This window comes from Pseudomonas sp. LPH60, from assembly GCF_030718165.1.
Classification (GTDB): domain Bacteria; phylum Pseudomonadota; class Gammaproteobacteria; order Pseudomonadales; family Pseudomonadaceae; genus Aquipseudomonas; species Aquipseudomonas danubii.
Genome location: NZ_JAVAJH010000002.1, coordinates 614,316 through 669,764 on the forward strand (window position 1 = coordinate 614,316; position 55,449 = coordinate 669,764).

General features: G+C 59.5%; 53 protein-coding genes, 4 tRNA genes, 1 pseudogene and 1 riboswitch (2 of these 59 running past the window's edge). Of the genes and pseudogenes, 37 read left to right on the forward strand and 21 right to left on the reverse strand.

What is annotated here, in order from left to right; genetic code table 11:
- Positions 1-185, forward strand: partial view of a LysR family transcriptional regulator gene (locus Q8O96_RS08425; RefSeq protein WP_258008898.1) — the end only. The gene continues 709 nt to the left of window position 1, outside the view; the window shows 185 of its 894 coding nt (coding positions 710-894); its start codon lies off the left edge, out of view; it ends in the stop codon at positions 183-185.
- Between the two features lie 7 nt (positions 186-192).
- Here the strand turns inward: Q8O96_RS08425 and Q8O96_RS08430 are convergent, their stop codons facing one another.
- The 5 genes and pseudogenes from Q8O96_RS08430 to Q8O96_RS08445 all read right to left on the reverse strand — a co-directional run bounded on the left by Q8O96_RS08430 (position 193) and on the right by Q8O96_RS08445 (position 4,349).
- Positions 193-732 carry a DUF1003 domain-containing protein gene (locus Q8O96_RS08430; RefSeq protein WP_102860668.1) on the reverse strand — a complete coding sequence of 180 codons (540 nt, stop codon included), beginning with the start codon at positions 730-732 and terminating at the stop codon, positions 193-195.
- A gap of 88 nt (positions 733-820) precedes the next feature.
- Entirely contained in the window at positions 821-1,381 is a 561-nt protein-coding gene (locus Q8O96_RS31240) for a methyl-accepting chemotaxis protein (protein ID WP_371826172.1), read from the reverse strand.
- A pseudogene (locus Q8O96_RS31245) lies at positions 1,367-2,140 on the reverse strand (PAS domain-containing protein); the annotation flags it as partial. The pseudogene Q8O96_RS31245 and the gene Q8O96_RS31240, both read right to left, overlap by 15 nt.
- Before the next feature lie 357 nt (positions 2,141-2,497).
- The gene (locus Q8O96_RS08440; RefSeq protein WP_102860670.1) at positions 2,498-3,568 is read right to left on the reverse strand and encodes a diguanylate cyclase; all 1,071 of its coding nucleotides are present in this window, start codon (positions 3,566-3,568) and stop codon (positions 2,498-2,500) included.
- Between the two features lie 172 nt (positions 3,569-3,740).
- Entirely contained in the window at positions 3,741-4,349 is a 609-nt protein-coding gene (locus Q8O96_RS08445) for a TetR/AcrR family transcriptional regulator (RefSeq protein WP_102860671.1), read from the reverse strand.
- 203 nt (positions 4,350-4,552) lie between these two features.
- Here Q8O96_RS08445 and Q8O96_RS08450 point away from each other — a divergent pair, with 203 nt between their 5' ends.
- Positions 4,553-5,611, forward strand: a complete 1,059-nt coding sequence (locus Q8O96_RS08450) for an MBL fold metallo-hydrolase (protein ID WP_207166402.1) — start codon at positions 4,553-4,555, stop codon at positions 5,609-5,611.
- Between the two features lie 87 nt (positions 5,612-5,698).
- Complete coding sequence (locus Q8O96_RS08455; RefSeq protein WP_305948667.1) at positions 5,699-6,256, forward strand: AAA family ATPase; 558 nt, start codon at positions 5,699-5,701, stop codon at positions 6,254-6,256.
- On the opposite strand, the gene Q8O96_RS08460 is transcribed toward Q8O96_RS08455, so the two are convergent.
- Both Q8O96_RS08460 and Q8O96_RS08465 read right to left on the reverse strand, forming a co-directional pair.
- Positions 6,238-6,555, reverse strand: a complete 318-nt coding sequence (locus Q8O96_RS08460) for a transcriptional regulator (RefSeq protein WP_102860674.1) — start codon at positions 6,553-6,555, stop codon at positions 6,238-6,240. The genes Q8O96_RS08455 and Q8O96_RS08460 overlap by 19 nt on opposite strands.
- Before the next feature lie 106 nt (positions 6,556-6,661).
- On the reverse strand, positions 6,662-7,453 hold the full coding sequence (locus Q8O96_RS08465) for a helix-turn-helix transcriptional regulator (protein WP_305948668.1): 792 nt from the start codon (positions 7,451-7,453) through the stop codon (positions 6,662-6,664).
- A 113-nt stretch (positions 7,454-7,566) separates the two neighbouring features.
- Here Q8O96_RS08465 and Q8O96_RS08470 point away from each other — a divergent pair, with 113 nt between their 5' ends.
- Positions 7,567-8,385, forward strand: a complete 819-nt coding sequence (locus tag Q8O96_RS08470) for a sulfite exporter TauE/SafE family protein (RefSeq protein WP_102860676.1) — start codon at positions 7,567-7,569, stop codon at positions 8,383-8,385.
- 228 nt (positions 8,386-8,613) lie between these two features.
- On the opposite strand, the gene Q8O96_RS08475 is transcribed toward Q8O96_RS08470, so the two are convergent.
- The 3 genes from Q8O96_RS08475 to Q8O96_RS08485 all read right to left on the reverse strand — a co-directional run bounded on the left by Q8O96_RS08475 (position 8,614) and on the right by Q8O96_RS08485 (position 12,024).
- Positions 8,614-9,594 (reverse strand): hypothetical protein, encoded by a 981-nt coding sequence (locus Q8O96_RS08475; RefSeq protein WP_102860677.1) that lies wholly within the window; start codon positions 9,592-9,594, stop codon positions 8,614-8,616.
- Between the two features lie 169 nt (positions 9,595-9,763).
- On the reverse strand, positions 9,764-11,011 hold the full coding sequence (locus Q8O96_RS08480; protein ID WP_011062780.1) for a ribonucleotide-diphosphate reductase subunit beta: 1,248 nt from the start codon (positions 11,009-11,011) through the stop codon (positions 9,764-9,766).
- A gap of 749 nt (positions 11,012-11,760) precedes the next feature.
- Positions 11,761-12,024, reverse strand: a complete 264-nt coding sequence (locus tag Q8O96_RS08485) for a DUF2790 domain-containing protein (RefSeq protein ID WP_016968107.1) — start codon at positions 12,022-12,024, stop codon at positions 11,761-11,763.
- A 411-nt stretch (positions 12,025-12,435) separates the two neighbouring features.
- On the opposite strand from Q8O96_RS08485, the gene acs reads away from it, so the two are divergent.
- The 14 genes from acs to astE all read left to right on the forward strand — a co-directional run bounded on the left by acs (position 12,436) and on the right by astE (position 28,459).
- Positions 12,436-14,391 (forward strand): acetate--CoA ligase, encoded by a 1,956-nt coding sequence (gene acs, locus Q8O96_RS08490; protein ID WP_016968106.1) that lies wholly within the window; start codon positions 12,436-12,438, stop codon positions 14,389-14,391.
- A 613-nt stretch (positions 14,392-15,004) separates the two neighbouring features.
- On the forward strand, positions 15,005-15,781 hold the full coding sequence (locus Q8O96_RS08495) for an ABC transporter substrate-binding protein (protein WP_102860678.1): 777 nt from the start codon (positions 15,005-15,007) through the stop codon (positions 15,779-15,781).
- Positions 15,782-15,873: 92 nt separating this feature from the next.
- Positions 15,874-16,563 carry an ABC transporter permease gene (locus Q8O96_RS08500; RefSeq protein ID WP_016968104.1) on the forward strand — a complete coding sequence of 230 codons (690 nt, stop codon included), beginning with the start codon at positions 15,874-15,876 and terminating at the stop codon, positions 16,561-16,563.
- Positions 16,560-17,258, forward strand: a complete 699-nt coding sequence (locus Q8O96_RS08505) for an ABC transporter permease (RefSeq protein WP_102860679.1) — start codon at positions 16,560-16,562, stop codon at positions 17,256-17,258. The genes Q8O96_RS08500 and Q8O96_RS08505 overlap by 4 nt, the downstream gene beginning before the upstream one ends.
- Position 17,259: 1 nt before the next feature.
- Complete coding sequence (locus Q8O96_RS08510) at positions 17,260-18,372, forward strand: succinylglutamate desuccinylase/aspartoacylase family protein (protein WP_102860680.1); 1,113 nt, start codon at positions 17,260-17,262, stop codon at positions 18,370-18,372.
- A gap of 23 nt (positions 18,373-18,395) precedes the next feature.
- A complete protein-coding gene (locus Q8O96_RS08515) occupies positions 18,396-19,160 on the forward strand; it encodes an ABC transporter ATP-binding protein (RefSeq protein WP_305948669.1) in 765 nt (254 codons plus the stop codon).
- A gap of 112 nt (positions 19,161-19,272) precedes the next feature.
- On the forward strand, positions 19,273-20,253 hold the full coding sequence (gene argR, locus Q8O96_RS08520; RefSeq protein WP_102860681.1) for a transcriptional regulator ArgR: 981 nt from the start codon (positions 19,273-19,275) through the stop codon (positions 20,251-20,253).
- Between the two features lie 399 nt (positions 20,254-20,652).
- Positions 20,653-21,873: an aspartate aminotransferase family protein gene (locus Q8O96_RS08525; RefSeq protein ID WP_305948670.1), complete on the forward strand. Its 1,221-nt coding sequence runs from the start codon at positions 20,653-20,655 to the stop codon at positions 21,871-21,873.
- A gap of 132 nt (positions 21,874-22,005) precedes the next feature.
- Complete coding sequence (gene aruF / locus Q8O96_RS08530; RefSeq protein WP_102860683.1) at positions 22,006-23,025, forward strand: arginine/ornithine succinyltransferase subunit alpha; 1,020 nt, start codon at positions 22,006-22,008, stop codon at positions 23,023-23,025.
- 85 nt (positions 23,026-23,110) lie between these two features.
- Entirely contained in the window at positions 23,111-24,136 is a 1,026-nt protein-coding gene (gene astA / locus Q8O96_RS08535; protein ID WP_016968175.1) for an arginine N-succinyltransferase, read from the forward strand.
- A complete protein-coding gene (astD, locus tag Q8O96_RS08540) occupies positions 24,133-25,602 on the forward strand; it encodes a succinylglutamate-semialdehyde dehydrogenase (RefSeq protein WP_305948749.1) in 1,470 nt (489 codons plus the stop codon). The genes astA and astD overlap by 4 nt, the downstream gene beginning before the upstream one ends.
- Before the next feature lie 142 nt (positions 25,603-25,744).
- Positions 25,745-27,091, forward strand: coding sequence for an N-succinylarginine dihydrolase (astB, locus tag Q8O96_RS08545; RefSeq protein ID WP_102860685.1), 1,347 nt, complete (start codon positions 25,745-25,747; stop codon positions 27,089-27,091).
- Positions 27,092-27,148: 57 nt separating this feature from the next.
- A complete protein-coding gene (locus tag Q8O96_RS08550; RefSeq protein WP_102860686.1) occupies positions 27,149-27,436 on the forward strand; it encodes a topoisomerase II in 288 nt (95 codons plus the stop codon).
- Positions 27,437-27,448: 12 nt separating this feature from the next.
- Entirely contained in the window at positions 27,449-28,459 is a 1,011-nt protein-coding gene (astE, locus tag Q8O96_RS08555; protein ID WP_305948671.1) for a succinylglutamate desuccinylase, read from the forward strand.
- Between the two features lie 63 nt (positions 28,460-28,522).
- Here the strand turns inward: astE and Q8O96_RS08560 are convergent, their stop codons facing one another.
- Positions 28,523-29,032, reverse strand: a complete 510-nt coding sequence (locus Q8O96_RS08560; RefSeq protein WP_102860688.1) for a 6,7-dimethyl-8-ribityllumazine synthase — start codon at positions 29,030-29,032, stop codon at positions 28,523-28,525.
- Between the two features lie 121 nt (positions 29,033-29,153).
- Positions 29,154-29,324: riboswitch (FMN riboswitch) on the reverse strand.
- Between the two features lie 221 nt (positions 29,325-29,545).
- Here Q8O96_RS08560 and ltaE point away from each other — a divergent pair.
- The 8 genes from ltaE (at position 29,546) to mgtE (ending at position 37,372) form a co-directional block, all read left to right on the forward strand.
- The gene (gene ltaE / locus Q8O96_RS08565) at positions 29,546-30,550 is read left to right on the forward strand and encodes a low-specificity L-threonine aldolase (protein WP_305948672.1); all 1,005 of its coding nucleotides are present in this window, start codon (positions 29,546-29,548) and stop codon (positions 30,548-30,550) included.
- Between the two features lie 146 nt (positions 30,551-30,696).
- Positions 30,697-33,321, forward strand: coding sequence for an alanine--tRNA ligase (gene alaS / locus Q8O96_RS08570; protein ID WP_102860690.1), 2,625 nt, complete (start codon positions 30,697-30,699; stop codon positions 33,319-33,321).
- Between the two features lie 97 nt (positions 33,322-33,418).
- The gene (locus Q8O96_RS08575) at positions 33,419-34,660 is read left to right on the forward strand and encodes an aspartate kinase (protein ID WP_102860691.1); all 1,242 of its coding nucleotides are present in this window, start codon (positions 33,419-33,421) and stop codon (positions 34,658-34,660) included.
- Positions 34,661-34,848: 188 nt separating this feature from the next.
- Entirely contained in the window at positions 34,849-35,037 is a 189-nt protein-coding gene (gene csrA, locus Q8O96_RS08580) for a carbon storage regulator CsrA (protein WP_002554426.1), read from the forward strand.
- Positions 35,038-35,099: 62 nt separating this feature from the next.
- Positions 35,100-35,190, forward strand: a tRNA-Ser gene (locus tag Q8O96_RS08585).
- A gap of 107 nt (positions 35,191-35,297) precedes the next feature.
- Positions 35,298-35,374 (forward strand) — tRNA-Arg (locus tag Q8O96_RS08590).
- 72 nt (positions 35,375-35,446) lie between these two features.
- Positions 35,447-35,523: transfer RNA gene (locus tag Q8O96_RS08595), tRNA-Arg, on the forward strand.
- 406 nt (positions 35,524-35,929) lie between these two features.
- Positions 35,930-37,372: a magnesium transporter gene (gene mgtE, locus Q8O96_RS08600; RefSeq protein ID WP_102860692.1), complete on the forward strand. Its 1,443-nt coding sequence runs from the start codon at positions 35,930-35,932 to the stop codon at positions 37,370-37,372.
- Between the two features lie 111 nt (positions 37,373-37,483).
- Here the strand turns inward: mgtE and Q8O96_RS08605 are convergent, their stop codons facing one another.
- Positions 37,484-37,810 carry an Arc family DNA-binding protein gene (locus Q8O96_RS08605; RefSeq protein ID WP_016968184.1) on the reverse strand — a complete coding sequence of 109 codons (327 nt, stop codon included), beginning with the start codon at positions 37,808-37,810 and terminating at the stop codon, positions 37,484-37,486.
- Between the two features lie 378 nt (positions 37,811-38,188).
- Between Q8O96_RS08605 and phnN the strand changes: the two genes are divergently transcribed.
- Positions 38,189-38,770 (forward strand): phosphonate metabolism protein/1,5-bisphosphokinase (PRPP-forming) PhnN, encoded by a 582-nt coding sequence (gene phnN / locus Q8O96_RS08610; protein WP_305948673.1) that lies wholly within the window; start codon positions 38,189-38,191, stop codon positions 38,768-38,770.
- Here the strand turns inward: phnN and Q8O96_RS08615 are convergent.
- Both Q8O96_RS08615 and Q8O96_RS08620 read right to left on the reverse strand, forming a co-directional pair.
- On the reverse strand, positions 38,745-38,924 hold the full coding sequence (locus Q8O96_RS08615) for a PA3371 family protein (RefSeq protein ID WP_102860694.1): 180 nt from the start codon (positions 38,922-38,924) through the stop codon (positions 38,745-38,747). The two genes, phnN and Q8O96_RS08615, sit on opposite strands and share 26 nt — an antisense overlap.
- 23 nt (positions 38,925-38,947) lie before the next feature.
- A complete protein-coding gene (locus tag Q8O96_RS08620; protein WP_305948674.1) occupies positions 38,948-39,187 on the reverse strand; it encodes a hypothetical protein in 240 nt (79 codons plus the stop codon).
- A gap of 295 nt (positions 39,188-39,482) precedes the next feature.
- Between Q8O96_RS08620 and Q8O96_RS08625 the strand changes: the two genes are divergently transcribed.
- Positions 39,483-39,559: transfer RNA gene (locus tag Q8O96_RS08625), tRNA-Arg, on the forward strand.
- A gap of 15 nt (positions 39,560-39,574) precedes the next feature.
- Here Q8O96_RS08625 and Q8O96_RS08630 read toward each other — a convergent pair.
- The 3 genes from Q8O96_RS08630 to Q8O96_RS08640 are packed head-to-tail and all read right to left on the reverse strand — an operon-like array spanning position 39,575 to position 43,801.
- Complete coding sequence (locus Q8O96_RS08630) at positions 39,575-40,234, reverse strand: DUF1266 domain-containing protein (protein WP_115580703.1); 660 nt, start codon at positions 40,232-40,234, stop codon at positions 39,575-39,577.
- Positions 40,235-40,241: 7 nt separating this feature from the next.
- Positions 40,242-41,483 carry a hypothetical protein gene (locus Q8O96_RS08635; protein WP_305948675.1) on the reverse strand — a complete coding sequence of 414 codons (1,242 nt, stop codon included), beginning with the start codon at positions 41,481-41,483 and terminating at the stop codon, positions 40,242-40,244.
- A complete protein-coding gene (locus Q8O96_RS08640) occupies positions 41,474-43,801 on the reverse strand; it encodes a hypothetical protein (protein ID WP_305948676.1) in 2,328 nt (775 codons plus the stop codon). The genes Q8O96_RS08635 and Q8O96_RS08640 overlap by 10 nt, the downstream gene beginning before the upstream one ends.
- Positions 43,802-44,328: 527 nt before the next feature.
- Here Q8O96_RS08640 and Q8O96_RS08645 point away from each other — a divergent pair.
- From Q8O96_RS08645 to Q8O96_RS08660, 4 genes are all read left to right on the forward strand, one after another.
- Positions 44,329-45,933, forward strand: coding sequence for a tetratricopeptide repeat-containing response regulator (locus Q8O96_RS08645; RefSeq protein ID WP_102860699.1), 1,605 nt, complete (start codon positions 44,329-44,331; stop codon positions 45,931-45,933).
- Positions 45,930-46,619, forward strand: coding sequence for a sensor histidine kinase KdpD (locus Q8O96_RS08650; protein ID WP_305948677.1), 690 nt, complete (start codon positions 45,930-45,932; stop codon positions 46,617-46,619). The genes Q8O96_RS08645 and Q8O96_RS08650 overlap by 4 nt, the downstream gene beginning before the upstream one ends.
- A 335-nt stretch (positions 46,620-46,954) precedes the next feature.
- Positions 46,955-48,196 carry a glutamine synthetase family protein gene (locus tag Q8O96_RS08655; RefSeq protein WP_305948750.1) on the forward strand — a complete coding sequence of 414 codons (1,242 nt, stop codon included), beginning with the start codon at positions 46,955-46,957 and terminating at the stop codon, positions 48,194-48,196.
- 73 nt (positions 48,197-48,269) lie between these two features.
- Positions 48,270-49,640 carry an MFS transporter gene (locus Q8O96_RS08660; RefSeq protein ID WP_102860702.1) on the forward strand — a complete coding sequence of 457 codons (1,371 nt, stop codon included), beginning with the start codon at positions 48,270-48,272 and terminating at the stop codon, positions 49,638-49,640.
- A gap of 57 nt (positions 49,641-49,697) precedes the next feature.
- On the opposite strand, the gene Q8O96_RS08665 is transcribed toward Q8O96_RS08660, so the two are convergent.
- The 4 genes from Q8O96_RS08665 to flgA all read right to left on the reverse strand — a co-directional run bounded on the left by Q8O96_RS08665 (position 49,698) and on the right by flgA (position 52,287).
- Complete coding sequence (locus Q8O96_RS08665) at positions 49,698-50,444, reverse strand: flagellar brake protein (RefSeq protein ID WP_102860703.1); 747 nt, start codon at positions 50,442-50,444, stop codon at positions 49,698-49,700.
- Positions 50,445-50,540: 96 nt separating this feature from the next.
- On the reverse strand, positions 50,541-51,008 hold the full coding sequence (locus tag Q8O96_RS08670) for a flagella synthesis protein FlgN (protein WP_102860704.1): 468 nt from the start codon (positions 51,006-51,008) through the stop codon (positions 50,541-50,543).
- Positions 51,009-51,056: 48 nt separating this feature from the next.
- The gene (flgM, locus tag Q8O96_RS08675) at positions 51,057-51,374 is read right to left on the reverse strand and encodes a flagellar biosynthesis anti-sigma factor FlgM (RefSeq protein ID WP_102860705.1); all 318 of its coding nucleotides are present in this window, start codon (positions 51,372-51,374) and stop codon (positions 51,057-51,059) included.
- 151 nt (positions 51,375-51,525) lie between these two features.
- Positions 51,526-52,287 (reverse strand): flagellar basal body P-ring formation chaperone FlgA, encoded by a 762-nt coding sequence (gene flgA, locus Q8O96_RS08680; protein ID WP_102860706.1) that lies wholly within the window; start codon positions 52,285-52,287, stop codon positions 51,526-51,528.
- A 75-nt stretch (positions 52,288-52,362) separates the two neighbouring features.
- Here flgA and Q8O96_RS08685 point away from each other — a divergent pair, with 75 nt between their 5' ends.
- The 5 genes from Q8O96_RS08685 to flgD form a co-directional block, all read left to right on the forward strand.
- Positions 52,363-53,295, forward strand: a complete 933-nt coding sequence (locus Q8O96_RS08685; protein ID WP_102860707.1) for a chemotaxis protein CheV — start codon at positions 52,363-52,365, stop codon at positions 53,293-53,295.
- A gap of 44 nt (positions 53,296-53,339) precedes the next feature.
- Entirely contained in the window at positions 53,340-54,167 is an 828-nt protein-coding gene (cheR, locus tag Q8O96_RS08690; protein ID WP_011062744.1) for a protein-glutamate O-methyltransferase CheR, read from the forward strand.
- A gap of 252 nt (positions 54,168-54,419) precedes the next feature.
- Positions 54,420-54,827, forward strand: a complete 408-nt coding sequence (gene flgB, locus Q8O96_RS08695) for a flagellar basal body rod protein FlgB (protein ID WP_102860708.1) — start codon at positions 54,420-54,422, stop codon at positions 54,825-54,827.
- Positions 54,828-54,830: 3 nt separating this feature from the next.
- Positions 54,831-55,274, forward strand: a complete 444-nt coding sequence (flgC, locus tag Q8O96_RS08700) for a flagellar basal body rod protein FlgC (RefSeq protein ID WP_102860709.1) — start codon at positions 54,831-54,833, stop codon at positions 55,272-55,274.
- Between the two features lie 15 nt (positions 55,275-55,289).
- Positions 55,290-55,449 carry the beginning of a flagellar hook assembly protein FlgD gene (gene flgD, locus Q8O96_RS08705; RefSeq protein WP_102860710.1) on the forward strand. It continues 572 nt past the right edge of the window, so only the first 160 of its 732 coding nucleotides appear in the window; it begins with the start codon at positions 55,290-55,292; its stop codon lies beyond the right edge, outside the window.

The following is a 55,449-nucleotide window of genomic DNA, read 5'->3' on the forward strand; positions in this document are numbered from 1 at the left end:
TAAGGGCCGGCCTCGGCGTTGCAGCCTTGCCGGATTTTCTCATGGGCGCTGGTGGTCTGGAGGCGTTGAGTGAACCTCTGGGGCATGACACAGCGCTGTGGCTGCTGACCCGTCCGGATTGCCGGGCCCTGCGTTCGGTGGTGACCCTGTTCGATGAACTGGCGCGCCATCTGCGCTGGCCATGAGCAAGGCTCAAGGGTGGGGCTGATCCTTGCGCACAAAGTGTGCGTGCATCTCGCTGGTGAGGTTCTCGATGCGTTCGGTCAGTTGCTTGGTCATCTCCGTGAGCCGGGTGTTCTGCTCCAGCAACTCCAGCAGTTGGCGGGCGGTCTGCGCGGCCTGGGCCTGGCGTTCGCTGTTGGCGATGGCCAGGGCTTCGCGGTGTTGGGCGTCGGCGTCCGATTGGGCCTTGTCCCGCGCGGCCTGGCGGGTCTGGGCCAGGAGGATCAGCGGTGCTGCGTAGGCTGCCTGCAGGCTGAAAGCCAGGTTCAGAAGGATGAAGGGGTAGACGTCGAACTGGGTCACGCCAGTGAGGTTGAGGGCAATCCAGATCACTACGATCAGGGTCTGTGCACCGAGAAAGGTCGGGGTACCAAAGAACCGGGCAAAGGCTTCGGCCTTCAGGGCAAAGGCGTCGTTGCCAAAGGTCGGTGCCAGGTGGGCGTGGGCGCGGTGAAAGCGCAGGTGGTCGACGATTGGGGTGGTTTTTTCCGGGGTGTCGCTGGAACTCATGATGGCCTCCGCCAAGCGCTGGAACGTCAGGCCACTATAGCCACCCTGGCCGGGCCCGACGTCGTTATCGACGCCGGGAAAACCACCCTCAGAGCACGTTGCGCTCGTTGGCAAACATGCTGACGGCTTGTACCGCGTCACTGGCGCCATCGCGAATCTGCAGGATCACCGTCCCGGCCTGATCCGCCAGTTGCACGCCCTTGGCAGCTCGTTCACGAGTGCCGTCCATGCTCTTGATCGCTTGCTGCGTTTCGTTCTGGATCATGTCGATCATGCTGGAGATTTCCGCCGTCGAGCCGCTGGTGCGCGCCGCCAGTTGCCGGACCTCGTCGGCCACCACGGCAAAACCTCGTCCCTGCTCCCCGGCACGGGCGGCTTCGATGGCCGCGTTGAGGGCTAGCAGGTTGGTCTGATCGGCAATCGCGCGAATGGTATTGACGATGGCGGTGATCTGCTCGGAACGTTCGCCGAGGTGGGCAATCAGCGAGGAGGAGTCCTCGATGTTATGGGCGATCTGGCGCATTTCGCTGGCCGCTTGCTGGATCACTTCTGTTCCTTGTTCGGCGACTTTCCGGGTCTGCACCGAGATGTGATAAGCCTGGCTCGCACTCTGGGCATCCTGCTCGTGCTTCTCCACCTGCTGAGTCACGTCGGCGGCGTACTTGACCACCTTGCACAGGCGTCCGCTGGCGTCATAGACCGGGTTGTAGTTGGCTTCCAGCCACAGCGTGCGCCCGTGCTTGTCGATCCGCTCGAAGCGGCCGTTGAAGAACTCCCCCCTGTTCAGGCGATTCCAGAAGTCCTGGTAGGCGCTGCTGTTGACCAGCTCGGGTTTGCAGAACATCCGGTGATGCTTGCCCTGGATCTGGGCCAGGCTGTAGCCCATGCGGCTGAGGAAGTTGGCATTGGCACCGATGATGCTGCCGTCCAGGTTGAACTCGATGACCGCCATGGCCCGGTCGATGGCCTCCAGTTTGTTCCGGGCCTCGACTTCCTCTTGCACCCTGGCGGTGACGTCAAGGGCATATTTGACCACTTTGTACACCGTACCGGAGGCATCGCGGATCGGGTTGTAGCTGGCCTCCAGCCAGAGGCTCTGGCCGGTGGCGCCGACCCGCTCAAAGGTGCCGGACTCGAACTGGCCGTTGTTCAGGCGGGTCCACAATTGCTGGTAATCGGCGCTGCGAGCGTATTCCGGGAGGCAGAACAGTCGGTGAGACTGGCCGATCACCTGGTCTTGCCGATAGCCCAGGGTCTTCAGGAAGTTGTCGTTGGCTCGGAGCACCGTGCCCTGGAGGTCAAACTCGATCACCGCCATGGAGCGGTCGATGGCCTCCAGCAGACGGGATTGTTCGACGATGGTCTGGTTCAGGGAATCGATGGTCTTGTTGTGACGGTTGAATAGCATGTTGGCAGGTGCTCTGTGGGAGAAACGTCGCGTCGATCCCTATGGAGTGCGCCGGTATGCCGAAAGCTCCCCGGCGATCGGCATTATCTGCTCAATGTCAGCGTTCCATGACTGACAGATAATTTCGCAGCGGTGAAGCGGGCGACATTTCGGGCGAACGTCGCTGGCCGCATCAAGAGGAGACGTAACGGCTGCGAATCGATTTAGTTGGGTTGGATGACTTTGCTGGCAGCGGTGCCGGAGGCGTTATCCGCTGCTGCAAAGTGGCGGCATTATGATGTCAACCACGAAGAAAAATCCAAATAAACTTATACAAAAGTATTTTTTACTTTATTTTTGTATAAGTTTTAACGGTTTTTATGCCATTTGCGCGTGTGAGAAATGGGCTTCGCTGTCATTGCTGGCGGTGCGGTTGCGCCCGTTGTTCTTGGCCAGATACAAGGCCTTGTCCGCCGCATCGAGCCAGCTGGCAGGGTCGGGGAAACTTGAGTTGAAAGCCGCCAGACCGATACTCAGGCTGACTTTCAGCTCCTGTACCTCTGGATGCTGGTACTGGTTGAACACCTGGCGCAGGCGCTCCATTACATCCAGGGCCTGTTGCCGGCTCATGCGTGGCAGGATCACGCAGAACTCGTCGCCACCGTAGCGGCCGGCGAGATCGTCATGGCGCAGGTTGCGCCGCAGTTCATTGCTCAAATGGCGCAGCACCGTATCGCCGACAATATGCCCGTAGGTGTCGTTGATCGCTTTGAAGTGGTCGATGTCGATCAGGGCGATGCTGGCTTCCATCTGCTGTTGCTGGCACTTGTGGAACTTGATGTGCAACAGGTCTTTCCACGAGCCGTGGTTGAGCAGGCCAGTGAGGCTGTCGGTGCGGCTCAGGGCGCTGAGGGCACGCTTGTGTTCGGACAGTTTGATCGCCAGTCGATAGCAGACCATGCCCACTGCGAGGGGGTAGAGGGTCAGCATGGGCAGGCAGGCATAGATTTGCAGCGGGCTGATCTGGGTACTGAAGGCGGCCCCGAACAGCGCCCAGGACAGCAGTATCCCTGCACATTGGGCCAGGCCGCCACGAATGAACAGGCGCAAGCCACCTGCGGCGACATTGTTCATGCACATCATCGAGAGGATGGTGACTGCCGGCAGGGGATTGAATTGCATGGTTGCCGCCCAGAATCCCCCCAGCAGCGAGTCATATAACAGGTTGCGGCGTTCTGCCCGGTAGGGAAAACCAGAACGGGTCGAGAGCTGATACGCCAGATGGGGCCAGATCAGGCCATTGAACAGCAGCAGGGCCCATACCCAGTCAGGCGGGGCCAGGGGGTAAATTGCAGCCAGGACACTGATGCCGCCGATACTCAGGCCGATGATCCTTGGCCAATAGATGCGCCGGGCAAATGACAGCCCCTTGCCGCGTTGGTTTTCCATAAATTCGTGCACCGGATTCTGTACTGAAACACTTTGTGGTGTTTTTTGCGGCTTGGCCGTTTATCGGATCAGTCTGGTGAATATTGTCATTTATTCCAGTGGGAATAATCAGTGTCCTTCGAAGCCATTTAACAGTGGCCGGGAACGTTGCACGACGGGAGCGCAAGCTGGCTCATGCTTGGTAGTGGGCCAGGAACATGTCCAGTGCCGATTCGATGACCCGGGTCTGCATGTCTGCTGTCAGGGGCGGCTGGCCCATGGTGATCTGCGGCCAGAAGGCAAAGCTCTTGATCAGCCCGTGCATCTGTTGCGCGGCGAACTCCGGGTCCAGGGGCTTGAGGCGGCCATCCGCCAGGGCCCCGCGGATCCACAGGGTCAGGCCTTCTTCCCGTTCGCCGAGTCGTTCCACCATGTTCTGTGCCCGCTCGGGGGAGTGAATGGTTGCGGCGATGGCGACTCGGGCCAGGTCGAGGAAGTTGTTGTCGGCTAGCAGTTGCAGCTTGGCGCGCAGAACGTTTTGCAACTGCTCGCGCAATGGCTGGTCGCTGCGGTAGCTGACTTCCGATTGGGCGCTGGTGCTGTTCCAGAGCTTATGCAGAATTTCGGCGAATAACTCTTCCTTGCTGGGGAAGTGGTTGTACACCGTGCGCTTGGAAACCCCGGCTGTCGCGGCAATCTTGTCCATGCTGGTGATCTCGAAACCGCTGGCGCGGAATTCGCTGATCGCCGCCTGGATGATGGCGTCGCGTTTAAGGTCGGTGAGGCGCTTCGGAGCTGTCATAAGTTGGGTTCGGTCAGGGTCGGCGTAGAAATCAGTCGGCAGTCTACTTCGTCTTAATTCTGTTGCAATGCAGAAACTACACTGTGTAGTGTAGCTTTTCTTGAAAACGATGATTGGCGGCTGATGCTTGCGTGCCCTGGCCAGTAGATCGTCCCGCAGAACAACGTCGGAACCTGCCGCGTTCCAATGGAGTCATTTCAATCATGGCCACTGTTTCGTCCAGCGTCACCCGCGCTCCCCGCCAGGAAACCTCCCGCCAGGAGCAGGGCGCCTTTCGTAACCATGCTCCGGTACGTCGCGCCGGTTTCGGTAAAACCCTGCAGATTTTCTGGAACATGCTGTTCCACAAACCGCGCAATACCCGTCCGGCCGGTGCCATACCCGTCCAGCCGCTGACCCGTGAGCAACTGCAGGCGGCTCCCAATCACAGTGTGTTTCGTCTTGGGCACTCCACGGTGCTGTTGAAGATGCGCGACAAGTTCTGGATCACTGACCCGGTGTTTGCCGAACGTGCATCCCCGGTGCAATGGGCTGGTCCGAAGCGTTTTCACCAGCCCCCCATCAGTCTGGAGGCGCTGCCCGAGATCGAGGCGGTGATCCTCTCCCATGACCATTACGATCACCTGGACCACCAGACAGTACTGGCCCTGGCAGGCAAGACCCGGCACTTTCTCACCCCGCTGGGAGTGGGAGACACCCTGATCAAATGGGGGGTACCAGCGGCCAAGGTCCGGCAGCTGGATTGGTGGCAGGGCTGCGAAGTCGAGGGCATCCGCTTTATCGCTACGCCGTCGCAGCACTTTTCCGGTCGCGGGTTGTTCGATGGCAATCACACCTTGTGGGCGTCCTGGGTGATGATCGACGCAGCGACGCGGATCTTCTTCAGCGGCGATACCGGTTACTTCGACGGCTTCAAGCGCATTGGCCAGCAATACGGGCCCTTTGACCTGACGCTGATGGAAACCGGTGCCTACAACGTCGAATGGCCCCATGTACACATGCAGCCGGAGCAAACCCTGCAAGCTCACATCGACCTGCAAGGTCGCTGGTTGCTGCCGATCCATAACGGCACCTTTGACCTGGCCATGCATGCCTGGCATGAGCCCTTCGACCGTATCCTGGCCCTGGCTTGGGAGCGCAGCATCACTATCACTACGCCGCAGATGGGTGAGGCCTTCAACCTCGCACAACCTCAGCGGGGCGGAGCCTGGTGGCTGGAGGTGGAAGGCGCCTCGGAACAGGCGGCTGTCGAGTCTGCGTAATCCTGCCTTGATCCATGTGTGTCAGGTCGGCAAAGACAGGCCGAGGCTGTGAAACCTGTTGGATGTCCGCTCTGAGGGAGCAGTGTCATGGCTTACAGAATTCATATCTTCGGCGCATCCGGTTCCGGGACTACAACTTTGGGTCGGGCCCTGGCCGAGCGCTTGTGCTGCAAACACTTCGATTCCGATGATTTTTTCTGGCAACCCTGCGCCAAGCCTTTTAGTTGCCGGCGTCCCCGTGACGCACGTATCCATATGCTGCAAACCCAGGTGTTGACGGAGCCGGACTGGGTCCTGTCCGGCTCCCTTTGTGGTTGGGGAGATGTGCTGATCCCCAGTTTCACTCTGGCGGTCTTCGTGCAATTGGACCCTGAGGTTCGCTTGCAGCGCTTGCGTGCCCGGGAATTCCAGCGCTACGGCGAGCAGATTTTCGAGGGTGGCGAACGCTACGTCGCGACCCAGACTTTTCTCGCCTGGGCCGCCGGCTACGATGAGGGTGGCCACGGAACCCGCAGTCTGCGGCGCCATGAAAGCTGGATCAAAAACCTCGACTGTCCGCTCGTTCGCCTGGATTCGACCCAGCTTTCAGTAGCGGACTTGTGCGGGCAACTGCTCAAGGCACTGGATCACTCGATCATTGCGTAGTCAGGGCGTTCCATGGGGTTGGGAGTCGCGCCCTTGATATTCATGCCGCGGCCCGGAGCGAAGCCGGGAAAGAACACCAACCCTTGAGCTTCAAGGCAGAACGCCAGTGCCAGGCGGGTCACGTCACGCACCTCGTAGCCGGCTTCGAAGCGCTGGATAGCTTGCACCGAGACCGCGGATTCACGGGACAGTTGATCCATGTCCCAATCCAGCATGTCCCGGGCCTGGGCACAGTGCTGCGGAGTGAATTGATAAAGGGCGATACGTTCCAGGGTGATTTTCATCGCTAGAGAGGCCATGGTTTTCTCCGGGAGGTTAGGCTGGAAGTTGGCTTTGTACTGGTTATTTGTACAGTTGTTTAATTCCCGGATCAAACTGATTTTTGCTCTCTGCCCGCGCCTTTGGTCACAAGGTTTTTCCCGGGATCGGGTCCGTCCTGTTCAGGTAGGTACTGGGGGACTGTCCCAGCACCCGGCGGAACATGGTGGAGAATGCCCCGGGGCTGTCATAGCCGAAATCCAGGGCGATGCGTGTCACTGACTCCGCGGCTGCCAACCGCGCCAGGGCCAGGATCACGCAGGCTCGTTGTCGCCATTGAATGAAGCTCATACCCGTTTGCTGGCGGAAGACGCGATTAAACGTGCGCAGGCTGACGCGCAACCGATCCGCCCAGTGCTCCGGGGATTGGTGAATATCGGGTTGCCCGAGAAAGGCCTGGCACAACTCCAGTAGCGGCCCATCAGCCGGCAGAGGGATATGCAACGGTAGCGCCGTGCTGCGTCGCAGTTCATGCAGCAGCAGGTCGACCAGCAATCCGTCACGCCCGCCCTGATCGTATTGCAGGGGAATCTCTACGGCCTCCAGGAGCAGTTGGCGTAACAGCGGTGAGACGCTGACGACTCGACAGCCGCTGTTATCCAGGGGCGCCGCGGCAGGTTCGATATACAGGCTGCGGGTACTGACCCCGAGCATCAGCACCTCATGTTCCACCTCGGGTGGAATCCACACCGCATGTTGCGGTGGCACTACCCAGTTGCCCTGATCGGTGCCCACCTGCATGACTCCGGTAGCGCCATACAGCAGTTGTGCCCGCCGATGACGGTGACGAGGCAGGCGTTGGCCGTCGGCGTAGTCGGTGCCGATGGCCAGTACCGCACGCGGTGTCTGATCCAGTTGATCGATGGAGATATTGCGCATGCCGAGTCGTTCCGTGTTTGGCGTAAACGCAAATATTATTGGCTGACTTGCTGAAGTCGGCCAAGCGGTGAAGCTCTATCGTCCAGCTCTTGTGCAAAGACGAGCGTGGTCCGATGTTCTATCTACTGCTGGCACTTTTTGGTTGCATGACGGGTATCAGCGCCGTGCTGTTCGGCTTTGGCGGCGGATTTGTAGTGGTGCCGCTGCTGTACTGGATGCTGCTGGGCAGCCAGGGGGCGGACTCGGCGGCAGGGCAGTCGGCGATGCATGTCGCGGTGGCTACCTCGACTTGCGTGATGATCGTCAATGCCCTGGTCGCTAGCCGTCGACACCATCAGGCGGGCAATCTTGTTCGCCACTACCTGTGGCCGCTGGGGGGCTATATAGGGCTGGGGGCTATCTTGGGTGCGGCAGCGGCCATGTGGGTCAGTGGCGAAGTGCTTCGCTATGCCTTTATCGCCTACCTGGGAATCACCGTTGCTGACTGCCTGCTGCGACGTGGTTTTCTTGAACCGTCTCAAGGGCAGGAGGCGCGTCTTCTTGGAGTCCGCGAAACGCTCTTTGGCGGTGTAGGAATAGGTGTAGTCGCCACCTTTCTCGGCGTAGGCGGCAGTGTCATGACGGTGCCCCTATTGCGCCGTTGCGGTTTGTCCATGACCCAGGCCACCGCAATGGCCAATCCTCTGAGCGTGCCTGTGGCGTTGGCGGGAACGGTCACCTACATGGCCCTGGCCCGTTTCAGCTCGTTCGATCTCGGCCCCTGGTTTGTCGGTTATGTCGACCTGCTGGCGTTCTCGGTACTGACCCTCGGCTCGTTGCTGGGCATCCGCCTGGCCACTTCCTGGATTGGCAGAATTCCCGACCGCGTACATGCAAGGGTGTACATCGGTCTGTTGTTGCTGGTGTTGTTCAGCATGTGTGTGAAGGGCTAGGAGCGTCACGCTTGGTGGCTCGATTGTCCTTGTCCGCAGATCCATAATTGCCCGCTGCTGAATGCTGGCTCTGGCTTGGCTGACCGTGTTTTCGGCTTTTTCATACAAGGGAGCTTCCATGTTCAACGGATTGATCCAATGCACAGCCGACGGCTGGCAGGGGCGGTGGTCAGGAAGCATCCGGGGGCCGTGGCCCTGGAGTTGCCCAAGCGGTGAAACCGTAGGCGGCTATTTTGCTTCCAGGCCCGGTGCCTCGCGAATCACGAAATGGTCCAGGTTCTCGATGTTGGCGCTGAACACCCCGAAGGTCGCTTCGGGGTTTTTCTTGCTCGGCACCTGCTTGAGTGTCGGGGTGACACCGTAGAAGAAACAGTACAACTCGCGCTGGCTGTCGATGGCGCTCTTGATCTCTTCGAGGAAGGCTTTGCGCTTGCGATAGTTGTCGATCAGTTTCTTGCTCAGGTAGACGTTGACTGAATAAGGCTTCTTCTTGGCTTCTCCCTCTTCCTTGAACCAGACCTTGTGCTCGAAGTCGATGCGAAAGCTCTGGGTGTAGTCCTTGATTTCCTTGATCTTGCCCCAGTAGATCAGCCCCTTGTTATCCAGCAGGTACTCGATCTTCTTGAAGAACGAGGCGTAGGACGCGGTGTGTTCGCCAATCTTCAACGGCATGCGCTTGAGCAGTTCCTTGTCGTCGATATTCGACACGAAGCATTCCACCGGGTGAGCGAAGACACAGGTCTTGTCCGGGGTTGTATCGCGCCCGGCGTGGGGCATTTGCAAGCTGGCAGGCGTCACTGGCGGGTTGTTTCCAGGTGTCTGCGGCGCTGCTGTCGGGTTGGCCGGTCGCCGCAGGTATTCGCGGCGGGTCAGCAGCAGCTCCGAAGGGAAGTGTTCCTCGCGATCATCCTCGACTGCAGCCCCTTCGATGCTGCCGGGGCTTTTGCTGATCCCGTAAGGGCAGCCTTCTATATGAAGAGTGCTGGGCAGGTTCTTGAAATGCGGAGTGCGGATGTAATTGACGTTCTTGGCATTGAAGGTACCCAGCTGATTGGCGGCATCGAACGCTGTGCGACAGTCGTCATTGGGGCACTGGAAGCTTTCCTTGGCCGAGTCGAAGACCAGGGTTTCATCGAAGTTCAGATCCCGCACGTCATAGATCGACAACTTTTCGTCGAGGCTGATGCAGTAGGCGGTATCGAATTTCATGAGCGCTTTGATCCTTAAGCGGGGGAGTGGACTTTATAAAGGCAGGTCTTGAAGCCTGCACGCACTTTAATGAGCCGGGCCTTGTAGATGAAGCAGGTACGGATTTGCGCGGCCAATAAAAAAGCCCTGACCAAGTCAGGGCTTCTTGTTTGTTTCATCGATCCGGGAATCAATCCCAGCTCAATGCACCGCCAGTCTGATACTCGATCACGCGGGTCTCGAAGAAGTTCTTCTCTTTCTTCAAGTCCATGATCTCGCTCATCCATGGGAACGGGTTGGTGGTACCTGGGTACTCTTCCTTCAAACCGATCTGCGACAGGCGACGGTTGGCGATGAACTTGAGGTAGTCCTCCATCATCGCCGCGTTCATGCCCAGTACGCCGCGCGGCATGGTATCGCGAGCGTATTCGATTTCCAGTTGGGTGCCCTGGAGAATCATCTGGGTGGCTTCTTCCTTCATCTCGGCATCCCACAGGTGCGGGTTTTCGATCTTGATCTGGTTGATCACGTCGATGCCGAAGTTCAGGTGCATGGATTCGTCGCGCAGGATGTATTGGAACTGCTCGGCGACACCGGTCATCTTGTTGCGTCGGCCCATGGACAGGATCTGGGTGAAGCCGCAGTAGAAGAAGATGCCTTCCAGGACGCAGTAGTAGGCGATCAGGTTGCGCAGCAGTTCCTTGTCGGTGTCGACGGTGCCGGTTTCGAACTTCGGATCGGAGATAGAACGGGTGTACTTCAGGCCCCAGGCAGCTTTCTTCGCGACCGAAGGAATCTCGTGGTACATGTTGAAGATCTCGCCTTCATCCATGGCCAACGATTCGATGCAGTACTGATAGGCGTGGGTGTGGATCGCCTCTTCGAACGCCTGGCGCAGGATGTACTGGCGGCATTCCGGGTTGGTGATCAGGCGGTACACGGCCAATACCAGGTTGTTGGCAACCAGGGAGTCGGCGGTGGAGAAGAAGCCCAGGTTGCGCATGACGATGCGACGCTCGTCGTCGGTCAGGCCTTCCGGGTTTTTCCACAGGGCGATGTCGGCGGTCATGTTGACCTCTTGCGGCATCCAGTGGTTGGCGCAGCCGTCAAGGTACTTCTGCCAGGCCCAGTCGTACTTGAACGGTACCAGCTGGTTGAGGTCGGCGCGGCAGTTGATCATGCGCTTTTCGTCAACGGCGACACGAGCGGAAGAGCCTTCCAGTTCAGCCAGGCCTTCGGCGATATCGAGCTGGTCCAGGGACGCCTTAGCGCGGGCCACGGCAGCGGAGTCGCTGGCAGTCACGGCGCGTGCTTCAAGAGCGGCGGCACCACCGGCGCTGTCGAGGCGGTCCATGTTGGCTTCGGTAGCGTGGCCGGCGTTAGCGCCTTTGACTGCAACTTCGCCTTCTTCTTTGTCGAATTCGTCCCAGCTCAGCATGACGTGTCGTCTCCTGCTTGAGGGCCAGATGCCCGTGTGAAAACAAAAGGGTTGGCTTTTCACACGGCGCTACTGGCCGCGTTAAATCATTGGAAATCGTTTGTTGCAGCAGTGAACGCAGGCAATAAACAGAAATACGTGTTCGGGTGCCTTGAAGCTGCTGTCGGGCGGAACTGAGGGTGTCGGCTCCGGCGCGGGATTCAGCAGGTCGTTTTCATCCGGTAAGGGAATGTTGCGGGCCCGTTTTGAGGACGCATTATAAGGATATTTTCAGGGCCGTGGGGCGACCGATGGGCGCAGGCGGGCCCAAGAAGGAGGGGGACTGAGAGCAAAGCGCGGGTTTACAAGGCTTTGGCCGTTGAAGATTTTTTTTCAGGCTCGAAAAAAATATCTTCAAGTGGCCAAAAAATAGCCAATTTTACTAGATGTTGTGTTTTTGCAAGCCTTTTTCAGGTTTTGAACACAACTCGAATCGTCCGGTTTTGTCGCTGAAAATCTCCTGGCAGAGGTCTTCAAGGTCGGCGGGATTGCCCTCGCCGAAGTCGTCAGCCAAGAGGCTCAGAAGGTCGTTGGCAGTGCCATGAGCAGGCCATCAATCACGGCAGGAAAAGTGCGTGCGATTGCCGTACTCGCACGTCGTCAAGGTGAAGCCTTTCACTACCCTTGGGTGGGTGTTGTCGGGCATCTTTGCCGCAAGAGGGATTTCTTGCGGCCGGCAGTCATCAAGGTCTATGCAATGAACTTGGCTATTAACCGTTAGAACAACCGTTGCCCATTACGCGGTATTGAAGAATATGCCGCTGGCCGTGGGAGTCTTCATATTCCATGCGCGCTGGTACAACTTCGCATACTTCTGGAACTTCGCTCATGGAGATAACTTTGGCGATATCCAGGTCAGTGGAGTAAGTGTATTCCTCTACCGGTACTTGCTGCTGGGCGACATCAGTCGGGATCTCATCAGCCATCGCGGTAACGCACAGACTGCTGAGGGCCAGAACTAATAAAGCTTTCATTTGCGTTTTACCTTTCTAAGGTCGTGTGGGGTCACGCAGCCTTTGTGGGGCTGCGTGTGGAACTTGAGTAGAAGTTTGATTAACTGCCTTCGTGGGGGCTGCAACTTGGTTAATCAGATTGCCTGTTTGGCGAGACGGATTTTAGGCCCGGGGCCGGCGGCCATATAGGCGTACTTTTGATAAACACCTTTGACAGTTTTTGTAACAATCCCCGAAAAAGGCCTGTCTGCTGGTCTGTTTGAACATTTTTATCCGCGGTGAATATCGCTGTAAGCAGCGTTCTTGAAGGGTTGCGGCAAATATCGGGGTATTTCGCAGGGGGTTGTTACTACCATCGTCGAATGGTTCTATAGGCGCCCCCCGGCTACAACGGGGTCATACAAAAACAACTATGTCACCGAGGTAAGAAAGATGAGTGCGGCTTCTCTGTATCCCGTTCGTCCCGAGGTTTTGGCCAATACGCTGACTGACGAGGCGACCTACAAGGCCATGTACCAGCAGTCGGTCGTGAACCCGGACGGTTTCTGGCGCGAACAGGCCAAGCGTCTCGACTGGATCAAGCCTTTTACCACGGTGAAGCAGACCTCCTTCGACGACCACCACGTGGATATCAAGTGGTTCGCCGATGGCACCTTGAACGTCTCCTACAACTGTCTGGATCGCCATCTCGCCGAACGTGGCGATCAGATCGCGATCATCTGGGAAGGCGACGATCCTTCCGAAAGCCGCAACATCACCTACCGCGAACTGCATGAAGAAGTCTGCAAGTTCGCCAATGCCCTGCGCGGCCAGGACGTGCACCGCGGCGACGTGGTGACTATCTATATGCCAATGATCCCCGAAGCGGTGGTGGCCATGCTGGCCTGTACCCGTATCGGCGCGATCCATTCGGTGGTGTTCGGTGGCTTCTCGCCTGAGGCGCTGGCCGGTCGCATTATCGACTGCCGTTCGAAAGTGGTGATCACTGCCGACGAAGGCATCCGGGCCGGCAAGAAGGTGCCGCTCAAGGCCAATGTCGACGACGCCCTGACCAACCCGGAAACCAGCAGCATCCAGAAAGTCATCGTGTGCAAGCGCACCGGTGGCGACATCAAGTGGAACCAGCACCGCGACATCTGGTACGAAGACCTGATGAAAGTGGCCGGCAGCGTCTGTGCTCCGAAAGAGATGGGTGCCGAAGAAGCGCTGTTCATCCTTTACACCTCTGGCTCCACCGGCAAGCCCAAGGGCGTGCAGCACACCACTGGCGGTTACTTGCTCTATGCGTCGCTGACCCATGAGCGGGTGTTCGACTACCGTCCGGGCGAAGTCTACTGGTGCACCGCCGACGTCGGCTGGGTCACCGGCCACACCTATATTGTCTATGGCCCCTTGGCCAACGGCGCCACCACTGTGCTGTTCGAAGGTGTGCCCAACTACCCGGACGTGACCCGGGTGGCGAAGATCGTCGACAAGCACAAGGTCAATATCCTCTACACCGCTCCGACCGCGATCCGCGCCATGATGGCTTCGGGCACCGCTGCCTGTGAAGGCGCCGACGGCAGCAGCCTGCGCCTGCTGGGGTCGGTGGGCGAGCCGATCAACCCGGAAGCCTGGGATTGGTACTACAAGAACGTCGGCCAATCCCGTTGCCCGATCGTCGACACCTGGTGGCAGACCGAAACCGGCGCCACCCTGATGAGCCCGCTGCCGGGGGCGCATGCCCTGAAGCCGGGTTCCGCAGCACGTCCGTTCTTCGGCGTGGTCCCGGCCCTGGTAGACAACCTGGGCAACATCATCGAAGGCGCGGCCGAGGGCAATCTGGTGATCCTCGACTCCTGGCCGGGCCAGGCGCGGACCCTGTACCGCGATCATGATCGTTTCGTCGATACCTACTTCAAGACCTTCCGTGGCATGTACTTCACGGGTGACGGCGCGCGTCGCGATGAAGACGGCTACTACTGGATTACCGGCCGCGTGGACGATGTACTCAACGTGTCCGGGCACCGCATGGGGACCGCCGAGATCGAAAGTGCCATGGTCGCTCACCCTAAAGTTGCCGAAGCGGCGGTGGTGGGCGTGCCTCACGACATCAAGGGCCAGGGCATCTATGTCTATGTGACCCTCAATGGCGGCGAAGAACCGAGCGAAGCCCTGCGTCTGGAGCTGAAGAATTGGGTGCGCAAGGAGATCGGTCCGATCGCCTCGCCGGATGTCATCCAATGGGCGCCGGGCCTGCCGAAAACCCGATCCGGGAAGATCATGCGGCGAATCCTGCGCAAGATTGCCACGGCGGAGTACGACGGTCTGGGCGATATCTCCACCTTGGCCGACCCAAGTGTGGTGCAGCATCTGATTGATACCCACAAGACCATGAACGTCGCCTGAGGCGGGTTCCGAGTCATCCAGCCCCGCCCGGCCTTGTGCCGGGCGGGGCTTTTTTGTGGCCACGTGATGCGCCGGCAAGCTGATTGCTGCAGGGCTGCGTGGTTGTTGCAGGGGGTTGGCTTGTCAGAGAAGAGGGGCGAATAAATATCGGATATTTCCGGCGAGCGCATACGAATGTTACCGATGTTGCCGGAGATGTAACCCCGCGCTCACTTTCGGGGCAAAGGGAAACGCCCGGCCCTATTCCGGGGCCTTTTATACCCTTACAAAAAATAAGTCATCACGCTGCGCTTGCCGGAATAGAAGGCTTTGCGAATAATAGGCCCGCAATTTGCAACATAGATCGGTTTACTGTCTTTTGCTCTTGCATAGATTTGAAGAGCTGTCAATGTGCTGCCCCGGCATTCTCAATGCTTCTGTAATTTGTTGTCGCATTGAGGAAATATCGGCTTCCAGCCTGTCGTTAGAATGCCGGTCACTCGCTCGTCGCTGCCTGTGTGTGAGTCCTCTGCGGAGTTCCCGGGACGCAGCGCGGCAATTCAGGTTTCACCCATTCGCATATTGGGCTGTCGCTCACTCTGCCGTTTTCGCCCTTTACCGATGGAGTTCTAAGATGAAGAAACTCGTGCTTCTTGGCGCCCTGGCACTGTCCGTGCTGTCCTTGCCGACTTTCGCCGATGAAAAGCCGCTGAAAATTGGTATCGAAGCGGCTTACCCTCCGTTTGCCTCCAAGGCGCCGGATGGCAGCATCGTCGGTTTCGACTACGACATCGGCAATGCCCTGTGCGAAGAGATGAAGGTCAAGTGCGTATGGGTCGAGCAAGAGTTCGATGGCCTGATCCCGGCGCTGAAAGTGCGCAAGATCGACGCCATCCTCTCGTCCATGTCGATCACTGACGATCGCAAGAAGTCCGTGGACTTCACTAACAAGTACTACAACACTCCGGCCCGTCTGGTGATGAAGGCCGGTACCCAGGTCAGCGATGGCCTGGCTGAGCTCAAAGGCAAGAATATCGGCGTACAGCGTGGCTCGATCCACGAGCGTTTCGCTCGTGAAGTCCTGGCGCCGCTGGGTGCACAGATCAAGCCTTACGGCTCGCAGAACGAAATCTACCTGGATGTGGCGGCCGGTCGCCTCGACGGCACCGTGGCGGACGCTACGCTGTTGAATGACGGTTTCCTGAAAACCGACGCCGGCAAAGGCTTCGCCTTCGTCGGTCCGGCTTTCACTGATGTCAAATACTTCGGCGATGGCGTAGGGATCGCTGTGCGCAAGGGTGACAAGGCCGATCTGGACAAGATCAACGCTGCCATCGCTGCCATTCGTGAGAATGGCAAGTACAAGCAAATCCAGGACAAGTACTTCGACTTCGACATTTACGGCAAGTAAGACCGTCGAAACAGTCAGTCCGAGATGGCGCAAGCAGCAGAATCTCTGAAGTTTGCGCCATTTTTTCATCCCAATTTTCGAGGACCTGAATCATGTTGAAAGGCTACGGGGCTGTCATCCTCGATGGCGCTTGGCTGACGCTTCAGCTCGCCTTGTCGTCCATGGCCCTGGCCATTGTTCTGGGTCTGATCGGGGTCGCGTTGCGCCTCTCGCCGGTGCGCTGGCTGGCCTGGCTCGGCGATCTGTATTCCACGGTGATCCGTGGCATTCCCGATCTGGTGCTGATCCTGCTGATCTTCTACGGCGGCCAGGACCTGCTGAACCGTGTGGCGCCGCTGCTGGGCTACGACGATTACATCGACCTCAATCCGCTGGCCGCCGGTATCGGCACCCTGGGTTTCATCTTCGGTGCCTACCTGTCGGAAACCTTCCGTGGCGCCTTCATGGCGATTCCCAAGGGGCAGGCCGAAGCGGGCATGGCGTACGGCATGAGCAGCTTCCAGGTGTTCTTCCGGGTGATGGTGCCGCAGATGATTCGCCTGGCGATTCCCGGCTTCACCAACAACTGGCTGGTGCTGACCAAGGCTACCGCGCTGATTTCGGTGGTGGGCCTGCAAGACATGATGTTCAAGGCCAAGCAGGCGGCAGACGCCACTCGCGAGCCTTTCACCTTCTTCCTCGCAGTGGCGGCCATGTACCTGGTAATTACCAGTGTTTCGTTGCTGGCATTGCGTCACCTTGAGAAGCGCTACTCGGTAGGCGTAAGGGCGGCTGATCTATGATCTTCGACTACAACGTCATCTATGACGCCTTGCCGCTGTACTTCAGCGGCTTGCTGACCACTCTGAAGCTGTTGGCACTGTCGCTGTTCTTCGGTTTGCTGGTGGCCTTGCCCTTGGGGCTGATGCGGGTGTCCAAGCAGCCATTGGTGAACATGAGCGCCTGGCTCTACACCTATGTAATCCGTGGCACGCCGATGCTGGTGCAGTTGTTCCTGATCTACTACGGCCTGGCCCAGTTTGAAGCGGTGCGTGAGAGTTTCCTCTGGCCCTGGCTGTCCAGTGCGACCTTCTGTGCCTGCCTGGCCTTTGCCGTCAACACCAGCGCCTACACCGCAGAAATCATCGCCGGCAGCCTCAAGGCCACGCCTAACGGTGAGATCGAGGCGGCCAAGGCCATGGGCATGTCGCGCTACAAGATGTATCGCCGCATTCTCCTGCCATCGGCCCTGCGCCGGGCTCTGCCGCAGTACAGCAACGAAGTGATCATGATGCTGCAGACCACCAGTCTGGCCTCCATCGTGACCCTGATCGACATCACCGGCGCGGCGCGCACGGTCAACGCGCAGTACTACCTGCCGTTCGAGGCCTATATCACTGCGGGTGTGTTCTATCTGTGCCTGACGTTCATCCTGGTGCGCCTGTTCAAGCTGGCCGAAGGCCGCTGGCTGCGCTACCTGGCACCGCGGAAGCACTGATATGCAGCGTATCGATCATCCATTGCCCTGGAGCCACCTGGGCAGCGAACGCAGCATCTCGGTGTTCCGTTTCGGCAGTGGCGAGCGCAAGGCCTATATCCAGGCCAGTCTGCATGCCGACGAGTTGCCCGGCATGCGCACCGCCTGGGAGCTGAAGAAGCGCCTGGCCGAACTGGAAGCCGAGGGTGCCCTCAACGGTGTTGTCGAGCTGGTGCCCGTGGCCAATCCGCTGGGGCTGGGGCAGTTGCTGCAAGGCAATCACCAGGGGCGTTTCGAGGCCGGCAGCGGCAAGAACTTCAACCGCGACTTCGTCGAGTTGAGCGGGCCTGTGGCCCAGCGCCTGGAAGGGCGCCTGGGGGATGATCCTCACGCCAATGTGCGCTTGATCCGTCAGGCCATGAGCGAAGTGCTGTCCGAATTACCGCCGGCCGCCAGCCAGTTGCAGGGCATGCAGCGGGTGCTCCTGAGTCATGCCTGCACGGCGGATGTGGTGCTGGACCTGCATTGCGATACCGAGGCGGCGCTGCATATGTACGCCTTGCCGCAGCATTGGCCGCAGTGGCGCTCCCTGGCGGCGCACCTGGATGTGAAGGTCGGGTTGCTGGCGGAAGATTCCGGTGGCAGCTCGTTCGATGAAGCCTGCTCGCTGCCCTGGTTGCGTCTGTCGCAACAGTTTCCCGAGGCGCAGATCCCCCTGGCCTGCCTGGCCACCACTCTGGAACTGGGCGGTCAGGCCGACACCGGGCGGCCTCAGGCCGAGGCGCATGCCGCTGGCATCCTGGCGTTTCTCGCCGAGCAGGGGCTGATCGCTGGTGAGTGGCCGGCGCCTGGGCGTGAAGCCTGTGAAGCCATGCCGTTCGAAGGTACCGAATTGCTGTATGCGCCGCACCCCGGCGTGGTGAGCTTTCTGCGTCCGGCCGGTAGCTGGGTGGAAGTGGGCGAACCGATTTTTGAAGTGATTGATCCCCTATCCGATCGGGTCAGTACGGTGTGTGCTGGCACCAGCGGCGTGTTGTTCGCCGTTGAGCGGCTGCGTTATGCCCAACCCGGTTTCTGGCTGGCCAAGGTGGCGGGGCGCGAAGCGCTGCGTCACGGGCGCTTGCTCAACGACTGACTGTTTTTGTGAGAACCGACCGCATGTACAAACTTGAAGTCCAAGACCTGCATAAGCGCTATGGCAGTCACGAAGTGCTCAAGGGTGTGTCCCTGAAGGCCGCAGCTGGCGATGTGATCAGCATCATCGGCTCCAGTGGCTCGGGCAAAAGTACCTTTTTGCGCTGCATCAACCTGCTGGAGCAGCCCCATGCCGGCAAGATCCTGCTGAACAACGAAGAGTTGAAGCTGGTGGCCAACAAGGATGGCGCGCTGAAGGCCGCCGATCCCAAGCAGTTGCAGCGCATGCGTTCGCGCCTGTCGATGGTGTTCCAGCACTTCAACCTGTGGTCGCACATGACCGCCATTGAAAACATCATGGAAGCACCGGTGCATGTGCTGGGTGTGTCCAAGGCTGAGGCTCGCGAGAAGGCCGAGCATTACCTGGCCAAGGTGGGTGTGGCGCACCGCAAGGATGCTTACCCGGGGCACATGTCCGGTGGTGAGCAGCAGCGCGTGGCTATCGCCCGGGCTCTGGCCATGGAGCCGGAAGTCATGCTGTTCGACGAGCCGACCTCGGCCCTGGACCCTGAGCTGGTGGGTGACGTGTTGAAGGTCATGCAGGCCCTGGCCCAGGAAGGCCGGACCATGGTGGTGGTGACTCACGAGATGGGCTTTGCCCGTGAAGTCTCCAATCAGCTGGTGTTCCTGCACAAAGGCGTGGTGGAAGAACGCGGCAACCCGCGGGAAGTGCTGGTGAACCCGCAATCAGAACGTTTGCAACAATTCCTCTCCGGCAGCCTCAAGTAATAGCTGCCGTTATGCACCAAATTAGGTCATGCTGCGCACCGCGCGCCAGATGGTCTAACTTGGTGCTGCCGCCCTTGGCTTCTAACACTGTTTTCGTTTCGGATTGCCCGCCATGACTGCCCATCGAATTGGTTTCCTGATTTGGCCCAGCACTAAAGCCTTGACGCTGGCGCTGGCCGAGGAGGCCTTGCGTGTTGCCCAGCGGGTGCACCCGGACGTGGTCTATGAGCTGGCATTCCTGCAGGCCGAAGCGCCAGTCGAAGGCGCCTGGCAACTGCCGGGGGAGCCTTGGGCGGGCAAGCTTGAAGGTTGTCAGAAGTTGTTCCTGCTGGCCGATGAGCCGCCGGCACCGATGAGTTCGACCCTCAGTAGCGCCCTCAAGCAGCTGGTGCGTGCCGGCTGTGTGATTGGGGGGTTGTCCGCCGGGGTTTACCCGCTGGCCCAACTGGGTCTGCTCGATGGTTATCGGGCGGCGGTGCACTGGCGCTGGCAGGACGATTTTGCCGAACGTTTCCCCAAGGTCATTGCCACCAGCCATCTGTTCGATTGGGATCGTGATCGCCTGACGGCCTGTGGCGGCATGTCGGTGCTGGATCTGTTGCTGGCGGTGCTGGCGCGCGATCACGGTGCCGAGCTGGCCGGCGCGGTGTCGGAAGAACTGGTGGTGGAGCGCATCCGCGAGGGCGGCGAGCGTCAGCGGATTCCGCTGCAGAACCGTCTGGGCTCCAGCCATCCGAAGCTGACTCAGGCCGTGCTGCTGATGGAGGCCAATATCGAAGAACCGCTGACCACCGACGAAATTGCCCAGCATGTCTGTGTGTCCCGACGTCAGTTGGAGCGGATCTTCAAGCAATACCTGAATCGGGTGCCCAGTCAGTATTACCTGGAGCTGCGCCTGAACAAGGCTCGACAGATGCTGATGCAGACGAGCAAGTCGATCATTCAGATCGGCCTGTCCTGCGGCTTCTCCTCCGGTCCGCACTTCTCCAGTGCCTACCGCAATTTCTTTGGCGCCACCCCCCGTGAAGATCGCAATCAACGGCGCAGCAGCAGCCCGTTCGAACTCTCCTCCGTACCAGCCGAGCGCGGCTGACCCCGTCCGTTAGGCGTCGGCTTGCCGGCCAATCCCACGGGCAACCCGCTCACCGCGCAACATCCCGATCGACGCCTTGTGGTCGCAATGCCGATAACCGTTTCGAGGTTTGGGGCCGCTCGACACGTAACTATCTGAATAGCAATCTGAATAACTATCTGGATAACTACCTGGGTAATTACCTTGGGCAAATTGCCCGGCGAATCTGCCGCTAGAGCCTTGCGCAGTTTAAACTGCGCCTTTGCGACGCTATTTGTCGCATTGCCATAAACCCGCGTAAAACCTGGGTTGGCGCTATAAGAAGTTGTCGCTTGGCGACAAGGCCGGGCACAAAACTGTCCTTACAATCCCTCCATCGCTCGCCAGTTTCAGGCGGGTGTTCCTCTTCAGGAGACTCCGATGTCCGTTGAGCAAGCTCCGGTGCAACGCGCCGATTTCGACCAGGTGATGGTTCCCAACTACGCACCTGCGGCTTTCATTCCTGTGCGCGGCGCGGGGTCTCGAGTCTGGGATCAGTCGGGACGGGAGCTGATCGACTTCGCCGGCGGCATTGCGGTCAACGTACTGGGCCACGCTCATCCGGCGCTGGTGGGGGCTCTGACCGAGCAGGCCAATAAACTGTGGCATGTGTCCAACGTGTTCACCAACGAGCCGGCCCTGCGTCTGGCCCACAAGCTGATCGACGCCACCTTCGCTGAGCGCGCGTTCTTCTGTAACTCCGGTGCAGAAGCCAACGAGGCCGCCTTCAAGCTGGCCCGTCGCGTGGCTCACGATCGTTTCGGTGCCGAGAAGTACGAAATCATCGCCGCGCTGAACAGCTTCCACGGGCGCACCCTGTTCACGGTGAACGTCGGTGGCCAGTCGAAGTATTCCGATGGCTTCGGTCCGAAAATCACCGGCATCACCCATGTGCCGTACAACGACCTGGCTGCTCTGAAGGCCGCGGTTTCCGACAAGACCTGCGCCGTGGTGCTGGAGCCGATCCAGGGCGAAGGCGGCGTGCTGCCGGCCGAACAGGCCTATCTGCAGGGCGCTCGCGAGCTGTGCGATCAGCACAACGCGCTGTTGGTGTTCGACGAAGTACAAACCGGCATGGGCCGCAGCGGTGAGCTGTTTGCCTACCAGTATTACGGCGTGACTCCGGACATCCTCACCAGCGCCAAGAGCCTGGGCGGCGGCTTCCCGATCGCGGCGATGCTGACCACCGAAGCGTTGGCCAAGCACCTGGTGGTTGGCACCCACGGCACCACCTACGGCGGCAACCCGCTGGCGTGTGCCGTGGCCGAGGCGGTGATCGATGTGATCAACACCCCCGAGGTACTCAATGGCGTGAAGGCCAAGCACGATCGCTTCAAGACCCGTCTGCTGCAGATCGGCGAGAAGTACGGCCTGTTCACTGAAGTCCGCGGCCTGGGCCTGTTGCTCGGTTGCGTGCTCAGCGAAGCCTGGAAAGGCAAGGCCAAGGACGTGTTCAACGCTGCCGAGAAAGAAGGCCTGATGATTCTGCAAGCAGGTCCCGACGTGGTGCGCTTTGCCCCGAGCCTGGTGATCGAGGATGCCGATATCGACGCCGGCCTGGACCGCTTCGAGCGCGCCGTGGCGAAACTGACTCAAGCCTGATCCAGGTAGCAGTACTTCTCGGCGTCGGCTTTAGTGGCCGGCGTCGAGCCTAATTCCTGTGCCGGGCTGTCCCGGCATTTTTTTCCCTGAGTCGGACGGTTTCCGACCTGTTTTAGAGTAAGGAGTGACACCATGCTGGTGATGCGCCCCGCGCAAATGGCTGATCTGGGCGAGGTACAGCGTCTGGCTGCAGACAGCCCGATTGGTGTCACCTCCTTGCCGGACGATGTGGACCGCTTGAGCGACAAGATCGCTGCAAGCGAGGCTTCGTTCGCTGCTGAAGTGAGCTTCAACGGTGAGGAAAGCTACTTTTTCGTCCTGGAAGACACCGACAGCGGCAAGCTGGTGGGGTGTTCGGCCATCGTCGCGTCCGCCGGTTATTCCGAGCCGTTCTACAGCTTCCGTAATGAAACCTTTGTCCATGCGTCCCGCGAGCTGAAGATCCATAACAAGATTCACGTCCTGTCCCAGTGCCACGACCTGACCGGCAACAGTCTGTTGACCAGTTTCTATGTGGTGCCGGAGCTGGTGGGATCGCCCTGGTCGGAGCTCAACTCCCGGGGTCGCCTGCTGTTCGTTGCCAGCCACCCGGAGCGTTTCGCCGATTCGGTGGTGACCGAGATCGTCGGCTACAGCGATGAGCACGGTGATTCGCCGTTCTGGGACGCCATCGGGCGTAATTTCTTCGACCTCAACTACGCTGAGGCCGAGCGCCTGTGCGGCCTGAAGAGCCGGACCTTCCTTGCCGAGCTGATGCCTCATTACCCGATCTACGTGCCGCTGCTGCCGGACGCCGCCCAGGAAGCCATGGGCCAGGTGCACCCGCGGGCGCAGATCACCTTCGACATCCTGATGCGCGAAGGTTTTGAGACCGATCACTACATCGACATTTTCGACGGCGGTCCGACCTTGCATGCACGGGTTTCGGGAATCCGCTCCATTGCCCAGAGTCGCGTGGTGCCAGTGAAGATTGGCGAAGCGCTCAAGGGCGGTGGTCGTCAGTACCTGGTGTCCAACGGTCAGTTGCAGGATTACCGCGCGGTGTTGCTGGAGCTGGATTACGCCCCGGGCAAACCGGTCACCCTGGATCTGCAAGCCGCCGAAGCCCTGGGCGTCGGCGAAGGTGCCAGCGTGCGTCTGGTGGCGGTTTAAAGCCTGCTTCCATTACCTGGAAAGCATGCCTGGAAAGCAGCGAGTTTCGCGCAGGCCATCAGCGGCCTGCGTCTGAGGAGATAGCATGATCGTTCGTCCCGTACGCAGCAGCGATTTACCCGCGCTGATCGACCTGGCCCGCAGCACCGGCACCGGCCTCACCACCTTGCCGGCCAACGAAGAGCGCCTGACTCACAGGGTTGGCTGGGCGGAAAAGACCTTTCGCGGCGAAGCCGAGCGTGGCGATGCGGACTACCTGTTTGTGCTGGAAGACGACAACGGCCGGGTGGTGGGGATTTCCGCCATCGCCGGCGCCGTCGGCTTGCGCGAGCCCTGGTACAACTTCCGGGTCGGCCTGACGGTCAGCGCCTCCCAGGAGCTGAACATCTACCGCGAGATCCCCACGCTGTTCCTGGCCAACGACCTGACCGGCAACTCCGAGCTGTGCTCGCTGTTCCTGCATGCCGATTACCGCACCGGCCTCAACGGCCGCATGCTGGCCAAGGCGCGGATGCTGTTCATCGCCGAGTTCCCGCAGCTGTTCGGCAACAAGATCATTGCCGAGATGCGCGGCATGTCTGATGAGAATGGTCGTTCGCCATTCTGGGAGAGCCTGGGCCGGCACTTCTTCAAGATGGAGTTCAGCCAGGCGGATTACCTGACCGGGGTCGGCAACAAGGCGTTCATCGCCGAGCTGATGCCCAAGTTTCCGCTGTACACCTGCTTCCTGTCCGAGGATGCACGCAACGTGATCGGCAAGGTCCACACCGACACCGAGCCGGCCCTGGCCATGCTCAAGAGTGAAGGTTTCAGCTACCAGGGCTATGTCGACATCTTCGACGCCGGCCCGGCGGTGGAGTGCGAGACCAGCAAGATCCGCGCGGTACGTGACAGCCAGGCATTGGTGCTGGCCATCGGCACCCCAGGCGACGACGCCACGCCGTTCCTGATCCACAACCGTAAACGCGAGGACTGCCGCATCACTGCGGCGCCTGCACGCTTCGCCGCGGGCACCTTGGTGGTTGATCCTCTGACCGCCAAACGCCTGCAACTCAACGCCGGCGACCAGGTCCGCGCGGTTCCGCTGTCTGCTTCTCGGGAGTCGAAATAATGAGCACGCTGTACATCGCTGGCCAATGGCTGGCCGGCCAGGGCGAAGCCTTCACCTCGGTCAATCCGGTGACCCAGGCGGTTATCTGGTCCGGTAACGGCGCCACGGCCGAGCAAGTGGAAAGCGCCGTGCAGGCCGCCCGCCAGGCGTTTCCGGCCTGGGCCAAGCGCTCTCTGGAAGAGCGCATCAGCGTGCTCGAGGCCTTTGCCGCCAGCCTGAAGGCGCGGGCCGACGAACTGGCCCGCTGCATCGGCGAGGAAACCGGCAAGCCGCTGTGGGAAGCCGCCACCGAAGTCACCAGCATGGTCAACAAGATCGCCATCTCGGTGCAAAGCTACCGCGAGCGCACCGGCGAGAAGAGCGGCCCCTTGGGCGACGCCACCGCTGTGCTGCGACACAAGCCCCACGGCGTGGTGGCGGTGTTCGGCCCTTACAACTTCCCGGGGCACTTGCCTAACGGGCACATCGTTCCCGCGCTGCTGGCGGGCAACAGCGTGCTGTTCAAACCCAGCGAGCTGACGCCGAAAGTCGCCGAGCTGACGGTGCAGTGCTGGATCGAAGCCGGCTTGCCGGCAGGCGTCCTCAACCTGCTGCAAGGCGCCCGGGAAACCGGTATCGCCCTGGCCGCCAATCCGGGTATCGATGGTTTGTTCTTCACCGGTTCCAGCCGCACCGGCAATCATCTGCACCAGCAATTTGCCGGGCGTCCGGACAAGATCCTGGCGCTGGAAATGGGCGGCAACAACCCGCTGGTGGTGGATCAGGTCGCTGATCCGGATGCGGCGGTGTACACCATCATCCAGTCGGCCTTCATTTCGGCCGGCCAGCGCTGCACCTGCGCCCGCCGCCTGCTGGTGCCACAAGGCGCCTGGGGTGATGGGTTGCTGGCGCGCCTGGTGGCGGTCAGCGCGAGCATTGATGTCGGTGCGTATGACCAGCAGCCGGCGCCGTTCATGGGGTCGGTGATTTCCCTGGGCGCCGCTCGCGCGCTGATGGATGCGCAGCAGCAACTGTTGGCCAATGGCGCCGTAGCCTTGCTGAAAATGACCCAGCCCCAGGCTCAGGCGGCCTTGCTGACCCCAGGCATTCTGGATGTGACGGCAGTGGCTGAGCGTCCCGATGAAGAGCTGTTCGGGCCCTTGCTGCAAGTGATCCGCTACGCTGATTTCGATGGGGCCATTGCCGAGGCCAACAACACTCAGTACGGCCTGGCTGCCGGTCTGTTGTCGGATTCTGCCGAGCGTTACCAGCAGTTCTGGCTGCAGAGCCGTGCCGGGATCGTCAACTGGAACAAACAGTTGACCGGTGCCGCCAGCAGCGCGCCGTTTGGTGGTGTTGGGGCTTCGGGCAACCATCGGGCCAGTGCCTATTACGCGGCGGATTACTGCGCGTATCCGGTGGCTTCCCTGGAAACCCCGAGCCTGGTGCTGCCGAGCGCGTTGACGCCGGGTGTGCGCTTGTCCTGATTCGAGAGGCCTTTATGGTCTCTTCGCCGGCCAGCCGGCTCTTGCAGATCTGTAGGAGCCGGCTGGCTGGCGAACGAGCGCGAAACGCGCGCCCTGTGTAGATACCGATGCCTATAACAAACAGATTCGTGGAGCCTCGCTGATGAAATCCTATGAAGTCAATTTTGACGGTCTAGTGGGGCCGACCCATAACTACGGCGGTTTGTCCTACGGCAACGTCGCCTCCCAGAGCAACAGCCAGCAGGGCTCCAATCCCAAGGAAGCGGCGCTGCAGGGCCTGGCGAAAATGAAAGCGCTGATGGAAATGGGCTTCCAGCAAGGCGTGCTCGCCCCGCAGGAGCGGCCTGATGTTGCGGCCTTGCGCAAACTGGGTTTTGCCGGGACTGATGCGCAAGTCATCCAGCAAGCGGCCCAGCAGGCGATGCCCTTGCTGGTCGCCAGTTGCTCGGCATCGAGCATGTGGGTGGCCAACGCCGCCACCGTCAGCCCGAGTGCCGACACCGCCGATGGCCGTGTGCATTTCACCGCCGCCAACTTGAACTGCAAATACCACCGCAGCATCGAGCATCCGACCACCAGCCGTGTGCTGGGGGCGATGTTCGCCGACCAGAAACACTTTGCCCATCACGCCGCGTTGCCGGCGGTGGCGCAGTTCGGTGATGAAGGCGCGGCCAACCACACCCGCTTCTGCCGTGATTACGGCCAGGCCGGTGTCGAGTTCTTCGTTTTCGGTCGCAGCGCGTTCGACAACCGCTACCCGGCACCGCAGAAGTACCCGGCACGTCAGACCCTGGAAGCCTCGCAAGCCGTGGCGCGTCTGCATGGCCTGAGCGAGGAGGGTGTGGTCTATGCCCAGCAGAATCCCTCGGTGATCGACCAGGGCGTGTTCCACAACGACGTGATCGCCGTGGGCAATGGCGAGGTGCTGTTCTATCACGAGGACGCCTTCCTCGAGACCGAGAAGATGCTCGCTGAACTGCAGGGCAAACTGGGCAAGCGCGGCGGCAACTTCCAGTCGATTTGTGTGCCGCGCTCGCAGGTGACGGTGGAAGATGCCGTGCGCTCCTACCTGTTCAACAGCCAACTGCTGTCCCGTGCCGATGGTTCGATGCTGCTGATCGTGCCGGAAGAATGCCGCAGCAACGAGCGGGTCTGGCAGTACCTGCAAAGCCTCACCAGCTCGGGTGGCCTGATCCGCGAAGTGAAGGTTTTCGATCTCAAGCAGAGCATGCAGAACGGCGGTGGCCCCGCTTGTCTGCGTCTGCGAGTGGCGCTGAATGAAACCGAGCTGGCGGCAGTCAATCCTGGGGTTATCATGACCGCGCCGTTGTACGACACCCTGACCCAGTGGGTCGGCAAGCACTACCGCGACCGCCTCAGTGAAAGTGATCTGGCGGACCCGCAGCTGCTGCTTGAATGCCGGACGGCACTGGATGAACTGACGCAAATCCTTAAACTGGGCGCGGTTTATCCCTTCCAGATCAATTGAAAGCCCGCGCCCGGCGATCCCGGGCGCGCCGCTTCACCCCAGATGAGAACGACCCCCATGAGCGATACCCTGCAACTGATCCTTGAAGACACCGACGGCACCCAACTGCAAACCTCCTGCACCCGCTTCGCGGTGCTGTGGCAGGGCAAGGAAGTGTGGATCCAGCAGGACGGCCGTGGCCAATTGCTGATCGGCGTGGACGTGGAAGAGGGCGATGCCGAATACGCCAGCCTGTTGCTGCGTCCACTGGCAACCAACCTGGTCAGCCTGCAACTGGAAATGGAACCGGCCGACGCTGGTGAAGATGATCACGTGCATGGCCCTGACTGCGGTCACGCTCACTAAGGAAGCCGCTTTATGCTCGCCCTCGGCAAACTGCTTGAACTGACCCTCGCCGGCCGTGAACCGGCAGAGAAGACTCAACTGACTGTCGACGGCGTGCGCATGCGCTGGCTGAGCGAGGGCGCCCTGGAAGTACGGCCGCCTGAGGCTCGGGATAACGGTCTGGACCTGTTGCTGTCCGCCGGTATCCACGGCAACGAGACAGCCCCCATCGAGCTGCTCGACCGTTTGTTGCATGACATTGCCCGGGGCGATTTGAAGCCCAGGGCGCGCATTCTGTTCCTGTTCGGCAACCCCGAGGCCATGCGCCGTGGCGAGCGATTCGTCGAGCAGGACGTCAATCGGCTGTTCAACGGTCGGCATGAATTGAGCAGTGGTTTCGAAGCCCTGCGGGCTTGCGAGCTGGAACGTCTGGCGGCGAGCTTCTTTAACCTGCCGGGGCGCGAACGCTTGCACTACGATCTGCACACGGCGATCCGTGGCTCGAAGATCGAGCAGTTTGCCCTCTATCCGTGGAAGGATGGGCGCCAGCATTCGCGCCGTGAACTGGCGCGCCTGCGGGCGGCGGGTATGGAGGCGGTGCTGCTGCAGAACAAGCCTTCCATTGTCTTCAGCGCCTACACCTACGATCAGCTGGGGGCCGAGTCCTTCACCCTGGAGTTGGGCAAGGCACGGCCGTTCGGGCAGAACCAGGGGGTCAATGTCGAGCGCCTGGAAACCCGTCTCAAGCACATCATCGAAGGCACCGAGCCAGAGCCCGAACAGGACACCCTCGATGGCTTGAAACTGTTCAGCGTGGCGCGGGAAATCATCAAGCACAGCGACAGCTTCCACCTGCATTTGCCGGCGGACGTCGAGAACTTTTCCGAGTTGGAAGTGGGTTACCTGCTGGCCGAGGATATCGCCCAGACCCGTTGGGTCATCGAGGAAGAGGGCGCGCGGATCATTTTTCCCAATCCCAAGGTCAAGAACGGCCTGCGTGCGGGGATTCTGATTGTGCCGACATCGGCTGACGGCCTGGCCTGAAGGGCCGTTCACCGGCAAGCCGAGCCCCCGCAGGAGCCAGCTTGCCGGCGATATCGCTAACGCTTAAACCGCTACCGCACGCTGCTCGTTACGGCGCAGGGCGCGAACTTTCTGCAGGGTATCGGCGCAGGTCTTCGCCGCTTCCTGGCCCTTGTGCACGAAGTGCTCGAAGAAGAACTTCTGATGCTCTTCGCCTGCATGGAAGTGATGCGGGGTCAGCACCACGGAGAATACCGGCACTTCGGTTTCCAACTGCACCTGCATCAGGCCGCTGATCACCGACTGGGCGACGAACTCATGGCGGTAGATGCCGCCGTCCACCACCAGCCCCGCAGCGACGATCCCGGTGTAGCGACCGGACTTGGCCAGCAGTTTGGCGTGCAGAGGAATCTCGAAGGCGCCGCCGACTTCGAAGAAGTCGATATCGCTTTCCTGATAACCCTGGGCGAGCATTTCCGCGACGAAACCCTGGCGGCTCTGATCGACGATTTCCTTGTGCCAGCAGGCCTGGATAAAGGCGATACGCTCGTTGGGGTGGTGTTTGCTTTTGCTATCGATTGCGGTGGGTTGCATCTGTTCTGACTCCTGTTTGTATGAAAAACAGGGCGTATATGAATCGAATGGGATTTAAGGGGGCGCGCAGAACGGCCGTGGATTTCCCACGAGCTGCCCGGCAGCGGCCCTTTGGCGCCAATCCCGTTCTCTCTTCATCCGGACTATGACCGTCGGCCCCGGAATCACACCGGGTCTGCTGACCTTGTTGGCACCTGTGGACTTGCCACGGGCATCGCCAAGCGCTCGCGGGCTATGCACATTGCGCGCAATTACCGCCGGTGGGGAATTACACCCCGCCCTGAGAACGATTGCCCGCGAGTTTTTCGCGGGCGGTGAGTTTTTAACACAGATTTGGCGGGGAAGCATTGTGCCTTTTGGATAATGTTCATCAGATTTTTCACCCTGTGGCACAAGGTTTTCTACAGTTGCTGCTTGATTAATCGGCCGTGGGGCCGCAGTAATTCGTTTCGAAAGGGAATTCCCCCTGTTCAGCGCGGACCTTGCGGTCCCCCGTAGTTGGAGCCAGATGTGATGAGCGTGATCGATCTTCGTAGTGACACCGTGACCCAGCCGACTCCCGGCATGCTCGAGGCCATGGCTTGCGCCCGTACCGGAGACGATGTCTACGGCGAAGACCCGACGGTCAATCAGTTGGAGGCGGAACTGGCACAACGCCTGGGATTTGCCGCGGCCCTATTTGTACCTTCCGGCACCATGAGCAATCTGCTGGCCTTGATGGCCCACTGCGAGCGAGGCGATGAGTACATCGTCGGCCAGCAGGCCCACACCTATAAATATGAAGGAGGTGGTGCCGCGGTGCTGGGATCGATCCAGCCTCAGCCTCTGGAGCTCCTGGCCGACGGTTCCCTGGACTTGGATCAGGTGGCGGCCGCGATCAAGCCCGATGACTTTCATTTTGCCCGCACACGCTTGCTGGCCCTGGAAAACACCATGCAGGGCAAGGTGCTGCCCCTGGCTTACCTGGCCCAGGCCCGGGCCTTTACCCGTGAGCGGGGGCTGGCCCTGCACCTGGATGGTGCGCGCTTGTATAACGCGGCGGTGAAGCTGGGGGTGGATGCCCGGGTGATCACCGAACACTTCGATTCGGTATCGGTGTGCCTGTCCAAGGGACTCGGTGCGCCAGTGGGCTCGGTGTTGTGTGGCTCCCGTGAACTGATCGGCAAGGCGCGGCGCCTGCGCAAGATGGTCGGCGGTGGCATGCGCCAGGCCGGTGGGCTGGCGGCAGCGGGGCTGTATGCCCTGGAGCATCAGGTACAGCGTCTGGCGGATGACCATGCCAATGCGCAACTGCTGGCCCAGGGGCTGAGCCAGGCGGGCTTCAGTGTCGAGCCGGTGCAGACCAATATGGTGTATGTGCAGATGGGGGATAGGGCCGAAGCCCTCAAGGCGTTCGCCGCTGAGCGAGGGATCAGCCTCAGTGCCGCGTCACGGCTGCGTCTGGTGACCCATTTGGATGTCAGTTCCGGGCAAATCGAACAAGTGGTGCGCACTTTTGCCGAGTTTTCCCGTAACTGACAGTGTTCTCCGTCCAATTGACTGTTTGTATCGTACAAACACGCTGTACCAAGTGATTAACGCCGATATAATGCGGCCCTTTGCCGTCGTTTCGTCTGTTGACGTTGCGCACAGGCCTTTGGCCGCAGTCTCCGTGGAAGAACCTAATGAAAAGCGCAGAAATCCGTGAAGCCTTCCTCCGCTTCTTCGAAGAGCAAGGCCACACCCGTGTAGCCTCCAGCTCCTTGATCCCAGGCAACGACCCCACCCTGCTGTTCACCAACGCGGGGATGAACCAATTCAAGGATTGCTTCCTGGGCCAGGAAAAGCGCGCTTATACCCGCGCTGTGAGCAGCCAGAAGTGCGTCCGCGCCGGCGGCAAGCACAACGACCTGGAAAACGTCGGTTATACCGCTCGTCACCACACCTTCTTCGAAATGCTGGGCAACTTCAGCTTCGGCGACTACTTCAAGCGTGACGCCATCACGTTCGCCTGGACCTTCCTGACCTCCGACAAGTGGCTGAACCTGCCGAAGGAAAAGCTCTGGGTCACGGTTTACGCCAGCGACGATGAGGCTTACGACATCTGGACCAAAGAGGTCGGGGTGCCGGCCGAGCGCATGGTGCGCATCGGTGACAACAAGGGCGCGCCCTACGCTTCCGACAACTTCTGGACCATGGGCGATACTGGCCCTTGCGGCCCTTGCACCGAGATTTTCTACGATCACGGCGCCGATATCTGGGGCGGCCCACCCGGTTCGCCTGAAGAGGACGGTGACCGTTACATCGAAATCTGGAACAACGTGTTCATGCAGTTCAACCGCACCGCCGATGGCGTGCTGCACCCGCTGCCAGCGCCGTCGGTGGACACCGGCATGGGCCTGGAGCGGATCAGCGCGGTGCTGCAGCATGTGCATTCGAACTATGAAATCGACCTGTTCCAGAGCCTGCTGGACGCGGCGGCCAAGGCCATCGGTTGCACCAACGATGCCCAGGCTTCGCTTAAAGTCGTGGCTGACCACATCCGTTCCTGTGGCTTCCTGATTGCCGATGGCGTACTGCCATCCAACGAAGGCCGTGGCTACGTACTGCGCCGGATCATTCGTCGCGCTTGCCGTCACGGCAACAAGCTGGGGGCCAAGGGCAGCTTCTTCTACCAGATCGTCGCGGCCCTGGTGGCCGAAATGGGCGAAGCCTTCCCAGAGCTGAAATCCCAGCAGGCGCATATCGAACGCGTGCTGAAAGCTGAAGAAGAACAGTTCGCCAAGACCCTGGAGCAGGGTCTGAAGATCCTCGAGCAGGACCTGGCGGCACTCGAAGGCTCGGTAGTGCCGGGCGACGTGGTGTTCAAGCTCTACGACACCTACGGTTTCCCCATGGACCTGACCGGTGACATCGCCCGTGAGCGCAGCCTGACCCTCGATGAGGAAGGTTTCGAGCGCGAGATGGAAGCCCAGCGGGTACGTGCCCGTTCCGCCAGTTCCTTCGGCATGGACTACAACAGTCTGGTCAAGGTCGATGTGGCCACCGAGTTCACCGGCTATCACGCCACCAGCGGTTCGGCCAAAGTGGTCGCTCTCTATAAAGAAGGGCAATCGGTCGACGTACTGAATGAAGGCGAAGAGGGGGTTGTGGTTCTCGACCAGACTCCGTTCTACGCCGAGTCCGGCGGACAGATCGGTGACTGCGGTTACCTGCAGGCCGGCAATGCGCGCTTTGATGTGCGCGACACCACCAAGACCGGCGGTGCGTTCCTGCACCACGGCGTACTAGCGTCGGGCAGTCTGATCGTGGGGGCTGCAGTCGATGCTCAGGTCGACGCCGACGTGCGTCACGCCACTTCGCTGAACCATTCGGCCACCCACTTGCTGCACGCCGCACTGCGCCAGGTACTGGGCGAGCACGTACAGCAGAAAGGCTCTCTCGTGGACAGTCAGCGCCTGCGTTTCGACTTCAGCCACTTTGAAGCGATCAAGCCTGAGCAGATCAAGGCGCTGGAAGACATCGTAAACGCTGAGATTCGCAAGAACACTGCGGTGGAAACCGAAGAAACCGACATCGACACCGCCAAGAAGAAGGGCGCCATGGCGCTGTTCGGCGAGAAGTACGGCGACAGCGTGCGCGTACTGAGCATGGGCGGAGATTTCTCGGTGGAGCTGTGCGGTGGCATTCACGCCAACCGTACCGGCGACATCGGCTTGCTGAAGATCACCAGCGAAGGCGGCGTGGCTTCCGGTGTGCGGCGTATTGAAGCGGTCACCGGTGCTGCGGCCCTGGCGTACCTGAACGCTGCGGAAGAACAACTCAAGGAAGCGGCGACCCTGGTCAAGGGCAGCCGCGACAACCTGATCGACAAGCTGTCGGCGGTGCTGGAGCGCAATCGTCTGCTGGAGAAGCAGCTCGAGCAGTTGCAGGCCAAGGCTGCCAGCGCTGCGGGTGACGATCTGTCCGCCCAGGCGGCAGACGTCAAGGGCGTGAAAGTGTTGGCTGCGCGTCTTGATGGCCAGGACGGCAAGGCGCTGTTGGCGCTGGTGGATCAGTTGAAAAACAAACTCGGTCGCGCAGTGATCCTGCTCGGCAGTGTCCATGAGGAAAAGGTCGTACTGGTTGCAGGTGTAACCAAGGACCTGACTGGCCAACTCAAAGCCGGTGATTTGATGAAACAAGCCGCTGCGGCAGTGGGCGGGAAGGGTGGTGGTCGTCCAGACATGGCTCAAGGCGGTGGTGTTGATGCTGCTGCGCTGGATGCGGCACTGGCCCTGACCGTGCCATTTGTCGAACAGGGTATTTAAGGCGCCGAGCCGGGCCCGTCGTCTAGTGGCGGGTCCATGCGCTGTGCAGTTTGATTGATTAACGGGCGCCCCTTTACGGGCTGAGGCGGCTTAGAAAATGGCTTTGATCGTACAGAAATTTGGAGGCACTTCGGTCGGCTCTGTCGAGCGGATCGAGCAGGTCGCCGACAAGGTGAAGAAGTTCCGCGAAGCCGGCGATGACCTGGTGATTGTGCTGTCGGCGATGAGTGGCGAAACCAACCGCCTGATCGATCTGGCCAAGCAGATCAGTGGCGAAGCTAAACCGGTTCCCCGTGAGCTGGATGTGATCGTCTCCACCGGCGAGCAAGTGACCATTGCGTTGCTGGCCATGGCGTTGATCAAGCGTGGTATTCCTGCGGTGTCCTACACCGGCAACCAGGTACGTATTCTTACCGATAGTGCTCACAATAAAGCGCGAATCCTTCAGATCGATGATCAGAAGATTCGTGGTGATCTGAAGGCCGGTCGTGTGGTTGTGGTTGCCGGTTTCCAGGGCGTTGACGAGCACGGCAACATCACCACGCTGGGGCGTGGCGGCTCCGACACTACTGGTGTGGCGCTGGCAGCGGCCCTGAAGGCTGATGAGTGTCAGATCTATACCGACGTAGATGGCGTCTATACCACTGATCCACGTGTGGTACCCAAGGCTCAGCGTCTGGACAAGATCACCTTCGAAGAAATGCTGGAAATGGCCAGCCTCGGTTCCAAGGTGCTGCAGATCCGCGCGGTCGAGTTTGCTGGCAAGTACAACGTTCCGCTGCGCGTGTTGCACAGCTTTCAGGAGGGTCCGGGCACCCTCATTACTATTGATGAAGAGGAATCCATGGAACAGCCGATCATTTCCGGCATCGCCTTTAACCGCGATGAAGCCAAGCTGACTATCCGTGGCGTGCCAGACAATCCTGGCGTGGCCTTCAAGATTCTCGGCCCGATCAGTGCGGCGAACATTGAAGTCGACATGATCGTGCAGAACGTCTCGCACGATAACACCACCGACTTCACCTTCACCGTGCACCGCAATGACTACCTGGCGGCTCAGACTGTGCTGGAAAACACCGCTCGTGAGATCGGTGCCCGTGAAGTGGTCGGTGATACCAATATTGCCAAGGTCTCGATCGTGGGTGTCGGCATGCGCTCCCACGCGGGTGTGGCCAGCCGCATGTTTGAAGCCCTGGCCAAGGAAAGCATCAACATCCAGATGATCTCCACTTCCGAAATCAAGGTTTCGGTAGTGATCGAAGAGAAGTACCTGGAACTGGCAGTGCGTGCGCTGCACACCGCGTTTGAGCTTGACGCTCCAGCCCGCCAGGGCGAGTGATAAGTGTTTGAAAGGGGCGCGGTCTGACCGCGCCCTTTGTGTTTTTGATCGGCACGGGAGAAAACTGTTCTTTTGCCCGTGCTAGTCAATACTTAGGCGTGTAGGACTGCAGCCGACCAGGTTGTAGGCCGACACCCTTTTTTTTGCAGACTGTAGTCCCTGAAAATGTAATGCGTGAGGAGATAGGTATGCTGATTCTGACTCGTCGGTGCGCAGAAAGCCTGATCATTGGTGATGGCGAGATCACTGTGACCGTGCTCGGCGTCAAAGGTAATCAAGTGCGTATTGGTGTCAACGCCCCCAAAGAAGTGGCGGTTCACCGTGAGGAAATTTACCTGCGGATAAAGAAAGAGAAGGACGAAGAACCAAGCCATTAATTTTTATCGTTTTTTTTGTTTGCAAACGGGGAGAAAGCTGGTTAATATACGCCCCGTGTTGCGGAGAGCTGGCCGAGTGGCCGAAGGCGCTCCCCTGCTAAGGGAGTACACCTCAAAAGGGTGTCGGGGGTTCGAATCCCCCGTTCTCCGCCATTATTTGTTTAGTACGTTGTAATCTGGCTTTTTCTGTAAGTTGTTGAAATTACTAGAAAAAGTGCTTTACAAAAAGATTTAACGGCCTATAATGCGCGGCAACAAATGCACTCGTAGCTCAGCTGGATAGAGTACTCGGCTACGAACCGAGCGGTCACAGGTTCGAATCCTGTCGAGTGCACCATTTAAGAGTTAGTTGCAGTAATGTAGTTAACTTGGCTTCAACCAGTTGTGGTCTGGTCTAAAAACACAAAATGCACTCGTAGCTCAGCTGGATAGAGTACTCGGCTACGAACCGAGCGGTCACAGGTTCGAATCCTGTCGAGTGCACCATACATCAGAAAGCCCGCATCGAAAGATGCGGGCTTTTTGCTTTCTGCGTTTTATTTGTCGCTCTTTTTGCTCGTCCGGTTGGAACAGCTTTGATCTTCGGAAGTCGAATGCCCTGTCTGTTGCCGAACTTTTTTCTCTGCGTGTGTGTTTTCTTTTTCTGCCGGGGCGTCGCAATCTCATAGATTCGGACGCTACTCAGGTTTATGCCGCAAGCGCTTGTTCTTGCCGCGATTTTTTAACATTTAAAACTGCCAAGCGGTGTATCATTGCGCCCGTCAGCCCCGCCGGGGCTTGTGGAATACCTCCATGGACTTACCCAGTAGTTACTCAGTATCCCGTTTTCACAATCATGAACTGACTGATTGATCCTTCCGGCGTGCTCCTCTGCTGGGAGTGGAGTTCGCCTATGACCGAAGTAGAAGTAAAGAAAACGCAGGAAAGCCTGCAAGACCGCCTCGCTCAAGTCGTTGAGCTGCTGCAGCGCCAGCGGGTGGTTGAAGACCTGACACACCGTCAGGAAGGTCACCATCACGATCGGGTCGAGAACCTGGTCCATCGGCAAAATCTCGTCGAATTGCAGCGCAAGCTTGATGATCTGCACTCTGCCGACGTTGCCTATATCCTTGAAGCCCTGCCTCTGGAAGAGCGCCTGACTGTCTGGCAGTTGGTCAAGGCTGAGCGTGACGGCGACATTCTTCTCGAAGTATCCGACTCCGTGCGTGAAACCCTGATCGCCGACATGGACGATCACGAGCTCCTGGCTGCAGCCAAGGAGATGGACGCCGACGAACTTGCTGACTTGGCTCCCGAGCTGCCGCGAGACGTAGTCCATGAGTTGATGGAGGCCCTTGACGGCCAGCAGCGTGAACGCGTTCGCTCCGCGTTGTCCTATGACGAGGAGCAGGTCGGTGCGCTGATGGACTTCGAGATGGTGACGATTCGAGAGGACGTCAGTCTTGAAGTGGTTTTGCGCTACCTGCGTCGTCTCAAGGAACTGCCGGGCCATACCGACAAGCTGTTTGTGGTGGATTACGACGGCGTGCTCAAGGGGGTGCTGCCGATCAAGCGCCTACTGGTCAATGATCCGGACAAGCAGGTCGCGGAAGTCATGGCCAGCGACCCGGTGAGCTTTCATCCGGATGAAGATGCCTACGATGCGGCTCAGGCATTTGAGCGTTATGACTTGATCTCGGCTCCGGTGGTCGACAAGAACGACAAGCTGATTGGTCGTTTGACCATTGACGAAATGGTCGACCTGATTCGTGAGGAAAGCGAGACCGAAGTCCTCAATATGGCCGGTCTGCGGGAAGAGGAGGATATCTTCGCCTCGGTCTGGAAGTCTTTGCGCAACCGTTGGGCCTGGCTGGCAATCAATCTGATCACGGCGTTTGTCGCATCCCGAGTGATTGGTCTGTTCGAAGGTTCTATCGAAAAGTTGGTAGCACTGGCGGCCTTGATGCCGATTGTTGCCGGTATCGGCGGCAATTCGGGTAATCAGACCATCACTATGATTGTCCGGGCCATGGCCCTGGACCAGGTGAGTACCGGCAATACTTCACGCTTGATGCGCAAGGAGCTGGCTGTAGCCCTGATCAATGGTCTGGTCTGGGGGGGAGTGATCGGTGTTGTTGCTTACATGCTTTACGGGAGTTGGTCGTTGGGAGTGGTGATGACCGCCGCGATGACCTTGAACCTGCTGTTGGCAGCCCTGATGGGGGTCCTGATCCCCATGACACTGGCGCGCTTGGGGCGTGACCCGGCAATGGGCGCCAGCGTAATGATTACTGCCATGACCGACAGCGGCGGCTTCTTCATCTTCCTTGGTTTGGCGACGATCTTCCTGCTCTGAGCCAGCCTTGCACATCGGTTTATTCGCGAAGCGCCTTTATGGCGCTTCGTTGCTTTTATCGCAGGCAAAAAAAAGCCAGCAACTAGGCTGGCTTGAGCTTTCAGGGTGAAATCAGTTGGCGTCTGCGGCCATTTCGGCGTCATGGGCGATCAGCGAAACCAAAGCGTTCTGCTGGCGATGTGAAAGTTGGCGGAAGCGTTGAAGCAGTTCGCGTTCATGCAAGGACAGCTCAGGGCTGTCCAGACGCATGCTCAACTCTTCACCCAAGGCACCTTCCTGAATAAGACTCTGCTCCAGGCGCGCGATGATTTCGGAGTTCATGCTGCGGTGATGATTGCGAGCCACCTCGGCAATGCGTTCACGCATCCCGTCGGGTAGACGTACGACGAACTTGTCAGCCGTACGGCTGGAATAAATTGCCTGTTTCAATGGGCGCATATATTTAACCGGTTAGTTCAGGGGAGCGGTTCTCGGAATTGGCCGCGAGCTGTCTTTTAGGACAAGCCTGATTGCCAAATGTTCAACCTGAATTGTTAAGAGGCCCGCATCATGCCTCAAAATTGCCAGATCCTTGGCGTCAATTCTGTGACAAATATTGAACTGGATAAAGGCGTTATGCCAGCACCAATTATCAGAAATGCGGACTGGTTTGAAAAGATCACCGGGCCCGCGTTGTTGGCCGCATTCTCCCATCCGACGGGAGTGTCAGTGCACTTGTGAAGGTGCATGCTATGCGGATGAAAGCGTAATCCCTACCTGTTAGAGGATAGTGGCAAATGGCCGATTTACTAGTTGTGCTGTCCGGAGCGGCAGCCCATGCCGGGTAGACTGATTTATTTGATGGGGCCTTCAGGGGCCGGCAAGGATAGCCTGATTGATGCGGCCAGGCAGTCTTTAAGTGTCTTGGGATGTGAGGTTGTAAGAAGGGTGATCACGCGCTCGGCCGAGTCGGTGGGTGAGGAGGCGCAAGAGGTCACTGTCGAGGAGTTCGAGCGGCGGGTGGCCCTGGGCGATTTTGCCTTGTTTTGGCGAGCTAATGGTCTGGGTTATGGCATTCCCGTGCAAATCGATACTTGGTTGGCGCAGGGGCGGAACGTGTTGATCAACGGCTCTAGAGGCCATTTGCCACAGGCACGGGAACGTTATCCTGATTTACTTCCGATAGTTCTGATGGTTGATACCGAGGTATTGCGCCGTCGCCTGCTGCGTAGAGGCAGGGAAAACCTGCCGGAGATAGAGCGTCGCCTACAGCGCAACGAACAGTTTGCCTCTTCTGCCTGGCTGGATGACGAGCAGGTTGTGCGCCTAGACAATTCCTGTGAGTTGACGACAACCCTGGAACATCTGCTGGCCATACTGAGCGAGCACGGGATCAGCGCAATATCGGGTCGAACTTGATCTTGCGTCCGGCCAACAGCGCCAAAAGGAATAGGCTGAACATTGAGCCGCAGATGATCAGAGCAGCTTTGCCCAAGGGGGCTTCAGGCAGCAGCAAGGCGGCGATAGCGCTGATTAACGTCAGAATAAGCAGGCTTTTGGCTGCGGTGGACATTGGAGACTCCTGAAGTCTTGGTCTTAAAAAATCCAGCGTTCGGTTGGCGTGGCGGCAAGTTGCTGCGGGGTCTTTTCCTGGTTGACCCGAGCCACTCTGCGAGGCTCGACCTGGGTGTTCATGACTGCCAGCTGCGGTACCGGGTGCTGGTTGTAACGAGCGGTAGACAGTCCGGTAGGGTCAGCGTTGTCTACAGGTTGAAAGTGAAAGGCCATCAGTACGGCAATGGCGATCGCATTCAAGAGAAACAGGGCACTGTTCATGGGCGTCATCTCCGCAGTGTTTTACCCACTGATAAAGCAGCCTGCGTGCCAAGAGTTTAACTGCAGATAAACTCTTTAAAAACAATAACTTGAGATGAATTCTAGGGATTGTTGAATTGCATTTTGCAATGATGGCTTTTTGCAGTGATGCAATGTGCACGACGAGGCCATGAGCGAGCGGAGCGCTCCTGGCGGCTCGTGCAAAAAGCCCTATGGATAACATGACAAATGCGGCCTTGGCCGTTAACATGCACGCCGTCCCACGCGCCATGAAATATCAGGCGCTTGCCGTTTTGTCTCAGTAGCTCAATTGGATAGAGCATCCCCCTCCTAAGGGGAAGGTTGGCAGTTCGAACCTGCCCTGGGACACCATCCCCCTTCGCGGTCTCAATCCGCTACAGGCAACAACGCCGGCAGCCCCTGCCAGGCAACCCCAGCCCAGATGCCGCTACCGGGCATCAGCAGTCGGCTCAGGCTTGTTTCATTGAACACCTCACCCAGAGAGTCGGCCCTGAACGCTGCGATCCATTGGCTGCGCCCGAGCATGAAGGCTCTGCCGAAGTCCTCCCAGTCGCTGAAGCAATCCTGAGCGCGTTGGGCATTGAGGAGCATGATCCGCCATCCGCTCTCGGTGTCTATCCAGCCCATCAACATTGCGCAACGGACAAAGAAGGCGCTGCGTACGCAGGCGAAGGCCATTGCTGCTCGCGGGTCGTCGCTGGCGTTCAGGCTGTGCAGGTCAACTCGGAACCACTGGCGTTCCAGGGTGCTGTCCAAGTGCTCGCGGACTTCGTCGTCCGTGGCGTTGCTGCGAAAGCCGATCTGGTGCAGCAGCGGGGCCCTCAGGGAGGCTTTCGCCTGATCCATGAAATGAGTGGTCTCGGGATCGAAGAAGCCGGTCATTCCGGTGGCATCCACCATGGGTTGGGCCAGGCTCAGTGCCCAGCGTTTGCGCGGCGTGAACACCACCAGAGAGGTGGGCGACTGGCGGCGAAAGTAGCGCCATACCAGCCAGGCGCCGAAGGCTACGGCAATTATCGTCATCATGTGCGTTTCACCGGTTCCTGGCTTGCCAGGCCACGATTTCCTCGGCCAGGGGCGCAGACATGTCCGTCCAGGGCACGCCTTCGGTCCGATACAGCGGGTCGTCGGGGTGGCATTGTGGCCGGGGGCTTTTCTTGAAGATATGGCGGGTGGCGTACTTGACCGATGGCGCCTGGGGGGCAACCTCTAGCAGCAAGTCGGACTGACGGGCCGCCACCAGCCATTCGACCATGGCCGACGGTGCGTCCAGTCGGTAGAACAGTTGCGGGTAGCGAGCCACCAGGCGGGTCTGGGCTTGCGCATCGCTGACTTCCTCGATACGCAACCAGCCGGCATCGGTGCGGACGATGCCGATGGCAATGCAGTCGGCTGGCGTCTGCAGGTCGGTGCCCAGGCTGTTGAGGAGGCGCAGCAGGTCTTGGAAGTAGCGCTCGATGGGCGGGCGGTTCTGCTTGCCTTTGACTTGCTCTACGGTCAGTGCGCCGTCGTCCTGGATGATCAGGCTGACGGTGATGTGGGGCTGGCCCTGGGCATCACGCAGACTGAACACGCGCATGCCCTGTTGCTCTACGGCTTCGGCATAGCGTTCACCGTAGCCGCCGGTCAAGGCCCGGCGGTTGGCGAATTGCCCCAGACAGTGACGCATCACATAGCTTTCGAAGGCCATTTCAGCCCGTAGCAACGGGCTTTCCGGACGCAGTTCGACCCAGGTGTGTTCGGCGCAGGAGACCGTCACATTGAGGGCGTCGGGAGAGCTCTGGCGCCAGCCCTGATCGACCCGGGCGGCCATCTGCGCGTGCTCTTTTTCCCATAGCGCCAGGGCCTGCGGGCAAGTGATGCGTTCCAGCTTGCCCTCCAGTGCCGTGCCTTTGCGCGAGGTCAGGAACTCCACCAGTTGCGCTTCCTGCTGCAACAGCGCTGGCTCTTGAGGCTCGACCCAGACCAGGGGCGCCACGACGTTGGCGATATCTGCGGGCTGCGCCTTGGCGGCGCAGTCGAAGTACCCGCTCACCCAGGCTGGCGGCGTATCGGTACCCAGCGCTGCACAGGCGTCCTCCAGGGTCTGGATGCGCCGTGCGGGTTCGAAGTTGCCCACCAGGTGCCGATAGAAGTGATTCAGCAACCAACCCTGTACCGCGTCTTCGTCTCCGCGCCCCTGGCTGCGCTGAGTGATGCCGCGTTTGAGTTCATCGGCATTCAGCAGGTTGCGCGGGGCGTAGCTGGGGCTGCGCTTGTCGGCGCTTACTTCCATATCTGCCACCAGTTTTTCTTGGCGGTCGGTTGAGTCGGGGCTTGCAACTCGCTCAGGATTTCTTCGATCCGGGCGCGGCACCTGATGTCGTAGTCATCGTCCGGGGCGCACAGGGCCAGGGTTCGTGCGCAGTAGTCAATGGCTTCGGCGGTGCGGCCGCGGGCCTTGAGGAAGTCCACCGAGCTGGACATGACCGAGACTTCGTTCAAGGACAGCACTGCTGGCTCGTAACGTTGCCAGAGGCTGTCGGCGTTGTCGGGATGGGCATGGGCCAGGTAGCGCGCGACCTGAATCCGGGCGAACAGCGCGGAGCTGTCCAATTGCTGATCGCTGACGCCTTGCTCTTCCTGCCACTTGAGCAAGCGTTCAAGCCAGATGAGGATTTCATTGTCGCGATCGAGCTTGTACAAGGCGTACGCCACCGAGGCGACGTACTCATTCGGGTCGTGGCGGCTATAGCCGAACTCCGCCGAGTAATGCCAAAGCTGTTCTGCGGCATCAATGATGCCAGGCAGATCTTCCAGGCAGATACGAGCACTGAGCAGGCCGTTGTAGTGCTCGGCGAACGGGCTGGCGGCGATGCCGCGCGCGTGCAACTCGATGGCGTCTTCGTAGCGGATCTGGTTGTAGTAGCGATAGTTGATCGCCAGGTTGTTGCAGAGCATGGAGTACAGGTGCGCGCAGGCATCGTAGGGATGTCCGCTGCCGCTGGCGAAGTAGCGCTCCATGTGGGCCTGGCCCTGCTCGTAGGCGTCTTTCTGCGCTTCGCGCAGCAACGAATAGGCTTGGTCTCGGGCGTCTCTGGGCAACTTGTCGGCTTCGGTCTCTGCCAGATCTTCGATGCTCAGTGCGTAGTTGTAGGCGTATTTGCCGCAGGACAGCACCGGCCTCGGTGCTTTCAGTGCTTCGATCACTCCCAGACTGTTGACCCGAGCGGCAAACAGCGAGAACGCACTGCGATTGTCCTGCATGCGACCTGCCTGGATGGCGTTCTGCAGCAGGCTGGCTTCGGTGGCCGCGTCGATCAGGCCGCGCTCTGCGTCATGCACCGCGGTCAGGCGGGTGATCCAGGGCTGCTCGGGGGCACGCCGCAGAGCTTCGGCGCGGGCTTGGGCAAACAGGGAGTCGCGTGTGTCCAGATCTTCCATGGCCTGGTACAGGGCGGCCAGGAGTGGGGTGGTATCGGGCTCGGTGGTTTCGATGTTCGGCAGCGCTTCGAGAAAACTCTGCAGTGCTTCTTCGGTAATACAGGCGCGCATCACGCAGATCGGCCACCAGGCACTGTGCTCTTGGGGATCTTGCAGGCGGTCGAGAACCAGGCGGGCGGTGGCCGGCCAGAGCTCGGTTTGCCTGTCATAAACGTCGATGAAGGCTCGAAACCCCGCTTCGTCGATACGCCCGGCTTCCATCAGCCAAGGCAGTTCGTACTCGATGAAATTGTTGCCGCCGTCAGAATCCAGGCTCAGGGCTGCGGCATTGCAGACCTTCAACGCTCCGCTCAGATCACCCTGGGCGTGCAGGGCGCGGGCGGCCAGGCGTGCGGTGCGCACTTCCCATTCGCGGCGCTGGGGCAGCGAGCGGCCAGCAGTCAGCTGGGCGATGGGTTGTTCGAACAGCGCCAGGCGTAACGGGATGATCTCGATCAGGGAATTGCCCAGCCACAGCCAGTCGCCTTCATCGATGTCCTGGTCGGGGCCGGCCGTGCGTAAGGCGTTGACGGCTTCCAGCGCGGCGCTCCGGGCTTCTTCGTCGCGGTCGTGGAAGGCCAGGACGCGGGCGCGGCGTTGATACTGGTCGGCGGCGTCCCAGGCACGCAGCGCCGCACGGGCAGGATTGCTCAAGGTCAGGGCGTAGCGCACTTCGATGGTTTTCAGCGCAACTTCGAGGCGACCCTGTTCCAGCTCGTCGAAGATTCGGTAGCGACGATAGTGCTCGACATTGAAGTCCAGGGTTTGCGCGGCCATCTGGTTGAGCTGTTCGAGCACCTCAAGCAAGGTTGCGTCGTCGTCCAGATAACTGGCGATGCGCAAACGCAGGATGGCCAGGTTCATCGTCAACTCAGCGCGGGCAGGCTCATGCACGGCTTGCAGCAGGGCATTGCCATCCTCTGCGATAACGGCGCGAGCCGCGGCTGAATCACCGGCCTGCATCCATAGCGTGTGCAGGCGGTCGATCGAGGCCAGGGAGTCGGCCCGCAGCGGCTGTGCTTGCAACTGGGCCAGCAGGGTATCGGTTTCCTGGTCCTGCTGTTGCGCCTCAAGGCGGTCCATGAACTGTTCCAGTTCAATCCCGGTTATCGCACTGCTGTCATGCGCCATCGTTAACTCCATTTGATAATGACCTGCGCATCCCTTGATGCACTGCCTGGCAGACCGGCATTTGCTCGTCGATGATACCGCCGTCGGGCGTCATGCCGATCCTTCGACACCCGGATTGCAAGCCTGTGGGACTTGCGACTGATGGAACCTTTGCCGGCTGGCCGATCCTGCATGCAGGACCAGCATTGCGGAGCAAAAACGATCGAGGCTTTGAGGCGCTGCACGCTATCAGGTGATGTTTCAGAATCCAAGGTTTGAGCACGCCGCCTAAGTGTTTTTCAGCGAAGGGCCAGGACTTTTTTCATCAGGCGGCAAATGCTGTCTGGCCTCTATAAGGGAATGGCGAATCCGGCCGATAACTTCAGTGGACAATTGTGTTCCCAAGTGGCGATCTGCATCACAGGTCGACTTGAAAGTGCTTGATAGCCCGTGGCCAGCAGCTATTATCTGCGCGCCAAAAACAGGCTGCGAAGCCGGGCGGGTCCTGCTGTCCCTGGATTGATCTTCTTACTTGCCTGGAATCTTCGATGCTGGCGTACCACCAAAAGAGCTTTTTGATCGTCGATGATTTCTCGGACTTCCGCAGTTCGGTGCGTTCGATGTTGCGTGAGCTGGGCGTCAAGGACGTGGACACCGCCGACACTGGCGAACAGGCCCTGCGCATGTGCGCGCAGAAGCGCTATGACTTCATCCTCCAGGACTATCATCTGGGCGACGGCAAGAAAAACGGCCAGCAGGTGCTGGAAGACCTGATGCTGGAAAAGCTCATCAGTCATGAGAGCGTGTTCCTCATGGTCACTGCCGAGAGCAGTCAGGCCATGGTACTCAGTGCCCTGGAGCACGAGCCCGATGCCTATCTGACCAAGCCCTTCAATCGTTCCGGTCTGGCCCAGCGCCTGGAGCGGCTGCAGCAGCGCAAGACCCTGCTCAAGCCGATTCTTCAAGCCCTTGATCGGGGCAAGCCGGTGGAAGTGCTCAACGCCTGCATCGCCCTGTGCAAGCAGGACCCGCGTTACGCGCCGTTGTGCCTGCGCTATCGGGCGGATGCCCTGCGCGACATGCATCAGAACGAGCCTTTGGAGCGCCTGTATAACAGTATTCTCGCGGACCGGCCTTTGCCCTGGGCCTACGTCGGCCTGGGGCGCCTGCTGTTCAAGCGCGGGCAGGTCGGCGAAGCCAAGGCCGTCTATGAAAAGGCCCTCAAGGCTTTCCCGATGATGCCCGGGCTTTACGACGGACTGGCGGATGTGCTGGTGGCTGAAGGCGACACCAAGCGTGCCCAGCATGTGCTGGAAGAGGCAGTGCGCCTGTCACCGCTGGCGGTGCGTCGTCAGGCGCTGCTGGGCAAGCTGGCCATGGCCAACGAAGACTTCGACAGCGCTTCCAGGGCTTATCGGCAGGCTGTATCTCAGGGCGCGCAGTCGCGCTTCAAGGACCCGGAAAGCAATCTTGGCCTGGCCCATGCCTTGATCAGCAAGGGCAGTGAAAAGGGCCTGGACACCCGCACCCGCCTGGAGATCAACCAGACCCTGAGTGCCGTGGCCAAGGAAAACCCCACCGACCCCGGACTGCAGATTCGTGCGCGCTTGATGAAGGCCACCAGCCTGCTGCTCAATGATGCGGAAACCGCAGAGAAGCTCACCGAGCAGGCGTTGATGCGCCTGGACGGCATGGAGCAGTTCATGAGTCCCGAAGCGGCATTGCTGGTGGCCAAGCAACTGCAGATGTTGGGGCAGGCCAGTGCCGGTGCGTCGATGTTGAAAAACTGTGCGGAAATCTACGGCGACGATCCGAAGGTCATGCAGAACATCGCCAAGCTCACCGATGATCCGACTATTCTCAGTTCGTCCAATGCGGCGGCCGACATCAACCGCCAGGGGGTGCGCAGCTACAAGGCGGGCAATCTGAGCGAGGCTCGGGAGCTGTTCCGCAAGGCTTTGGCCATGCAGCCGAAGAACATCAGTATTGCCCTGAACATGGCGCAGTCGCTGTTGCACGGCACAGACCCCAAGACAGACGCGGCGCTCCTGGAAGAATGCCAGGCGTGCCTGAAAATGGTGGGCATGATGCCCGATACCGATGCGCGTTATGCGCGCTACCAGAAGCTGCGAAGCAAGGCGTTTGGCGAATGAACGAAGAGCAACAGGCGCTCGATTTTTCCACGGTGATTGCCTCCACCGTCCATGACATGAAAAATTCCCTGGCCATGCTGATGCAGGCCCATGCCCAGTGGCAGGCCCGTCAGCCCGAGACGCAACTGGCGCCGGAACAGGGGGTGATCGATTACCACTTCGCTCACCTCAACGGCATGCTGGTGCAGCTCTTGGGGCTGTACAAGCTGGGGGTCAACCAGTTGCCGCTGCAACCGGCTTACCACGAGTTGGATGATTTCATCGAAGCGCAACTGGTGAGCCATCAGGATGTGTTCAAGAGTCGTGGAATCTCTGCCACCTATGAGGTCGATCCCTTGAGTCCCCTGGGCTTCTTCGATCGAGAGCTGATTGCTTCGGTGTTGGCCAATTGCATCAACAATGCGCTGCGTTATGCCCGCCATGCGCTGTTGATCACGGTCAGTGATGAAGAGGGGCAGGTGGTGCTGTCCATCAACGATGACGGCGACGGCTACCCGCCAGCGATGATCGAGCGTCAGGCCGATTATGTGCAGGGCATCAATCAGAGCAGCGGCAGCACCGGGCTGGGGCTGTATTTCGCCGGGCGCATTGCCGAGTTGCATCAGCGCAATGGCGTATGCGGACACACCTGCATCAGCAACGGCGGCCCATTAGGTGGCGGGCTGTTCAAGCTGTACTTGCCTTGAGTGTCTGATCGGCGTGCTCGGCTGCAGCCAGGTGTTATCAGGCTGGCCGGGCCCTGGCAGGGGCTGTTCCCTTCTTCTTTTTCAAAGTCGGTGCTGGCCGTGACGTGTGGGTTGCTCACCGGGAGTTCGCGCCTTCCCGGGATTTTATTCTTGCCTGCTTGAAATCCTGAACGGGTGATGCGTATTTTGTACGGGTCGCCGTTCGCGGCTCGTATAACAACAAGGATTGAGTCATGACAACCGATGGCCACAGTTCACTCGCCGAGCGATTGACGGGCATTGATGAGATTGAATGCGTCACTGCGGATCTCAATGGCGTGCCGCGGGGCAAGGTGATGACAGCCGAGGGCTTCCTCGAAGGGCGGCGTTTGCAGATGGCTCGCGGGGTGCTGCTGCAATGCATCATGGGCGGGTATCCGCCGGCACGGTTTTACGGCAGCGACGACGGCGACCTGGCGCTCAATGCCGACCCTCGGCAGATTCATCGTCTGCCCTGGAGCCAGACGCCGCGGGCGCTGGCCATTTGTGACGCGGATGAGCTCAGTGGCGAAAGTTCGCGACTCTCCACCCGCGGCCAACTCAAGCAGGTGATCGCACGCTATGCGGCCCTGGGGCTGGCGCCGGTGGTGGCTACGGAACTGGAGTTTTTCGTGTTCGCCGCCAATGACGATCCGGCACAGGCTTTTCGGCCACCGGTAGGCCTGGACGGTCGACGGGAGGAGGGCTACTCGGCATTCAGTGTCAGCTCCAACAACGGCCTGCGGCCGTTCTTCAAGGAAGTCTACGAGTGCATGGCGGTCCTGGGTCTGCCTCGCGATACCTTCATGCATGAAATGGGTGTCAGCCAGTTCGAGATCAATCTGCTGCACGGCGATCCGCTGTTGCTGGCAGACCAGACCTTCCTGTTCAAGCACCTGCTCAAGGAAGTGGCCCTCAAGCACGGACTGATCGTGGTTTGCATGGCCAAACCTCTGGCGCATACACCGGGCAGTTCGATGCATATTCACCAGAGCCTGGTGGAGATCGGCAGTGGGCGAAATGTCTTCAGTGACGATGCCGGGCAGCCGACAGCGATGTTCCGCCATTTCATCGGCGGGCTGCAGGCCGGGCTGGCGGACTTCACCGCATTGTTCGCGCCCAACGTGAACTCCTATCAGCGCTTGTGCCATCCTTACGCTTCGCCGAACAATGCCTGCTGGTCCCATGACAATCGGGCTGCGGGGCTGCGTATTCCGGCCAGTTCGCCGGTGGCGCGACGGGTAGAGAATCGCCTGCCGGGCGCGGACGCCAATCCGTACCTGGCGATTGCCGCGAGCCTGGCAGCGGGCTTGCACGGGATCGAGAATGAGCTGGAACCCACGGCGGCGATCCAGGGCGAGTTCGAGGTTCCGGACAATCTGTCGCTGCCTTGTACCTTGCATGCGGCGCTGGAGCGTCTGAAGCGTAGTCAGTTGGCAAGGGAACTGTTCGGCACTGAGTTCATCGAAGGCTACATCGCTTCGAAGACCATGGAGTTGACCAGCTTCTTTGATGAAATCACTCCCTGGGAGCGGCGTGTGCTAGCGGCCCAGGCATAACCGAACCGTCGCTGGTCGGGCCCTTGTTTGCCAAGGGTCCGACACCTCATTCAAGGAGCCGCTCGGAACGCCGATGCGCCAAATCTGGAAATCCTTTCGAGCGCTTTATTTCGCCTCGCTGATGATGTTGATCGGCTCGGGTCTGCTCAGCACTTATCTGGCTCTTCGCCTGGCCGCCGACCATGTCGATGGCCTGTGGGTGGGGGCCTTGATGGCGGCCAACTATTTCGGCCTGGTATTGGGGGGCAAGCTGGGGCACCGGTTGATTGCCCGGGTCGGGCATATCCGCGCCTACGCTACCTGTGCCGGGATCGTCGGGGCGGCGGTGCTCGGGCACGGATTGGTGGACTGGCTGCCGGCCTGGCTGGTGCTGCGGATGATCGTCGGCCTGGGGATGATGTGCCAATACATGGTCATCGAAAGCTGGCTCAACGAGCAGGCCGACGCCAATCAGCGCGGGCTGGTGTTCAGCGGCTACATGATTGCCTCTTACCTGGGCCTGGTTCTGGGTCAGTTGATTCTGGTCATGCACCCGGCCCTGGGGTTGGAACTGTTGATGCTGGTGGCCCTGTGCTTTGCCCTGTGCCTGGTGCCGGTGGCCATGACCCGGCGTATTCACCCGGCGCCTCTGCATCCGGCGCCGATGGAGCCGCGCTTCTTTATCAAGCGAGTTCCCCAGTCCCTGAGTACCGTGCTGGGGTCGGGGTTGATCGTGGGTTCCTTCTATGGCCTTGCGCCGCTCTATGCGTCGCAGCAGGGCTTGAGTACCGAGCAGGTCGGTCTGTTCATGGGGAGCTGCATTTTTGCCGGTCTGGTGGTGCAGTGGCCATTGGGCTGGTTGTCCGATCGCTATGATCGGGCGTTGCTGATTCGCTGTTTCGCGCTGTTCCTGGCGGTGGTGGCCCTGCCTCTGGCGATCCTGCCGTCGGTCCCTCTGGAGATGCTGTTTGTCCTCGGGTTCCTTTGTTCCCTGGTGCAGTTCTGTCTCTATCCGTTGGCGGTGGCTTTCTCCAATGACCACGTGGAAAGTGATCGTCGGGTGTCGCTGACGGCGATGCTGCTGGTGACCTATGGCGTGGGGGCGAGCATCGGTCCGTTGGCGGCTGGGGTGCTGATGAAGTTGTTCGGCAGTCAGATGCTGTATGCCTTCTTCAGTTTCTTTGCTCTGGTCCTGGTCTGGAGGATTCGGCCGAAGGCGGTGACCAATCTGCATCAGGTGGATGATGCGCCGCTGCATCACGTCGCCATGCCGGACAGCATGTCCAGCTCACCTCTGGTGGCGGCCCTCGATCCACGAGTGGATGAGCAGGTGGTGCAGGATCAGATGCAGACCGCGCCCGCGCCGGACGCCGCGCCTGCAGCGGAGCCTGAGACGCCGCAAGCGTCGGATGAGGCGTCGCCCGATGAATGCGCTCGGGATCATTTAAGCGGGGCTCGGCCCTAGAAACGAGAAACGGGCAGTTGCCGTAAGGCACTGCCCGTTTTCATTGGTGCGTGGGGCTCAGAGATCGTCTTTGTCGAAGCGCCGCGCTTCACGCTGCAACTGATAGACGAAGCGCTCTACCTGACGCTGCACCAGGCCGCTCATGTTGTGGAAACGCACGCCGGCAAAGGTGGTGTCGATACGTTCCTCGTGATGCAGGTAACGCAGTTCGACCGGGGCGGTCATGCTGCCGAAGGGCAGGGCGGCAATAAAGCGCTCGTACACCTGGCCCAGTTGCAGGCGCGAAGAGATATCGCCGTCGAAGCGCAACTTGCAGCCGGTAGCGGAAATATCCAGCAGCTTGCCGGTCAGAGGGGACTTGAGTTTTTCGCCGCTGAGTTCGATGTCGACCAGTTGCGCCAGCTTGAGTGCGGCGCGGAAGGCGTTGCGGCGCTGGTGGTAAACCACTTCGTCCGGCAGGGTGGCCCGGTAGCAGCGACCGCCATTGGACTCGTCGAGGGTCGGCAGGCCGTTGCTTTCCCAGGCGATGCGCACGCCTTCATGAAAGCCTTCAACACGAAATGGCTCGCCCGCCAGCATGAATCGCTCACCGTCGCGGGGGATCATTTCATCGAGGGCAATCATGTTGCTATCGCGGTCCACTTCCACCAGATAGCTCTGGAAGCGCTGGCTGCGCTCATGGAAAGTGATGATCAGCGGGTCGTGGCTCTCTTGCAGCAGCCGCAGGTTGGAGGAAATTTCCAACGCAGTGGTGAACACCTTAGGTGGCTGCGGAGCATCTTCCGCGTTTGAGGCGTTGAACACGGTTCATCAATCTCCAGACAAAATACAACTACACGCAGGGTCTGGCATTTTGCCAGTATGTTTCACGGCTTGATAGCACGCGCTCATTTTTGGGGCTTAAGCCTGACTGAGTGGGCGGGGCTTCGCAAGCATAGAGGTAGAGCCGCGGGCGTCATAAAGAGCTGGGGGTTCGCCGCCGTTGAGGATTTTCAACTGGTTGGCGGTGGTGGCCTGTTGAATCTGGATCGAGCGGCCGTTGAGTTCGTTGGTGGCCTGGCAGTCGGCGAGCAACTGGGTCAGCAGGTTGCCCTGCTCGAGCAGTTGATCGCCCAGGCTGGAGTGACTGGCCAGTTGTTCGAGGCCTGCACGATTGCTCGGCAGGTTCAGGCTGGCAAGGATCTCTGTGCGCTTACGGCCATGCTGTTCCAGCAATATGACCAGGGCCTGCTTCTGCGCCAGGATATCCTCCAGCAGCGGCATGTCGCGGCCGTGCAGGGCAATGGATTCGGCTCTGAGCAGCTCCAGCAGTTGTTGAGCTGGAGCAAGGTCGTCATTGATCAGTTGCAGTAGATTGATGTCGTGCATGGCTGGCCTTGGGGATTAAGCGTCCAAAAGCCTGGCGCAAGCCTGTGGCTAGCGCTGGGCTTCGAAGTTGAGCAGTTTGCTGGCTACACGGTTGCTGTCGACCTTATAGCTGCCATCGGCAATGGCTTGCTTCAACTCGGCCACGCGGGCCTTGTCGACAGCAGGCTGATCGCGCAGCTTGTCGGTGATTTTCTGCAACTGTTGAGCCTCATTGCTGAGGTGTACCGATTCCCCGCTTTTGCTGGTCTCGGCTGCAGTCGTCAGCGGAGCGGATTTGCCGGCATCACCGGTTTCCTTGCTGGCGCTGGTACGCGTACTGCCTGTCAGTGAGGGGGAGCTGTTTAAACGGCTGAAGTCGATGACCATGATGAAGAAAACCTCTGGGTATTTGGACGCTTGCCATGTTTTCGGCCATACCCTGAAAAACTTTAGGCTCGATTGTCGACGAGCCAGCGCAGGTATCTGCGACCCTTTATCGGCCACAGTTTAGGGAACGAGCGAGTCGAGCGCCAGTTATCTACATGGCCACTTCCACCTGCCCCGGCGCGGTGACGCGAGCCTTGATCACGCGTTGCGAGTTCAGGTTCTTGACCCTGATCTGCTCGCTCATGCCGCCGTTGGACAGTGCTTCCCCCGGCATGCGCACGTTCAAGGTGCCGCTACGTGCCGAAATCACTACCTGATCGCCCTTGCGTACTACTTCAGCCTGTTCCAGGTGACCCAGAGTAATAAGCTGGTCGGCGACCATTGGTCGGACAAGTTTCTGACCAATGGCCTGGTCCACGGAAGTCAGGTAGCCCTGATTGTTTAGGCTGATATCTCTCTCGCGCAATACCACGTCTCCTGGCTCGATGATCCCGGCGCGCTTGAGTGGGCGCGAAGTGGTGACCACTTCGCGAAACAGTTTGACCTGGGCTGGCACGAACACCGTCCAGGGTGAGCCTCCCTCGCAGCGGACCTTGACCGTTACCCGCCCCAGTGGCTGTGCCGGACTTTCCAGGCTCGCTGTCAATTCCTTGTCGCAAGCAGGCATGCGCATGCGCGGATCCAGCTGGTTGACTTGGATTTCGTAGCGTCCTTCCGTTTGACTGGTAGCCAGATAGTCTTCTACCGTGAATTCAAGAAACCCTTGAGTGACGCCGATAAGTAGATCAGGCAGGGTGACCGAATCAGCAACGGCAGGGCCGCCAGGGTTTAGGATACATAGCGCCGACATCCCGCAAAGCAATGCGCGGTAGGGGGATGTCAGGCGTCGGAAAAATGTCGTTTTGGCGTTCATAACAGTTAAAAAGCAAGCGCCGTGCCGTTTAGTGATGAGCGTGCGTCGGATCTTAAAGCTTTGGGGAGTCTGGGCATGGCTGGTGTAATGGATTCGGTAAACCAGCGCACGCAATTGGTTGGGCAGAATCGTCTGGAGTTGTTGCTGTTCCGTCTGGACGGTGAGCAACTCTATGGGATCAACGTATTCAAGGTTCGCGAGGTGCTGCAATGCCCCAAGTTGACCCTGATGCCCAAATCCAACCCTGTGGTGTGCGGTGTCGCGAATATTCGAGGGGCGACCATTCCGATCCTGGATCTGGCAATGGCCACAGGTTCGGGGGGGTTGCAGGATCAGAGCAATCCGTTCGTCATTATCACTGAGTACAACACCAAGACTCAGGGGTTTTTGGTGCGCTCGGTGGAGCGTATCGTCAATATGAACTGGGAAGAGATCCATCCGCCGCCCAAGGGCACGGGGCGCGATCACTACCTGACGGCGGTGACTCGGGTGGACAACCAGTTGGTCGAGATCATCGACGTTGAAAAGGTTCTGGCGGAAGTCGCCCCCACCTCCGAGTCTATTTCGGTGGGCGTGGTTGACGTCGAGACTCAGCACAAGGCGGTTTCCTTGCGGGTGTTGACCGTTGACGACTCGTCAGTGGCGCGCAAGCAGGTGACTCGCTGCCTGCAGACTGTGGGTGTCGAGGTGGTGGCGCTGAACGATGGCCGGCAGGCGCTGGACTACCTGCGCAAGCTGGTGGATGAGGGCAAGAAGCCGGAAGAGGAATTCCTCATGATGATTTCCGACATCGAGATGCCCGAAATGGACGGTTACACCCTCACGGCCGAGATACGTAGCGATCCACGCATGCAAAAGCTGCATATCATCCTGCATACTTCGTTGTCAGGGGTGTTCAATCAGGCGATGGTGAAGAAGGTCGGTGCCGATGACTTCCTTGCCAAGTTCCGTCCTGACGACCTGGCATCCCGGGTAGTAGACCGGATCAAAGCAGCAGACCACAGCTGAGGGCATCAGCCCCCGGCGAACATAAGATTTAAGAGGCGGCAGCATTGTCTACGGGTAATTTGGATTTTGAACAGTTCCGGGTCTTCCTGGAAAAAGCCTGTGGTATTTTGCTCGGGGAAAACAAGCAATATCTTGTCTCGAGCCGTCTCAACAAACTGATGGAACAGCAAGGCATCAAAACCTTGGGTGAGCTGGTTCAGCGGATTCAGACCCAGCCGCGCAGCGGATTGCGCGAGATGGTGGTGGATGCGATGACGACCAACGAAACCTTGTGGTTTCGTGACACCTATCCCTTCGAAGTATTGAAGAACAAGGTGCTTCCCGAAGCCATCAAGGCCAGCCCCAATCAGCGCTTGCGGATCTGGTCGGCGGCATGCTCGTCGGGGCAGGAGCCCTATTCCTTGTCGATGTCCATCGATGAGTTCGAGCGCAGCAACATGGGCCAGTTGAAGATGGGGGTGCAGATTGTTGCTACCGATCTGTCCGGGACCATGCTCAATAACTGCAAGACCGGCGAATACGACAGCTTGGCCATCGGCCGTGGTTTGTCGGCCGAGCGCCTGCAGCGCTACTTCGACCCTAAAGGGCCGGGGCGCTGGGTGGTCAAGGCGCCGATCAAGAGCCGGGTGGAGTTTCGCTCGTTCAACCTGCTGGACAGTTACGCCAGCCTTGGCAAGTTCGACATCGTGTTCTGTCGCAATGTACTGATCTACTTCTCGGCTGAGGTCAAGAAGGACATCCTGATGCGCATTCACAGCACGCTGAAGCCTGGTGGTTACCTGTTCCTGGGCGCTTCCGAAGCGCTCAATGGTCTGCCGGATCATTATCAGATGGTGCAATGCAGCCCTGGAATCATCTACCAGGCGAAATGATGGGCGGTTGCAGCAATAGAAAAGGAGGCCTCAGGGCCTCCTTTTTTGTGGGTGCCATTTTATCGGGTGGCCGGGCTAAAAGCGGCAGGTCGATTGCCGCTTTGCCGGCGTTTCGCGGAAATCCATTGCCGCTTTTCTGGCATTGCCGCCTTGCCGCTGCCGTAGAACCCTTGATTTACGGGGGGCTTTGACTTGGCACGTAGCTTGCTAAGTCAAGGTTACGAAAAATCAGGTCACCCAAAGGTTTCCGACATGAGCATCAGCTTCGATAAAGCGCTCGGTATTCACGAACAAGCGCTTGGCTTTCGCGCCAAGCGTGCCGAAGTGCTGGCCAACAACATCGCCAACGCCGACACCCCGAACTACAAGGCTCGGGATCTGGATTTCTCCGCTGTGCTCGCCGAGCAGAACGAAAAGGTCAAGAGCGGCACCTTCGCGTTGAACATGACCAACACCCGGCATATCGAAGCCCAGGGCCTGAGCAGTGGCGCCGAATCGCTGCTGTATCGCACGCCGATGCAACCCTCGATCGACCAGAACACCGTGGATGCCCAGTTGGAGCAATCGAGCTACGCACAGAACTCGGTGGACTTCCAAGCCAGCTTCACGCTGCTCAACAGCAAATTCAAAGGGCTGGTTGCAGCCCTGCGCGGAGAGTAATCCATGTCCCTTGCCAGTGTTTTCAATATTGCCGGTAGTGGCATGAGCGCTCAGACCACTCGTCTGAACACCGTCGCCAGTAACATCGCCAACGCCGAGAGCGTGTCGTCGAGCATCGACCAGACTTACCGCGCTCGTCATCCGGTGTTTGCCACCATGTTCCAGGGCGCCCAGAGCGGTGGCAGCGATTCGCTGTTCCAGAACCAGGATGCTGCAGGCCAAGGCGTTCAGGTGCTGGGCGTGGTGGAAGACCAGAGCAATCTGGAAGCTCGCTACGAACCGAATCATCCGGCTGCAGATGCCAAGGGCTACGTCTTCTACCCCAATGTCAACGTGGTGGAAGAAATGGCCGACATGATTTCCGCCAGTCGCTCGTTCCAGACCAACGCTGAAATGATGAATACCGCCAAAACCATGATGCAGAAGGTCCTGACCCTGGGTCAGTGATAAGGGGCGAAGCCAATGAGCGTTACTGATACCACCAGCGGTCCGTCCCTCAAGGATGTACTGGCCAACTCGTCGAAGAAGACCGCGAACACCACCAGCGCCGATGGCCTGGCGGCAGCGACGAACAGCGCCACCGGCAAGCAGGCCCTGGGCAAGGACGCGTTCCTCAAGTTGC

Excerpts from the sequence above, each read along its gene's own strand:
- Q8O96_RS08430 (WP_102860668.1), bottom strand. The coding sequence starts at position 732 with ATGAGTTCCAGCGACACCCCGGAAAAAACCACCCCAATCGTCGACCAC.
- Q8O96_RS08440 (WP_102860670.1), bottom strand. The coding sequence starts at position 3,568 with ATGGAAAACCAACGCGGCAAGGGGCTGTCATTTGCCCGGCGCATCTAT.
- Q8O96_RS08445 (WP_102860671.1), bottom strand. The coding sequence starts at position 4,349 with ATGACAGCTCCGAAGCGCCTCACCGACCTTAAACGCGACGCCATCATC.
- Q8O96_RS08450 (WP_207166402.1), top strand. The coding sequence starts at position 4,553 with ATGGCCACTGTTTCGTCCAGCGTCACCCGCGCTCCCCGCCAGGAAACC.
- Q8O96_RS08455 (WP_305948667.1), top strand. The coding sequence starts at position 5,699 with ATGGCTTACAGAATTCATATCTTCGGCGCATCCGGTTCCGGGACTACA.
- Q8O96_RS08460 (WP_102860674.1), bottom strand. The coding sequence starts at position 6,555 with ATGGCCTCTCTAGCGATGAAAATCACCCTGGAACGTATCGCCCTTTAT.
- Q8O96_RS08465 (WP_305948668.1), bottom strand. The coding sequence starts at position 7,453 with ATGCGCAATATCTCCATCGATCAACTGGATCAGACACCGCGTGCGGTA.
- Q8O96_RS08470 (WP_102860676.1), top strand. The coding sequence starts at position 7,567 with ATGTTCTATCTACTGCTGGCACTTTTTGGTTGCATGACGGGTATCAGC.
- Q8O96_RS08475 (WP_102860677.1), bottom strand. The coding sequence starts at position 9,594 with ATGAAATTCGATACCGCCTACTGCATCAGCCTCGACGAAAAGTTGTCG.
- Q8O96_RS08480 (WP_011062780.1), bottom strand. The coding sequence starts at position 11,011 with ATGCTGAGCTGGGACGAATTCGACAAAGAAGAAGGCGAAGTTGCAGTC.
- Q8O96_RS08485 (WP_016968107.1), bottom strand. The coding sequence starts at position 12,024 with ATGAAAGCTTTATTAGTTCTGGCCCTCAGCAGTCTGTGCGTTACCGCG.
- acs (WP_016968106.1), top strand. The coding sequence starts at position 12,436 with ATGAGTGCGGCTTCTCTGTATCCCGTTCGTCCCGAGGTTTTGGCCAAT.
- Q8O96_RS08495 (WP_102860678.1), top strand. The coding sequence starts at position 15,005 with ATGAAGAAACTCGTGCTTCTTGGCGCCCTGGCACTGTCCGTGCTGTCC.
- Q8O96_RS08500 (WP_016968104.1), top strand. The coding sequence starts at position 15,874 with ATGTTGAAAGGCTACGGGGCTGTCATCCTCGATGGCGCTTGGCTGACG.
- Q8O96_RS08505 (WP_102860679.1), top strand. The coding sequence starts at position 16,560 with ATGATCTTCGACTACAACGTCATCTATGACGCCTTGCCGCTGTACTTC.
- Q8O96_RS08510 (WP_102860680.1), top strand. The coding sequence starts at position 17,260 with ATGCAGCGTATCGATCATCCATTGCCCTGGAGCCACCTGGGCAGCGAA.
- Q8O96_RS08515 (WP_305948669.1), top strand. The coding sequence starts at position 18,396 with ATGTACAAACTTGAAGTCCAAGACCTGCATAAGCGCTATGGCAGTCAC.
- argR (WP_102860681.1), top strand. The coding sequence starts at position 19,273 with ATGACTGCCCATCGAATTGGTTTCCTGATTTGGCCCAGCACTAAAGCC.
- Q8O96_RS08525 (WP_305948670.1), top strand. The coding sequence starts at position 20,653 with ATGTCCGTTGAGCAAGCTCCGGTGCAACGCGCCGATTTCGACCAGGTG.
- aruF (WP_102860683.1), top strand. The coding sequence starts at position 22,006 with ATGCTGGTGATGCGCCCCGCGCAAATGGCTGATCTGGGCGAGGTACAG.
- astA (WP_016968175.1), top strand. The coding sequence starts at position 23,111 with ATGATCGTTCGTCCCGTACGCAGCAGCGATTTACCCGCGCTGATCGAC.
- astB (WP_102860685.1), top strand. The coding sequence starts at position 25,745 with ATGAAATCCTATGAAGTCAATTTTGACGGTCTAGTGGGGCCGACCCAT.
- Q8O96_RS08550 (WP_102860686.1), top strand. The coding sequence starts at position 27,149 with ATGAGCGATACCCTGCAACTGATCCTTGAAGACACCGACGGCACCCAA.
- astE (WP_305948671.1), top strand. The coding sequence starts at position 27,449 with ATGCTCGCCCTCGGCAAACTGCTTGAACTGACCCTCGCCGGCCGTGAA.
- Q8O96_RS08560 (WP_102860688.1), bottom strand. The coding sequence starts at position 29,032 with ATGCAACCCACCGCAATCGATAGCAAAAGCAAACACCACCCCAACGAG.
- ltaE (WP_305948672.1), top strand. The coding sequence starts at position 29,546 with ATGAGCGTGATCGATCTTCGTAGTGACACCGTGACCCAGCCGACTCCC.
- alaS (WP_102860690.1), top strand. The coding sequence starts at position 30,697 with ATGAAAAGCGCAGAAATCCGTGAAGCCTTCCTCCGCTTCTTCGAAGAG.
- Q8O96_RS08575 (WP_102860691.1), top strand. The coding sequence starts at position 33,419 with ATGGCTTTGATCGTACAGAAATTTGGAGGCACTTCGGTCGGCTCTGTC.
- csrA (WP_002554426.1), top strand. The coding sequence starts at position 34,849 with ATGCTGATTCTGACTCGTCGGTGCGCAGAAAGCCTGATCATTGGTGAT.
- mgtE (WP_102860692.1), top strand. The coding sequence starts at position 35,930 with ATGACCGAAGTAGAAGTAAAGAAAACGCAGGAAAGCCTGCAAGACCGC.
- Q8O96_RS08605 (WP_016968184.1), bottom strand. The coding sequence starts at position 37,810 with ATGCGCCCATTGAAACAGGCAATTTATTCCAGCCGTACGGCTGACAAG.
- phnN (WP_305948673.1), top strand. The coding sequence starts at position 38,189 with ATGCCGGGTAGACTGATTTATTTGATGGGGCCTTCAGGGGCCGGCAAG.
- Q8O96_RS08615 (WP_102860694.1), bottom strand. The coding sequence starts at position 38,924 with ATGTCCACCGCAGCCAAAAGCCTGCTTATTCTGACGTTAATCAGCGCT.
- Q8O96_RS08620 (WP_305948674.1), bottom strand. The coding sequence starts at position 39,187 with ATGAACAGTGCCCTGTTTCTCTTGAATGCGATCGCCATTGCCGTACTG.
- Q8O96_RS08630 (WP_115580703.1), bottom strand. The coding sequence starts at position 40,234 with ATGATGACGATAATTGCCGTAGCCTTCGGCGCCTGGCTGGTATGGCGC.
- Q8O96_RS08635 (WP_305948675.1), bottom strand. The coding sequence starts at position 41,483 with ATGGAAGTAAGCGCCGACAAGCGCAGCCCCAGCTACGCCCCGCGCAAC.
- Q8O96_RS08640 (WP_305948676.1), bottom strand. The coding sequence starts at position 43,801 with ATGGCGCATGACAGCAGTGCGATAACCGGGATTGAACTGGAACAGTTC.
- Q8O96_RS08645 (WP_102860699.1), top strand. The coding sequence starts at position 44,329 with ATGCTGGCGTACCACCAAAAGAGCTTTTTGATCGTCGATGATTTCTCG.
- Q8O96_RS08650 (WP_305948677.1), top strand. The coding sequence starts at position 45,930 with ATGAACGAAGAGCAACAGGCGCTCGATTTTTCCACGGTGATTGCCTCC.
- Q8O96_RS08655 (WP_305948750.1), top strand. The coding sequence starts at position 46,955 with ATGACAGCCGAGGGCTTCCTCGAAGGGCGGCGTTTGCAGATGGCTCGC.
- Q8O96_RS08660 (WP_102860702.1), top strand. The coding sequence starts at position 48,270 with ATGCGCCAAATCTGGAAATCCTTTCGAGCGCTTTATTTCGCCTCGCTG.
- Q8O96_RS08670 (WP_102860704.1), bottom strand. The coding sequence starts at position 51,008 with ATGCACGACATCAATCTACTGCAACTGATCAATGACGACCTTGCTCCA.
- flgM (WP_102860705.1), bottom strand. The coding sequence starts at position 51,374 with ATGGTCATCGACTTCAGCCGTTTAAACAGCTCCCCCTCACTGACAGGC.
- flgA (WP_102860706.1), bottom strand. The coding sequence starts at position 52,287 with ATGAACGCCAAAACGACATTTTTCCGACGCCTGACATCCCCCTACCGC.
- Q8O96_RS08685 (WP_102860707.1), top strand. The coding sequence starts at position 52,363 with ATGGCTGGTGTAATGGATTCGGTAAACCAGCGCACGCAATTGGTTGGG.
- flgB (WP_102860708.1), top strand. The coding sequence starts at position 54,420 with ATGAGCATCAGCTTCGATAAAGCGCTCGGTATTCACGAACAAGCGCTT.
- flgC (WP_102860709.1), top strand. The coding sequence starts at position 54,831 with ATGTCCCTTGCCAGTGTTTTCAATATTGCCGGTAGTGGCATGAGCGCT.